The sequence below is a fragment of the Amycolatopsis sp. NPDC004772 genome, from assembly GCF_053601215.1.
The window spans coordinates 1-55,318 of sequence record NZ_JBSGBK010000028.1 but is presented as its reverse complement, the minus strand read 5'-3'; the positions used below and the strand labels follow the sequence as shown (position 1 = coordinate 55,318).

Genomic DNA, 55,318 nt, shown 5'->3' with positions numbered 1-55,318 from the left:
CTCGACGGGGACGGCCGCCGGTACTCTGGCGATGATCTCGGCGGCGGGTGCGCCGACCAGGACGACGGCGCGATGGCGGGCGAAGGCCGAGTCGATGCCGTGCAGCACGTCGGTGGCGGACGGGGCCTCGCGCGGGGTGAACGTCGCGCCTTCCGGGCGGTTCACGGTCATCCGGTCGAGGCGGAACTGCCGCCAGTCGCCGCGGCCGGAGTCGAAGGCGACGAGGTACCACCGCCGCCCCACCTGGACGACGCGATGCGGTTCCACCTCACGGTGGGTCGCCTTGCCTTCGCGGGTCAGGTAGCCGAAGCGGACGCGGCGGTGGTCGCGGCAGGCGGCGGTGAGGAAGATCAGCAGGTCGGGGGCGACGCCGCCGGGGGCCCGCGCCGCCTGCGTGTAGTCGCGCATGGCGGCGACCCGTCCCCGCAGCCGGCGTGGCAGTACCTGCTCGAGTTTCACCAGCGCGGTTCCGGCGGCTTCGCCGAGGTCGGTGGTGCCGGCGCCGGTGGCCATCCGCAACGCGATGACGATGGCCACGGCCTCGTCGTCGTCGAGCTGCAGCGGAGGCAGCGCGGTTCCGGGGCGCAGCCGGTAGCCGCCGGCCACCCCGGGGGCCGCTTCGACGGGGTAGCCGAGGTCACGCAGCTTCCGGATGTCGTAGCGCACCGTGCGGGGGCTCGTGCCGAGCCGGTCGACCAGCTCGGCGCCGGTCCACGACGAGCGCGTCTGCAGCAGGGTCAGCAACGCCAGCAGGCGGGAAGCCGGGTTCGACATGTCTCCATGATGTGGTGAATCGCGGCAAAGATCTTGCCGCAATACCCGGCATCCTTCACCTCATGAACACGACCACCACGCCCAGCCCCAAGACCGTCCTCGTCACCGGCGCCACCGGCACGATCGGCCGCCACCTGGTCGGCGAACTGCTCGCCGCCGGGCACCGGGTGAGGGCGCTGACCCGCACCCCCGAGAAGGCCGGCCTGCCCGAGATGGTGGAGCTGGTCGCCGGCGACCTGACCGCGGCGCCACCGGAGGGACTGTTCGACGGTGTCGACAGCGCGTTCGTCTTCCCGGTGGCGGGGGTGGCCGGATTCGTCAAGGCGGCCGCGGCCGCGGGCGTCGCGCACCTGGTCCTGCTCTCCTCGCTCGCCGCGGCACTCGAACACGAGCGTGACCGCGGGTCGGCCAGCCAGGTGCACCACTCCGCGGTCGAGGACGCCGTCCGCGACAGCGGCGCGGCCTGGACGATCCTGCGGCCCGGCACCTTCGCCGGCAATCTGCTGGCGTGGGCCCGGCCCATCCGCTACACCGGCGGAGTGACCGGCCCCTACCCGACCTCCGCGCAGGCCCCGATCCACGAGGCCGACATCGCCGCCGTCGCCGCCGTGGCGCTGACCGAACCGGGACACGCCGGCCGGCACTACCCCATGACCGGTCCGCAGGCGCTGAGCCGGGTCGAGCAGCTCAACACGATCGGCACGGCCATCGACCGGGAGCTGAGGTTCACCGAGAACACGCCGGACGAGTTCCGCGCCGAGATGCATTCCTACGGCGTCGGCGAGGACATCATCTCGATGCTCCTCGGCCACTGGTCGGACACGGTCGAAACGCCCGACGTGGTGCGGCCGGCCGTGGAGCAGGTGACCGGACGGCCGGCCCGCACCCTCGCGGAGTGGGCGCGCGACCACGCGGCGGCCTTCGGCGCGTGAACCCTCCGGGTCAATCCCGGTAGTTGAAGAGCACCTCGCCCAGATCGGCCGGAGCCCAGTACTTCAGATCTTCGGGGGCGTACCCGGGCCACGTGTCCGCGTCGAACGGCCCGGCCAGGTCGGCCGGGGTCAGCACCCGGAACGCCGGGAACTCCGCCAGCACGGCGACCAGTTCCGGAGCGTCCACGAACGTCAGCGGTCCCCAGGTGGTCGCCGTCCCGTCGATCGCGCGCGGCTCGGCGACCGCCACGACCGGCTCGGTCCGGTCGCGGGTGATCCATTTTCCGCCTCCCGACGCTCGCGGCTACTGCCTCGCGAGCACCCAGGGCATGAACTTCTCCGCCAACGCCCGGCTGAACGGCCGCACCAGTTCCTGCAGTTCGGCACACGCGGATTCGCCGATGTGCGCATACGGCGCCACGCTGTTCTCGTCGGTCGCCTTCTCGAGTTCCGCCCGGCGGGCCGCACCCGTGGGCGTGAACGTCGGCTCGGCATCACCGGTGAGCCAGTCCCGCTCACGGAGGCCGTCGACGGCGCGGCTCCAGTCCTCTTCGGACCACGACCGGGAAGTACGCAGGGTTTCCGCCGGGACAGCACCGGAAGCAGCGTGGGTGACGAGCGCTTCGACGCCGCTCAGGCCTGCCGTCAGCAGGGCCGCGATGTGGGCGTCGCCGCGGTACTCCCGGAGCAGGGTCTGCGCGTGCCACAGGACCAGGTGGGGTTCGGTGGGCCACGGAAGGGCCGCGTGGGCGGCGTACAGCGGGCGGCCGACAACGTCGTCGGCGACGGCCTCGGCGGCCTCGCGCAGCAGAGTGGCCGCCCGGTGCATCTCCGGAGAGCCGATCGCGTCGCCCAGGGCGCCGCGCAGCGCCCGATCGGCGGCGGCGTAGCGCGCGGCCAGGACGGCGTCCGGCTCGGTGGCGGCCCGCGCGGCGGTGATCGACTCCCGGACGAGAGCGGGGTTGAAGTTGTAGAAGGTCGCGACCACGACCGAAGCCGGGACCGCACCCAGCGCCGCCGACCTCGACGCGAAGTAGCCCGCGCGGCCGCTGAGGCCGAGCTCCTGGTACGCCGCGGCGGCTTCCGGAGCGAAGTAGATCATGCCGTGGTAGGGCTCGATGAGTCGCCAGGTCCGGCGCGCCGCTTCGATCACGGGGCCAACATACCAGCCAGTCGGTACGGCGTGGGGCGTTCCGGCCCGCCCATCCGCGGTCCACCTCGCTATGCGGGCCACCCCGCCTTGCGGCCCACCGGCCGTGCGGCCCACCGGCCGTGCGACTCATCCTGCCGCGCGGCCCCCGGCCGCGCCGCCCACCCGGCTTTCGCGCCCACCTCACGGTGCGCCCTCATCCCCCGTGCCGCCCACCCGGCCGTGCGGCCTACCAGGTGCGCGGCCCACCCGCCGCGCACCCCACCTCGCCGCGCGGCCCACCAGCCCGGCAACCCCGCCGTGTCGCCCACCCGGCCATGCCGCCCACCCCGCCACGCGACCCACCCAGCCGTGCCGCCCACCCCGCCGTGCCCCACAGCCGGCCCGCGCTAGCATCCCGGCGGCGGCCGCGCCGATCAGGAGGCGAACATGGCGGACGAACGCGGCGTCGAAGCCGTTGAGCAGTGGTTTCGGCGGCGAGGCTTGCCCGCCGTGGTGCGGGGGCGGCCTGCGCAGCTGCTGGTGCGCGTCGGGCCCGCCGTCGTGTTCGTTGCGGCCTGGCGGGTGCTCACCGCCGTGCTGTCCGCTGTGGACGGCCGGACCGATGCGGACTTCGACCGGCTCATGGAAAACGACCTCTACGCCCTCGGGTACACCGGGCTGCTGCTGAGCCTGGTCGTCTTCCCGGCCCTCGGGTCGTGGCTCACCGCGCGGTGGGTGCGGCGCAAGCTGGTCGACCGCGGCGGTACCGTGCCCGCGGCGGTGATGGCCGCGGTGTTCGTGGTCGTCGTGCCCGTGGCCGACTGGATCGTCGACGGCGACTCGATGCCGCTCGGCTTCGGCACCCAGCTCGCGATCCTGGTCGGATTGTTCGCCGCCGCCTTCGTCGGGGTCGGGTCGATCGTCGGCTGGGCGCTGCGGGCCGCCTACCGGCAGACGCGGCTGCTCGGCGAGCTGACCAGCCGGGCGCTGCCGCTCCTGCTGCTGTTCACCGTGTTCGGGTTCTTCACCACCGAGATCTGGCAGGTCGGCGCCGCCCTGCCGCGGCAGCGGATGTGGCTGGTCGTCGGGCTGCTCGCCGTGGTCGCCGTCGTCTTCCTGCTCGCGGCGCTCAAGGACGAGGTCACCCGGCTGACCCAGTCGCGCACCGCGCCCGTCGGCCTCGACAAGCTGCGCGAAACGCCGCTGGCGCCCTTCCTCGCCGACGACGTCCCCGAACGGCTCCCGCTCACCAAGCTGGAACGGGCGAACATGATCCTCGTCCTCGTCCTGACCCAGGTGCTGCAGACCTTCGTGCTCGCCACCCTCGTGTTCGTCTTCTTCGTGGTCTTCGGGATCGTCGCGGTGCAGCACGCGGTGATCAAGGCGTGGATCGGCCGCGACCCCGCCGGCGGCACGCTGTTCGGCATCCAGCTGCCGATCCCGCAGGAGCTGCTGCAGGTTTCGCTGTTCATCGCCGCGTTCTCCGGCCTGTACTTCGCCGCCTCGACGGTGACCGATGCCAAGTACCGCAACGCCTTCTTCGACCCGCTCGCCGACCACCTCGCGGTCAGCCTCGTCGCGCGCGACCTCTACCTCGCCTACTTCGAGCCCCGGAAGCGGTAACTCCCGGACCCGACGACCACGACCGTGGCCTTCTTCCCCGCGTCGTACGTCACGCTCGAAACACCCGGGGCCCACCGCACCGGCTTGCCCGACTCGGTCACGTTGCCCGCCGGGATCACCACTTCGGCGGTGGTGCCGGCGGGCACGGTCACGTCCATCGTCAGCCCGCCACCGGTGACGCTCCAGGCATTCGACAACCGCCCGTAGACGGTGTCGATGGCGCCTTCGGCGTGGGTGAGCCCGCCGCCGAGGTGAACGAATTCATGTCCACCGGCCCGAACGTGCCGTCGGGCTGGATCGAGTTCCAGCGTTCCCACACGGTGGTCGCGCCCTTGGCGATCTCGTACCCCCACGACGGGTAGTCCTGTTTGGACACCAGCGTGTAGGCGAGGTCGTCGCGGCCGATGTTCGTCAGGGCCGGCATCAGCCACGGCGTCCCGATGAACCCGGTCTTGAGGTGGTTGTCGCTCTGGGCGAGCTTCGCCACGTACTTCGCCCCCGCCTTGGCCTTCAGCGCCGGATCGGTGACGAGGTCCATGCCGAGCGCCAGGGCGTACCCGGTCTGCGAATCGCCCAGCACCGTCCCGTCCGCCGCCACATAGGCGCGGGTGAACGCGGTACGGACGTCGTTGTCCAGTTTGCCGTACTCGGCCGCTTCGGCGGTCCGGCCCACCGCGGCCGCCATCTCCGCCATCATCCGGACGTCCTGCGCCCAGATCGCGGTGCCGAGCACGCCCTGGTCCGAGGGGTCGTCGAGGTTGAGCCAGTCGTTGGTGAAGAACGTCAGCCGCCCGGTCTCCAGGTTGTCCGGCCCGGCACTCGCGCGGGCGTAGGCGAAGAAGCGGCTCATGGCGTCGTAGTTGTCGCGCAGCACCTGCGCGTCGCCATAGGCGTGCCACAGGGCATACGGCACGGTGATCAGCGCGTCTTCCCAGCCGACGCCGCTTTCGTCGAACGCACCATTCGTCGACGGGACGACCGCCGGGATCGACCCGCTGCTCTTCTGCTCGTCACGGACGTCGGTCAGCCACTTCCCGAGGAAGGCCCGGGTGTCGCTGAGGTAGCTCGCCGTCGGCGCGAAGATGTTGATGTCACCGGTCCAGCCCAGTCGCTCGTCGCGGGCCGGGGTGTCGGTCGGGATCGAGAGGAAATTGCCCCGCGCGCCCCAGGAAACGTTGCTGAGCAGCTGGTTCAGCATGCCGTCGGACGTCCCCAGCGTGCCGGTGCGGCGCAGGTCCGAACCCCACACGACGCCCCGCACGTCCGCGGCGGCCGGCGGCGTGGCGAGCCCGGTGACCTCGAGGTAGCGGAAACCGTGCTGGGTGAAGGTCGGCTGGTAGGTGCTCGTGCCGTCCTTCGCGAACCGGTAGTAGTCCGTGGCGGTCGCCGCCCGCAGGTTCGCCACGTACATCGTGCCGTCGGGGTTGAGTACCTCGGCGTGCCGCAGCTTGACCGTCTCCCCCGCCTTGCCGGTGAGCTTCACCCGGGCGACGCCGACCATGTTCTGGCCGAGGTCGTACACGGTCACCACCGGCGCGGGGTGGCTGACCGCTTTCGTGGCGAGGACCTGGGTTTCCCGCACCGGCTCGTCCGGCTGCGGCGACAGCTTCACCGTGTCCGAGGGCCGGGTGACGACCGGCGCCCACGCCGAGTCGTCGAACCCGGCGGCCGCCCAGCCGGGCTGTTCGAGCCGGGCGTCGTAGGTCTCGCCGAGCTGGTTGTCGGTCGCCGCGAACGGGCCGGTGCTCCACTTCCAGCCCGGTGCCGTGTCGACCCACTGCACGCCGCCGTCGGCGTAGGTGATCTTCAGCCGGGCGACGAGCGCCAGGTCGGTACCGTACTGGCCCTTGCCGGCGAGCCCGATCTTCCCGGCCCACCACCCGTCGCCGAGCGCGGCCCCGAACCCGTTCGCGCCCGCCCGGACCAGCTCGGTGACGTCGTAGGTCTGGGACTGGATCCGCTTGGCGTACTCGGTGTAGCCGGGCGCGAGGTACTGGTCGCCGACCTTGCGGCCGTTGAGCGTGAGCTGGTAGACGCCGTGCGCCGACGCGTACACGCGGGCCTGGGCCACGCGCTTGCCGGGCGTGGTCGAGAACGACGTCCGCAGCAGCGGTTCGAAGGAGTCGCGGCCGGCGAACAGGGCGTCGGTGCTGCCGGTGACGGTCAGTGCGCCGTGGTCGATGCTGCCGCCGGTGAACGGGTTGGGCACCGCGAATTCGGGGTTCGCCAGCACGCTGCCGTCCGGTTTGGTGACGGCGAACTTGGTGACGGTGACCGATTCCGCGTCGTAGGTGCGCAGGCCGGCCCGCCCGCTCGGGAAGCCGGTGACCGTGCGGGTGTCGACGACGACACCGTCCAAAGTGGTCCGGATGGTGGTGCCGTCGACGGTGTAGGCCACGGTGTGCGTCCCGGCCAGCAGGCCGGCCCGGGTGAACCCGAACGGCCGCAGGTCCACTTCGGCCAGTACCGAGTAGCCGCCGTTGACACGCAGGTGCGGACGCAGCAGCGGCACGGACGTCGCGGAGTCGCCGACGTTGAGCTGCCACATGTAGGCGTTGCCGGCGTCCCGGGCCCGGAGGAAGGTCCCGAAGGCCAGGTTGTCCAGCCGGAAGTCCTCGGTGACGGTGTAGTCGGTCCACTGGTCGTACGACGGCGCCGGTTTGCCGATCCAGGCCGCGGAGCCCCAGTCGGCCGCGGTGAGCAGCCCGGTCTCGAACCACGCGGGCCGGCTCCACCGGCTCGGGGCCCCTGGTCGTCCCAGCTGCGGACGCGCCAGAAGTACCGGACGCCGGAGGCGAGATCCGGCCCGCGATAGGCGACGTCGACCTGCTGCGCCGACCTGACCCGGCCGGAACGCCAGACATCGGCGGCTCCCGGCGTCCGGCCGACCTCGAGCTCGTAGGCGGTTTGCGTGACCGCCCGACGCGACGAGGAGATCTGCCAGCCGAATACGGGGGCCGCTCCGGGAATCCCGAGTGGGTTGGCCCGGCCGTTCGTGGTGAGCCCGTCGAGGGCCGGTGAGATTAGGTGACCGCGGTCACGGTCGTCAACGGCGTCCGAATTGTGCCGTCCGCCACCTTGTAGGTTAGGTAAGCCTGACCTTATGGTCCTCCCTGTGTCCCTTGTCCCCCGCTCCGGCGTGCACGCCCAGGAGGTCGACGTCGCCTACGGCAGCGACGTCGTCGTGCGTGCCGCTTCCCTTTCCCTGCAGGCCGGGACCGTCACCGCGCTGATCGGCCCGAACGGCAGCGGGAAGTCGACGCTGCTGCGGGCGCTCGCCCGGCTGCACCCGCCGGTCGCCGGGTCCGTCACCTTCGCCGACGGCGCCGACCTGCGCGCACTGTCCGGAAAGGACATCGCCAAGCGGATCACCCTGCTGTCGCAGCACCGGACCGCGCCCGGCGGGGTCTGCGTCCGGGAACTGGTCGAGTTCGGCAGGCACCCGCACCGGTCCCGCTGGGGCGGCCGCGATCCCGAAGGGCACGCCGCCGTCGAGCGGGCGATGGCGCTGACCGGGCTGTCCGCCCTCGCCGACCGGCCCGTGCAGGCGCTGTCCGGTGGGCAGGCGCAGCGGGTCTGGCTCGCCGCCTGCCTGGCCCAGGACACCGCGCTGCTGCTGCTCGACGAGCCCACGACCTTCCTCGACCTGCGCTACCAGGTCGAGATCCTCGACGTCGTCCGCGATCTGGCCGACCGGCACGGGGTCGGCGTCGGCGTGGTGCTGCACGACCTCGACCAGGCCGCCGCGGTCGCCGACCGGGTGCTGCTGCTCGAAGCCGGCCGGGTCACCGCCGAAGGCACCCCCGCCGACGTGCTGACGGCCGAACACCTCAGCCGCGCCTACGGCATCCGCGTGGACGTCGTCGCCGACCCGGCCGACGGGCGGATCCACACCCGCGCGGTCGGCCGCTTCAACGACGCGGCACCGCGCACCGCGTCGGTCTGACCCGAGAAAAAACAGGAGAAACATGCGGATCACCCGGATGCTCCTCGGCCTGTCCGCGGCCGCCACGTTCTTCGTGGCCGGCTGCGGCACCACCGAGGCACCCACCAGCAACGCCGCCGCCACCGGCGGTGCCGGCCCGATCACCGTCGTCGACTCGCGCGGCAAGGAGGTGAAGCTGCCCGGCCCGGCCAAGCGCGTCGCGGCGACCGAGTGGAACGCCGTCGAGCACCTCGTCTCCCTCGGCGTCATGCCGGTCGGCGTGGCCGACATCAAGGGCTACGGCCAGTGGGTCAGCGCCGAAAAGCTCGACGGCACCCCGAAGGACATCGGCACCCGCGGCGAACCGAGCCTCGACACGCTCGGCTCGCTGGGCCTGGACCTCGTGGTCGTCACCGACAGCGTGACCGAAGGGGCCCTGGAGCAGATCGAGGCGAAGGTCCCGGTCATCGTCATCAACGGCGGCAACGCCAAGGACCCGATCGCCGGGATGTACGCCAACCTGGACACCATCGCCAAGGCCACCGGCACCGAAACCCGGGCCGCACAGCTGAAAACCGAGTTCGAGCAGAAGCTGACCGCCGGCCGGGCCGCGGTGGAGAAGCGGGGCGCCGCGGGCCAGAAGGTCGCGTTCTCCGACGCCTACGTCACCTCCGGCTCGGTCAGCATCCGCCCCTACACCAAGGGCGCGCTGGTCTCCGCGGTGTTCGCCAAGCTCGGCCTCGAGACCGCCTGGCCGATGGACGGCGACGCGGTCTACGGCCTCGCGCAGGCCGACGTCGAAGGCCTGACCAAGCTGCCCGACGTGCGGTTCTGGTACATCGCCAACAACGCCGACGGCGACCCCTACCAGCAGCAGCTGGCCGGCAACGCGATCTGGACGAACCTCCCGTTCGTCAAGAGCGGCAAGGTGCACCGCTTCCCGGACGCCCTCTGGATGTTCGGCGGCCCGAAGTCCATGGCGCAGTTCGTCGACGCGGCCGTCGCCGCGCTCGAGAAGTAGCGTGGTCACCCTGACCGAGCCCGGCCCGCCCGCGGTCGCCGTCCGGCGCCGCGGGCGGCTCGCGCTGCTCGGCGGCGGGCTCGCCGCGCTCATCCTGCTGGGTTCGGCCGTGCACCTGACGCAGGGCACCGCGAACCTGGACCCGCTGGACGTGCTGCGGCTGGTCTTCGGCAGCGCGACCGGTGACACGACCGCGGTGGTCGTCGAGTCGCGGCTGCCGCGCCTGCTCGCGGCGCTGGTCGTCGGGGGCGCGCTCGGCGTGGCCGGCGCGGTGCTGCAGTCGGTGTCCCGCAACACCTTGGCGTCGCCGGACACCCTGGCCGTCAACGCCGGCGCCCACCTGGCGGTGGTCGCCGTCGCCGCGTTCGGCGTTTCGCTGCCCCTGCTCGGCGCGACCGGGATCGCCTTCGCGGGCGGGCTGGCGGCGGCCGTGTTCGTGCTCGCGCTGTCCGGCACCGGGGGCACCGGGATCGTGCGGCTGGTGCTGGCGGGCACCGCGATCGCGCTGGCCCTGATCTCCGTGACCCAGGTGCTGCTGCTGTTGTACGCCCAGGAAACCCGCGGCCTCTTCGCGTGGGGCGAGGGCTCCCTGGAACAGAACGGGCTCGGCGGCATCCGCACGCTCGGCCCGGTGGCCGGCGTGGCCCTGGCCGTGCTGCTCGGCCTGGCCCGGCGGCTCGACCTGATCCAGATCGGCGACGACCACGCCCGGACGTTGGGTGTCCACATCGGACGGACCCGGTTCGCCGCGATCGCGCTGGCCGTGCTGCTGGCCGCGACCGCGGTGACGCTGGCCGGCCCGATCGGGTTCGTCGGCCTCGCCGCACCGGCGGTGGCCCGGCTGCTCGCGACCGTGGTGCCGGGCCTGCACCGGCACGCGGCGCTGCTCCCCTGCTCCGCGGCGCTCGGCGCGGTGCTCCTGCTGGGCGCGGACGTGCTGCTGCGCGCGGTCATCGGCCCCCAGCGCGCCCTGGCGGTGCCGACCGGCGTCGTGACGACGATCCTCGGCGCGCTCTTCCTCGTGGTCCTGGCCCGCACCGCCCGGATCACGGCCGCGACCGCCGAACCACCCGCGGCCGGCGCCCGGGGCGGGGTGAGCGCGACCCGGTACCGGGTGACGGTGGCGGTGCTGGTGCTCGTGCTGGCCGCCGTCGCCGTGGGCGCGGTGCTGCTCGGGGACGCGAAACTGCTGCTGGGCGACGTCGTCAACTGGGTCACCGGGCAGGCGGGGCCGCTCGTCACCGGTGTGCTGGACACCCGCGTTCCCCGGGTGGTGGCCGCGCTGCTGGCGGGCGCGGCACTGGCGCTGGGCGGCGCGCTCACCCAGGCGGTCGCCCGCAATCCCCTGGCCGAGCCGGGGATGATCGGCGTCGTCGGCGGCGCGGGCCTCGGTGCGGTCGCCGTGATCACGGCCGTGTCCGGGGCCGGGTTCTGGACGCTGACCGGCTCCGCGGGCCTGGGCGCCGCCCTGGCCATGGCCGTGGTCTTCGCCGTGGCCGCCCGCGGCGGGTTCACCAGCGAACGCCTGGTGCTGATCGGTTTCGGCGTGCACGCGGCGTCGCAGGCGGTGGTGACGCTGCTGATCACGCTGTCCGATCCGTGGAACGAGACCAAGGCGCTGACCTGGCTGGGTGGTTCGACCTACGGCCGGGCCTTCCCGCACCTGGTGCCGATGGCGCTGGCCTTGCTGGTGGTCGCGCCGGTGCTGGTCCGCACGCGGCGTGAGCTCGACCTGCTGGCGCTGGACGACGAAACCCCGCGCGTGCTGGGCGTGCCCGTGGCCCGGACGCGGTTGCTGCTGCTGTCGTGCGCGGTCCTGCTGACCGGCGCGGCGGTCGCGGGCATCGGGGTGCTGACGTTCGTCGGGCTGGTCGCCCCGCACGCGGCCCGGGCGATCGTCGGCAGCCGGCATTCCCGCCTGCTGCCCGCCGCCGCGGTGCTGGGCGCGATCCTGGTCTGCGCGGCCGACACCGTCGGCCGCACGGTCCTCGCTCCCGGCCAGCTCCCGGCCGGCCTGATGACCGCGATCCTCGGCGCGCCCTACTTCGTGTGGCTCCTCTACCGCCACCGCACGGCCGCCGCCCGGAGCCGCTGAGCTCCCCCGGGCGGCGGTCCGTCCGTGCTCAGCCGTCGACGCTGGTGTGCGTCTTCGAGGCGCACTTCGCCGGCGTGGTGTCGCCGTTGCCGTCGACCAGGCACACCTTCAGGCCGGCCACGTCACCGGCGTAGACGTTGCCGTAGGCCTTGAAGGGATCCCAGACGACCTGGTCCCCAGCGAGCCCGTTGCCGTTGTCCTTCGACCCGATCAGGACGCCGTCGAGCCAGGCCCACGCCTTCACGCCGTGCCCGTCCCCGCAGTAGTCGTGCACGACCGCGTAGTCGTCGTTGTTGCCGCCCCCGGGCGCCCCCGCGCCGTAGTCGACGAAGTCCACCGCATCGCAGCCGTCGGTGGTGTGGACGGTGAACTGTCGTCGTACGCGGCGGAAGTCGGAGTGGCCGCCGGCACGGCCGAGCCCAGCGCCGGCACCGGTGCGCGAGGACGTCGTGCAGTTCGGTGGCGATGCGCATCCGCTCCTCGGTGACCGCGCGCCGAGCCCGGGCTTCCCGGTCCCGGTCGAGCTGCCTGGTCAAGACCTCCAGGCGCGCGTTGCGCTCGGTGAGGATCCGGCGGATGTCGCCGACGGCCAGACGGTCGCGCTCAACAACGCGGCGAGCACGGCCAGCAGCCACTGCGGCCCCAGGTCCGCGGAGGCCGTCCCCGCCGCCTGCACCACGGTGGCGAGCACGGCGGCCGCGACCGACACGCGCCGGGACCGTTGCACCGCAACGGTGTAGTGGGCGAGCAGCGGGCCGAAGTTGTTTAACGCGTCTCAGTACCCGGCGATCACCGACGCCAGCGAACCGGCCAGGCAGAGCAGGAATACCTTCACCGGCGCCCGGCGGCGCGGCGTGACCGGCAGGATGGCGGCGGCGGTGAGCAGCACGCCGGGAAGCCCGAAAACCCGGCCGTGCGAGGCGTAGTCGTACCGGGGGGGCCAGCACGACGCCGAGGACGACCAGCCACGACACCACGCCGTCCAGCAGCTGCGGGTGCGCTTCCCCGTACCGCCGTACCCGCGTCCACGCCGCCCGCACCGGGCCACCGTATCCGCCCGGCTGCGGTGCGTTATGCGCCCGGGGTTGACCTTCGGTACCGCGGGAGTTGACGGGCCCCTACTCGGCCGTGGTTCTGCTTCCGCGCCGCCGTCGCCAGACCACGGCCGCGACGAGCAGCGCCACGGGTAAACCGGTGATCAGCAACCCTTCGGCGGGCGCCGGCACGACGTCCTGGTGCGCCACCGAGGCGGCGAGAGTGACGCCGCCGGCGGGGAATTCCCGGGCGGGCGGACCACTCCCGCACCCGTTCTGCTCGTGCCAGTGCCCGGCGACTGCGTATTCGACGGCGGTGGGCATCCCGCACCCCTCCTCGGGTGTTCTCCGGAACCGCAGACCAGTGTGGCGCGGCCGGCCGGAGAACTCCACACCTACTCGGGTGCCAGGATTTCCGTGGGGAGGCCGAGGGTTTCCACGATCCGCGCGACGGCGTCGCCGAGCCGCACGAAGTCGTCGCCGAGCGGATCGGTCACCAGGCGGCGGACGGTGGCGACGTGCCCGGGCGCCGAAGCGGCCAGGTGCGCGCGCCCGGCCGCGGTGAGCGTCGCCGTGGTGAACCGGCGGCCCTGGCCGGTGCAGACTTCGCGCACCACCCACCCCCGGTCTTCCAGGCGCGCGACGGCGTGCGAAATCCGCGGCAGCGACCCGTTGGCCATTTCCGCGATTTCGCTCATCCGCAGGCTTTCCCCGGGCACGGCCGACAGCCGGGCCAGGATCATGTAGCCCAGCAGTGTCAGGTCGGCGTCCCGCAGCAGCTGGCTTTCCAGCGCACCCGGGAGCGTGAGCAGGACCTTCGCCAGGTTGATCCACGCCCGCCGTTCGTCGTCGTCCAGCCAGCGGGCCGGCTCCTCCTCGCGCACGCCTTGACTTTAACACGCAACCCAACCTACCGTTTGGGTTGCATGTTAAACCCAAGGAGGAGCGATGACGACCACCCCGCGACTGACCTCGATGACCGTCCTCCGCCTCGGCTTCGCCCTGCTGGCGGCGGCCGCGGCGAACACGGCCATCGCGCTCGGCGCACTGGCCCTCGACGACGGCGGGATCGCGATGGGCCTGAACCCCGCGTCCTACCTGCCCGCGACCGCCGCCGGGCTGCTGCTGGGCACCATCGGCTGGTTCGTGCTCGCCCGCCGGGCGCCGCAGGCCCTGCGCGTGGTCGTCCCGGCGGTCCTGGTCCTGACCTGGGTCCCGGACCTGCTCCTGTTCACGGCGGGCGCCACGGCGGCCAACGTCTTCGGCTTGATGCTGATGCACCTGGTCGTCACGACGGCGGTGGTCGCCGCCCTGCGCCCGACGCTCACTCCGGCCGCGGTTCAGCTCTCAGAACCGTCCGGGAGGTGAGCCGGCCCTTCTCGGGTTCCCGCCCGGCCTGCCCCGCGGCGACGGCGGCGGTGAGCGCCCCGACGGCGTCCTCGGCGCGGTAGATCGTTTCCAGCAACGTGAATTCCTGGAGGGCGGCAACGGTGGCCGGGCCGTTCCGCTCCAGTTCCGCCAGCAGCGCCCGCCGCAGCGGCAGCAGCTGCGGGGTGAGCGAGATGTCGACGAGCGCGCCTTCGGGGTCCCGCGGATCGCGGTACCGGATGCCGGCGAACTCGTCGGCCGCCCAGAGCTCGTTCTTGAAGGTGGCGAGGTGCCGGCCGTCGGCGGTCGCGAACACGAGCGTCTTCGCGCTTCCGTTGTCCGCCACCAGATCCACGGCCACGGCACACCCGAGCCCGGCCGCCTTCAAGCGGTCCCGGTGGTCCGCGCCCGGTTCGGCGGCCAGCAGGACCTCGTGCGCCTTGCCCCGCACCAGCGACGCCGGCCAGTCACCGGAGAGGTGCGCGAGCATCGGCCCGCGCACGTCGACCTCCCCGAGTTCACCGACGGTCCGGACGACCAGCCCACCCGGAGCCCCACCGGGCGACGCCCGGCCGACGAGGACCACCTCCAGGTGGTGCTCCCCCAGCCGGTCGGCGAACTCCCCGAAAACCCGGAAGGCCTCGGCGGCGAACTCCCCGCATTCGACGTAGGTCCCACCCTTGGCCGACCGCAGCACGGTGGCGGTCCACGCGTCGAGGTACCGCACCAGCACGTCACGCTCGACGGAAACGTGCGGGTCAGGACGCCGGACGCGCTCGGCCACGCTCCCGGTTGTACCGCACCGCGGCGCCGATCACCAGATCTCGCGCGGCTCGGCTCGCCTCCTGGAGACCGAGGAGCGGCGATGAGGATCAACGCTCAGGTGGCTTCGGCGCGATTCGCCGCGCCACCGAGTTCCACCGTCTGGACGAGCCAGAACACTGCATACCAGAGGATGATCAGCGCCTCCAGCCACAACGCCCAGTGCTGCACGCCGACGACCCAGAGGATTCCTCCGGTCAGGAGGGACCCGCCCATCAAGGCGGCGACCACGATGTACCAGACCGTGAAGTTCCCTTGGGGGGCGGACCAGGCGTTCGCCACGACGACGATGACGATCCCGATGAACAACGGTATCGCCGCGTAGAGGTGGCCGTGGTCACGGAACCAGTCTTGCCTGTTCCAGTACAGCCAGATTCCGAAGACCAAAACCGCCAGCGTCACCAGGTGCGAGATGAACGTGTACGGCTTGGGGCGTTCGAACCGGCCGTGCCGGCGTTTCCGCGCAAGGAGGCCGAAGACCGTGGCGGCCACCCCGATCGCGAGCAGCGCACCGACATCGGTCTTGACCGCCGCCTCGATCTCGGGCCGGCTCGGCCCGTTCACCGGAAGACAGGCGTCGTCGATTTCCGTCGGCACGAACGCGACGATGAACGCCAGGAACCCCGAGCAGTCGAGTGCGGTGTTCTCGTAGTCGGTGTTCCCGCGGTAGACGATCATGCCCGTGCCGATCGCGCACAAAACGCCGACGAAAACGGGCCGCACCGAAGTGAAGTAGTAGGCGCTGATGGAATGCTGCCAGCACAGACCGTCATTGACGAACAGAAACTGCAAGAGGATGGCGAGGAACAGCAGCGCCACGAGCATGACCATGGCGACGCGAAGCGCCAGGTAGGTCTGGTGAATGTTTTCTTCCCGGTTTTCGACGCTCACGCCGACCTCCTTTCGGGAAACGTCCGTTGCCCGTGCAGGACGCCGTCGGGCCGCGGTTGTCCGGAGGTCGCAGCTTCTTCACCGGCCGTTACCGTCCAGGAAAAACGTCACCTGAACGAGTCTTCAACGGAATCAACGGGACGACGGGGTCCGGCTGAGGTTGTCGACGATCAAACCGACGGTGAACTCGAACCGATCCTCCCCGCTTCCGGAAGTCAGCTCGGCGGCGAAGCGCCGCGTCTGCGGAAACGCCTCGGCCGGCAGTGCGGCGAACCGGTCCAGCAGCTCGTCCCGGCCGACCACCCATTCGTCCTCCGGACGTTTCCGCCGCTGCCGGACCAGCGATTGCTCCAACGCATATGCGCTGACGTACAGAGAAAGCGCGTCAAGGCCCCACGCGGCGGCCTGCGGCTCGACATCCCCGGCAAGCAGAATCGCGAAAAGCCCTTCACGGACCCGCAGCGCGTCGAGGTTGGTGGGGACCATGCCCAGCGCAGCCCGGGAAACGCCGGGGTACTTCAGATACTGGTCCCGGATCCGGCCGTACACGTCGAGGAGCTGCGTCCGCCAGAGCGCCGGGTCCGGTTCGGGCAGGTCGATCTCGGCGCACAGGCGGCCGATGAGCAGGTCGTCGAGGTCGTCCTTGTTCACGATGTGCGCGTACAGCGAAGACGGCCCGGTGCCGAGCACGGCGGCGACGCGGCGGATCGTCAGCGCGTCGTAGCCCTCGGCCGCCACGACCTGCAGGGCCGCGTCGGTGATCCGGTCGACCGTGATCGGCCTCTTGGGCGACGGGGCCGCGGGATTTCCTGCGTGCCGGGCGGCTCGGCGCTGCCGGGGGTCGGTGGGCATGTCGATCACTATAGCTTGAGACGAACTTAGTTCGCGTGCTAGAACTTAGTTCGTTGAGAACGAACTAAGTTCGAAAGAGGTCTGACATGCGAGTTTCCATCGCTGGAGCCGGGCTGGGCGGGCTGTGCCTCGCACAGGGCCTGCGCCAGGCCGGGATCGAAGCCGACGTGCACGAACGGGACCCGGCGATCACCGCGCGGTTCCAGGGCTACCGGCTCGTCCTGAATCCCACCGGGCTGGCGGCGCTCCAGGGCTGTCTGCCGCCACGCTGGCACCCGCTGCTGGACGCGATCACCGGCGACGCCTACGGCGAGCGGCTGGTCCTGGACCCGCGGCTGAACAAGATCGGCGAACTCGGCCCCGGGAAAACCGGCACCGTCGTCGACCGGCACGTGCTCCGCCACGTGCTGCTGACCGGGCTCACCGTGCGCACCGGGGCCGCGCTGACCGGCTACGACGTGCTGGACGACGGCCGCGTCGAAGCCCGGTTCGCGAAGAAAGACCCGGTCGTCGCCGACCTGCTCGTCGGGGCGGACGGCGTCGGCTCTGCCGTGCGTGCGGTGCTCTCGCCGCGGACCACGCCGACCGATACCGGCGTCCGGTTCGTCATCGGCCGTACGCCGCTGACAGGGCAGTTCGCCGGACTGGAGCGGGCCTTCGGCTCGAAGATCGCCGGCAACGGCGTGAGCCTGCTGCTCGGCGCGATGCGCTTCCGCACCCCGCCGAAGGAGGCGGCCGAGACGCTGGCGCCCGAGGTGGTCCTCCCCGACGTCGGCGACTACGTGCGCTGGGCCATGATCCTGCCGCCGGACGGCCCGGCCGGCGGCCGGACCCCGCAGGAGACCGTGCTGGCCCGGATCGAGGGCTGGCACCCGGACCTGCGGGCGCTCATCGAGCAGGCCGACCCGGACAACAGCGCCCTGCTGTCCATCCGGGTGGTCGAGCCCCGCGAGCGCTGGGCGCCCGGCCCGGTCACGCTGCTCGGCGACGCCATCCACGCCACCTCCCCGACCGGCGGCAACGGCGCGAACACCGCCCTGCGCGACGCGGACCTGCTGCGCCGCTGCCTGACCGAGGGCCGCCCGGACCTCCTCGGCGCGGTCGGCGCGTACGAACGGCAGATGTTCGAGTACGGCGCCGAGGCCGTGCGCCACAGCCTCGACGCGCTTCCCGCCTTCGTGCCGCAACCCGAATCGGCCTGACCCGAAGACGGACAAAAGCCGGACAATCGGGCCGCTCACCTACCCGGTACCGGTTCCACCCGAGAAAATAGGGCCTCACGCGGGGAGAAACCGGCCCGGTGCGCCACGAGCCAGGTGACACGGTTGCCGAACTCGGGAGATGTCATGGACGTCCTGCGCACCGAACAGGAAGAAGACCGCGCCCTGGTGGCGCGGCTGCACGACGGTGACTGGAGCGCGCTCGACGTGCTCTACGGCCGGTACGCCCGGCCGGTTTTCCAGCGGTGCTGGCGGATCCTGCGCGAACGGACCCTGTCGTGGGAGACCACCCACGACACGTTCGCCCAGTTCGTCGGGCACCTGCGCTGCCCCTGCGGGCAGCCCGCGCGCGAATGGCTGCTGGAAACCGGCACCCGCCTCGCCACCCGGAGGGCCGCGCGATGACCGAGGCGGAGATCTTCGACCACTGCCGCACCAGCGTGCGGGCCTTCCTGCGCCCGCGTGTGCCGAACACCTCCGACCTCGACGACTGCGTGAGCGAGGTCGTCGTCCGCGCGCTGGAAGGCCTGCGCAAGGGCGCCCGGCCGGACGTGCTCGAGGCCTGGCTGATCGGCATCGCCAAGAACGTGCTCAAGGAGCGCTACCGGGCCGCCAAGGAGGACGAGCTGCCCGGCGAACTCGCGCAGGAGCCGGGCGAGCCGCAGCTGGAGCTGGCCCGCACCGACCTGCCGGACCTGCCGTCGGAGTTCGAGGTCCTGCTCGGCAAGCGGCAGCTGTGGGACACGCTCGACGCGGCGACCCGCGGGCTCGGCGACGGCCTGGCCGCGATCATGCACGCCCACCTGCGGCTCACCAAGGAACGGGGACGGCACGTCGTCGGCGCGGAACTCGCGCGGGAGCTGGGCCGGCCGGTCGACGTCGTGAACCGGCAGCTGCAGCGGTCGCGCCTGCGGATGCTCGACGCGATCGCGGCGCTCGTCCTCGCCCGCACCGGCCGCGCGGACTGCGCGGGGCTGTGCGAGGTGCTCGACGCCGATCAGCTGCGCGCGGGCCGCCGGCTGCTGCTCGACCCGGAGCGGACGCGCGCGGTGCTCAAGCACGCCGGCGGCTGTGCGACGTGCTCGCCGCGCGTCGACGAGGCCCAGGACTACAGCCGCTGGGCGCTCGGCCCCGGGCTGCTGCGCCTGGCCGACGACGACGAGGAACGCCGCCGGGCGCTCGTCGCGCTGCTCGACCGCCTCGGCGAAGGCGGGATCTCGTCGGCGCCGGCGCAGGCGGCCGCGCTGGCCGTGCCGGTGCCGCTGGCGGGGCCCGCGAACCTCGCGGGCCGGCTGCTCGCGTCCCGGCCCGCGCTCCTGCGCAAGGTCGACGGGGTCACCCGGTTCGCGCGGGACAACCCGGACGTGGCGCACCGGATCGTGGCCGCGGCGACGGGCGGGCTGGCGGCGGCCGCGGCGATCGTGGCCGCGGTGCTGTCCGGGTCGGACGGCGGTGGCGTGCCGCCGGTGGCCGCATCCCCGCGCGCACCCGGGACGACGGCGCCGGCTGCCGCAGTGCCCACGGTGAGCGCGCCGGCGGCGGTGCCGGTGGCCCTGACGGCCCCGAAGAGCACTCCGCCGCCCACTACGACCTCGCCGGAAAGCCCCGAGCCACCGGCGCCCGGCTCGTCCGCCGTGCGCCCGGCCGTCGCCTTGCCGCCGCCGACCACCGCGGCGCCGCCGACATCGACGGCCACGGTCCCACCGACCACGGCGCCACCCACGACTTCGAACCCACCGACCACGATCCCGCCCACCACAGCGCCACCCACCACCACTCCGCCGCCGCCGACCACGACGACCCCGCACCCCCAGCCGATCACGATCGACGCCACCGGCCTCTCCTACACGACGATCACCATCTCCGGCGTCGGCGTCCGCGATTCCCGGCAGGCGCAGACCCTGAACCTCGCCCCCGGCCCGCACACGCTCGCCACCCCGGCCGGCCAGGTGCTGCCCTTCGTCGTCACCGACGACTACCGCGTCCGCTACGACCAGGCACCGGGCGGCCCGCTGGACGGGTACGGCAGTTCGACCCTGACCGTGCGCGGGCACGAGATCGTCTTCGACGTGTCCGATGTGGACTACTACACCATGGCGGTCTCCGGCACGGGTTTCCCGGCGCCGCAACCGGTCCGGCACCTCAGACTGCTGCCGGGCGCGCACAGCGTGGTGACCGCCAACGGGAACTCGCTGCCGTTCACCGTCACCGCCACCGGCGGGATCACCTTCCCGGCCGGCTCGCCCGGCCTGCTGACCTGGGACGACCGGACGCTCGCCGTGCACGGCCTGCCGGTGACCCTCGACGCGACCGGCGTCGACTACGCCAACCTGACCGTCAGCGGCGCGGGCTGGCCGGCGCCGCAGGCGATCCGGACGTTCCGGCTGCTGCCCGGCACGCACTCCGTCGTGACGGCCAACGGCAACTCGGTGCCGTTCACGATCACCACGGCCGGGACCGTCACGTACGCCGACGCCCTCGGCGTCCTGTTCAGCACTGCCGACGAGGGCAGGAAGCTGCGGGTGCACGGCTTCCGCGTCACGCTGGACGCCACGGACGTCGACTACGACACCACGACCGTGAGCGGCACGGGCTGGCGCACCCCGCAGGCCGTCCGCGAACTCCGGCTGCTGCCGGGCGCCCACCGCGTGGTCGCGCACGACGGGCTGACCGCGCCGTTCACCGTGACCGCCACCGGGCTGGTGCGCTCCGACAGCCCGCTGCTGACCGGCACCGGAACCGTGCTGGCCGTGCACGGGCTGCCGGTCACGCTGGACGTCACGGATCTCGGCTACGCCAACGCGTCGATCGAGGGCGTGGCGTACGGGCCCCCGCGGCCGGCGCGCACGCTCCGGATCTTCCCCGGCCCCCACCGCGTCGTCACCAACGGCGGGCCGACGCTGGCGTTCACCGTCGACGAGCACGGGTTCGTCGGCTACGACCCGGTGGTGCGGGGTCTGCTCACCGCCGAGGGCAGCACGCTCGCCGTCCACGGGTTCCCGGTCACGGTCGACGCCACCGGGTCCGGCCACCCGCAGTTCGGCGTCGAGGGCGTCGGCTGGTGGGACGCCCGGCAGCCCCGCGTCGTGCGGCTCCTGCCGGGAACCCACTACGTGACGGCCCCGGGCGGGCGGCGGTTCGCCTTCACCGTGACGAGTGCCGGCCGCGTCGCGTACGCCGCCGCGCTGGACGGCGTGTTCGCCGGCCGCGACGGCACGACGCTCACCCTTCGCCCGCCCGGCTGACCGGCACGCGGACCCGGTTCGCCCGGGCCGGGTCCGCGGCCACCCGCAGCCACGCCGGCGCGTCGACCTCCTTGACCCGGATCCGGACCGGCGCGTAGCCGTCCGGGTCGATGCCCTTGTAGCCGTGCCGGACGACGCCGTCGTGGATCCGTTCCGACACCACGACGGCCAGGTCGGCGCCGGAGCGCGCGAGCAGCTCGTAGAGCGGTTCCCCGTCGACCAGCCGGCACGCGAGCTTCACGTCTTCGCTCACCCACCGCGGGCCGGCGCGCAGCAGCTCCCCCGCGTGCACCGCCAGCCGCAGCCGGATCCGCCACGCCGGCGCGACGACGGCGTTGTACGCGCGCAGCTCGGCGGCCAGCCGCGGCACGAACGGGTCCAGCAGGTCCGCTTTGGACACCCCGGGCGGCACGATGACGAGCAGCCCGTCCCCCCGGTCCTCGACGGACAACCGCCACCGCCCGATTCCGGCCGCCCGGAAGGCGTTCCGCACCATCCGCGCCAGCGCGGCCCGCGCCCGGAGCTGGGCGGGATTGTCCCAGCGGGACGATCCCGCGATGTCCACCACCACGATCGACCGGTGCACCGGCCCCCTCGACCCCACACTCAGCATCGGCTGCTCCCTTCTCGGTACAGCCTGTCCGTGGCGCGGCGGCGGCTTTTCTCCCCGGCGGCGCCGAAGATTTTTCCCGGCACCCGGGTCCGTCGACCACCTCGTCGAATGGTGCCGGCAGCTCGCGCAGCGATCAGCGACGCACCCGATAGCAGAGGTGAAGCACCCGGTTGCCCCGGATGACCACCTCGGGGTCCTCCAGCAACTGCGGCCCGTCGACCGGCCCGAAGAACCGCTTGCCGGCCCCGAACACGACCGGCACGACGTCCATCCGCACCTCGTCGACCAGCCCCGCGGCCAGCACCTGGCCGCCGACGTCCCCGGCGGCGACCTCGACCACGCGATCACCCGCGAGCTCCTGCGCCTCGGCCACCGCTGCCTCGACCCCGTCGGTGAAGTGGAACGGCGCCTCGGAGTCCCAGCCCTCGGGCGGCGGCCGGTGCGTCACGACGACCACGTGGTCGACCCCGGCGGGCGGCACACCGTCCCAGCCGTCCGTCAGGTCGAAGACGCGGCGGCCGGCGATCGTCGCCCCGATCCCGTCCCAGTACGGCCGGACGTGGTCGTAGGACGTCTGCGACACCTTCAGGACGCCGCTCGCGTCCAGCGGGACGTCGCCGCCGGTCAGCCAGTCGAACAGCGGTCCGGGCTGGTCCTCCTCGTCCGCGATGAAGCCGTCCACCGATACCGAGCTGTACATGACCACCTTGCCCACGGGCCCTCCTTTTGCTCTCGGGGAGCCCAAATTAGCCCGTCGTGCGCGGTGGCTCTTGTAAGAAATCAATCGGCGGGCAGCGGCCAGCCGTCCAGCACGTGGCCGGGGTGTTCGCGCAGGAACCGCCGCCGGACCTCGACGTACCGGGTCGGCGTCAGCCCGGTGAACGCCCGGAATTCGTGGCCGAAGTGGGCCTGGTCGAAGTAGCCTGCGCCACCGGCGAGGCCGCTCCAGTCGATCGGCCCGGCGGGGTCGATCGCGAACACGGTGGCGGTGAAGCGGTGGGTGCGCGCCAGCCGTTTCGGCGTGACGCCGACGAGCTCCTTGAACCGCCGGACCAGGTGGGTGCTGCTGACCCCGGCGGCCACGCTCAGGTCGCCGATCGCCACCGCCCCGCCGGCCGCCGCGATGACCCCGCTCGCGTGGCGGACCAGCCCCAGGCCGGCGGTCCCGGTCAGCCGTCGCAGCAGCTCCTCCTCGAGCAGCGTCAGCATCTCGTGCGGTCCGTCCGCCGTGGCCAGCCGGTCGCGCAGCCGGGCAACGGCGGCCCGGCCCCACACCTGCTCCAGCGTCACCGGCCGGTCACACAGCTCGCCCGCGGGCATCGGCAGGAACGGCGCCAGCCCCCACGGCTTCACGTGCGCGCCGACCGACCGGGTCGGGAGCGGGTAGCCGAACTCCAGCGCGCGGGTGGGCGTGCTGACCACGCAGCCGTCGGCGTACTCGGCCGTCTCGGCGTCGGTGCCACCGCGGATGCGGAACGGCGCCCCGAGGTTGACGATGAGAAAGGCCCCGGGCATGGGCGGCAGCATCAGCCGCGGATAGGGCGGCGCGCCCTCCAGGTGGTAGAGGTCGTCGATCAGCCCGTCCAGCGGCGGTCGCGGCACTCGGGACACGTACTCCACACCCCTAGCATCGCCCACGGGACGATGACAGGCATGGAAGCGTGCATCTTCTGCGCCATCGCGGCGCGGCAGGCCGAGGCGAGCGTCGTGCACGAGGACGAGACCGCGGTCGTCTTCATGGACCTGAACCCGGTCACGCCCGGCCAAGGCCACGCCCCCGGAACGCGAGAGGTCGCTCCTCGACGGGGACGCGCAGGCGATCAAAGACGCCATCGCGGGAACGGGCTGACCGGTGGCTCCGCGGTCCGCTCGGAATTGTCTTGCGGGCCAAAGTAAATTGGAGTCATGACGCTGTCCGGGGAACAGTGGTTGGCGCAGGTCTTCCGGCCGGCCGTGGCCGGGGTGCCCCGGGCCCGGCGCGAAGGGTCCGCCGGCGTGGTTTCCGTGGATCCGTTGCGGATGCTCGGAAACCGGCTCGCGGCGCAGGTCGAGGCGCTCGGTGCCACCGGGGTGCTCACCGACGAGCAGGAAAGCGCCGCGCTCGACGCCCTCGAGGAGGCCGGGATCCGGCCGGAAGTCCGGTCGGTGTCGGTCTCGACGCCGTCTTCGACGGCCGGGGGTGCCTTCGCTCCCGTGGCTGCGCGGACGGGGTCGCCACCGGTCGTGGCCCGCGAGCCGGCCGAGCCGCCGACGTTGCGGGGTGTGCTGGCCGGCCCGCGGCTCCTCGGGCACCTCGGCGGACGGCCGGTGACGCTGATCTCGGCGGAGCTGTGGAGCGACCGGTTCCTGGTCGACCTCTACACCCACCCCGGCCCGGAGCACCGCGAACGGCGGGCCCAGGCCGCGCGCGAGCACCTGGACTGGCTGCACCGCCGACGCCGCGGGCAGGCCACCGACCCACCGGCCCGCACGGTGGCCGGGTCGCCCCTGGCCGACGTCACCTGGGAACTCCGCGACGAGCAGGGCACGGCGGACCGCCGGACCGGCGGCTCGGCCGAATCGGGCGACCACCTCGACCGGCTGCGCATGCAGTGGTCTTCGGCGCCGCCTGCGCGTTCCGGACGCCTGACCCTGCTCGCCATCGATGCCACCGGCGCGACCGTGCTCGACACCGAAATCCCCCTCCCTCGGGCAACGCCGTGACGCCGCACCTCCGGCGGGGCTGCCCCTGACGCACGGGTGGCTCCTGATCTAGGGTGTGCGCATGATTCTGCGGCGTAGCCTGCTCGCGGTGCTGGCCCTGGGCGCGGCGATCGTCACCGGCTGTTCCTCGAGCGGTGACGCCACGCTGCCCGACGCCGGTGCCCTGCTCAAGGACAGCGCGTCGGCGGCGGGCGCCGTCACCAGCACGCACTTCACGCTGAAGGTCACCGGCACCGTGCCGGGCCTGAGCGTGCACAGCGTCGACGGTGACCTGACCAAGGCCGACGGAGGCGGCGCGAAGGGCACCGGCACGCTGGACCTGATGGGCCAGGTCGTCGACGCCCAGTTCGTCCTGGTGAACGGCTCGCTCTACATCAAGGGGCCCACCGGCGGGTTCCAGCGGATCCCCGCCGCGCTGAGCTCCTCGATCTACGACCCGTCCGCGATCCTCGACCCGCAGCGCGGCATCCCGAAGGTGCTGGCCTCGGTCCAGGGCCCGAACACCGAAGGCACCGAAGACGTCGGTGGCACGCCGACGTACCGCGTCGCCGGAACGGTCCCGAAGGACGCGCTGACCGCGCTGGTGCCGGGGACGGCCTCGAACGTCAACGCCACCTTCTGGCTCCGCCAGGACGGCGGCCACCTGCCGGTCAAGGCTTCGCTGGGGTACCCCGATGGCGCCACCGTGGACGTCACACTGTCCGATGTGGACAAGCCGGTCACCGTGACCGCGCCGGCGTGACCGCGCCGGTCGCCTCGCGCGGCGGCCGCGCGCTCGCGGTCGGCGCCGGCGGGCTCGCCGTGCTGCTCGGCGCGCTGGACACCTACGTCGTGGTCGGCCTGCTGCGGCAGATCATCGACGACCTGAGCGTCCCGGTGAATCGGCTGGAGATCGTCACGCCGGTCATCACCGGCTACCTGCTCGGCTACGTGGCCGCGATGCCGCTGCTCGGCCAGTACTCCGACCGGTTCGGCCGCAAGCTGCTGCTGCAGGCCTGCCTCGGCGGGTTCCTCGCCGGGTCGGTGCTCACCGCGCTGGCCGGCACGGTCCCGCTCCTGGTCGCGGGCCGGGTGCTCCAGGGGACCGCCGGGGGCGCGCTGCTGCCGGTGACCCTCGCGCTGGCCGCGGACCTGTGGCCGGGGAACCGCCGCTCCGCCGTGCTGGGGGCCGTCGGCGCCGCGCAGGAACTCGGCAGCGTGCTCGGGCCGATTTACGGGATCGGGCTGGCCGCCGCGACCGGCTGGCGCGGCGTGTTCTGGGTGAACGTCCCGCTGACCGTGCTGGCCGCCGTCGCGGTGCAGGTCTCCGTCCGGGGCGGCAAACCCGCCGAGCGGCCGCGCGTGGACCTCGTCGGCGTCCTGCTGCTGGCGCTCACGCTCGCGCTGCTCGTCATCGGCTTGGACAACCCGAACCCGCGCGAGCAGGTGCTGCCGCCGTGGGGCGTGCCGTTCCTGATCGGCGCCGGAGTCGGTCTGGTGGCGTTCCTCTGGTGGGAATCGCGCGCGCAAGTCCGCCTCATCGACACGGCGAACGTGGCCCTCCGGCCGTTCTTCACGGCGCTCGGGACGAGCGTCGCCGCGGGGGCGGCGCTGATGATCACCCTGGTCGACGTCGACCTGTTCGCGCAGACACTGCTGGGCCGCGACGACGGCGGCAGTGTCGAGCTCCTCCTGAGGTTCCTGGTCGCGCTGCCGATCGGAGCGCTCCTCGGCGGCCTGCTCGCCATGCGCATCGGCGAGCGGTGGATCGCCGGAGCCGGAATGCTGCTCGCCGCGGGCGGCTACCTCCTGATGTCCCGCTGGCCGGCGGACGTGCTCGCGGCCAGGTCCGTCCTGGGCCTGCCGCGCCTCGACGTCGACCTGGTGCTCGCCGGACTGGGCCTCGGCCTGGTGATCGCCCCGCTGACGGCCGTGGCGCTGCGTGCGGTACCCCGCGCCCAGCACGGCGTCGCCTCGGCCGCGGTCGTGGTCGCGCGGATGACCGGCATGCTGGTCGGCGTCGCGGCGGTGTCCGCCTTCGGCCTGCACTACTTCCACACGCTGACGGCATCGCTGAACCCACCGATCCGGATCTTGTTCCCCTCCCAGCCGGCCTACGACCGCGCCCTCGCCGACTACCTCGGCGCGGTCCGCGAGGCGCTGCTGACGGAGTACCGCGCGATCTTCCTGATCACGTCGGTGGTGTGCCTGGCAGGCGCGGCCATCGGCCTGTGCATCGGCGGCCGGGCGTCCCGAGGTGCTACAGCCGCTTCGTGGTGACCAAAGAAGATCCGTGGATCCCGTCCACCTCTTCGCGCCCGGCTTCGACGAACCCGAGCTTCTCCAGCACGCGGCGCGAGGCCGTGTTCCACTCCCACACCGTGGCCCACAACCGTTCGTACCCGGCCGACCTGGCCCAGTCCAGGACAGCCACCGCGGCCTCGGTCGCGTAGCCCTGCCCCCAGGTCCGGCGCAGCAGCTCGAACGCCAGTTCCGGTCGTCCCTCGTGGCTCTCGATCACCCCGCAGTAGCCGATGACGTCGCCGGCGGCCTTCCGCTCGACCGCCAGCAACCCCACGGACGCGCGAATCACCTCTTCGAGCTCGGCAACGGTGGGATGCCCGGCGGCATCGATCCGCCGATGCGGCGGCACCCGCGGATCACGTTCGGCCCACAGCTCACGCTGCACGGCCGCCTCGGCCACCCGCCACGGTCGTAGCACCAGACGATCGGTCTCGAGTTCACCTGTCATGAAAGCAATTTCCCACGCGCACGTTCCATAATGGTTTGCCGCCGCATCTGAGCGGTGTCTACGTTCCGGTGATGCATGCGCAACTGCTGGCGGTGACCTTCGAAACCGAAAACCCGGCTGAAGCGGCACGCTTCTGGGCCGGCCTGCTCGGCCGGGAAGTCATCGAGGATACCGGCGGCCTGCTGCTCCCGGGCGAGGACACCCAGCTCGGCCTGCGGTTCACCCCGGGCCGCGCCGGCCGCCTCGGCGCGAACCGGATGCACCTGCACCTGATCGGCACCGACCAGCAGCACATCGTGGCCACGGCACTCGAGCTCGGCGGCCGCCACCTCGACGTCGGGCAGCAACCCGAAGAGCCGCACATCGTCCTCGCCGACCCGGCCGGCTACGAGTTCTGCGTCATCGAGCCCGGCAACGACTACCTCGCCGGCTGCGGCCCCCTGGGCGAACTCACCTGCGCCGGCACCCGGCAGACCGGCCTGTTCTGGAGCGAGGCACTGGGCTGGCCCCTGGTCTGGGACCGCGGCGAACAGACCGCAATCCAGGCACCCCACGGCGGTACGAAAATCGCCTGGGACACCTGGGACGGCACACCCGTGACACCGGAGCCGAACCGGCAGCGCTTCGAACTGCTCCCGGCCGACGGCGACCAGCAGGCGACGGTCGACAGGCTGATCTCCCTCGGCGCCACCCACCTCGACACCCGCACCGACGGCACCGCCGTCCTGGCCGACCCCGACGGCAACGAGTTCTCCACGCACACCACAGTGGGTCTCTGACCGCTCCCGGCGCAGCCGAATGTCCGCCGCTCGGCGTCGGCGGAAGCTGCGGGCTCAGAGCCCCATCGTGCGGCGCACCATCCGGTCGAGCAGACGGTCGGAGACCAGGTGCGTCAGCCGGGTCATCACCGCGGCGTCGCGGCCGACGGTGTACCGGGTCCGCGGCCTGCGCTCCCGGATTGCCTTCGAGACGGCCTCGGCGGCGACGCTCGCGTCCAACCCGTTGACGCCCCAGGCTTCCGTGGTGGCGCGGAAGGCTTTCGTGAGTCCGGCGTAGCGGGCTCGCTGCTCCGGCGTCATGCCCGCGATCAGCCGTTCCGCTGTCGCGTTTCCGCGTTCGGTCAGCTTGGTGCGGATCGCACCGGGGATGATCACGGCGACGGTGACACCGAACGGCGCCACCTCGCGACGCAAGGAGTCGCTGATGGCTTCCATGGCGAACTTCGCGCCGGAGTAGGCACCGAAGCCCGGCATGGCGACCTTCCCGCCGGTGGAGCCGATGTTGACGACACGGCCCTTGCTCTGCAGAAGAGCAGGCATCAGTGCCTGGATAACCGCGACCTGACCGAACACCGAGACCTCGAACTGCCGGCGCCACTCGGCCGGCGGCAGCGCCTCGATCGGGGCGTTCACCGCGATCCCGGCGTTGTTGACCACCGCGCGCAGCGGACGGCGGTCCGCGCGAACCCGGTCGGCGAGCGCAGTCACCTGGCTCTCGTCGGTGATGTCGAGCAGCACCGGTTCGACGCGCCCGGCCTTCACCTCCGCGGCGGCCGCCTCGGTCCGGACGCCCGCCAGGACGTGAAAGCCGTCGGCGGCCAGCCGCTGCGCGGTCGCCCGCCCGATGCCGGTGCTTGCGCCCGTGACGACCACGAGCTCGGAGGGTGTGCCGGACTGGGTTGCGTTCATGGGACCACCCTGCGCCGCGGCCCGGGCGGGAGACAGCCACGGCATGTCCTGGTACCGCCGGTACCACCACGAACGAGGTGCGCTGAGCGCACAATGGCCGCATGGACGATCTCGGGCGGGCCCTGCGGACCTGGCGCGATCGCCTCGATCCCGCGAGCGTGGGGATCCCGCACAAAGCGCCCCGCCGTGCTCCGGGCCTCCGCCGCGAGGAACTGGCCGTCCTCGCCGGCATCTCGATCGAATACGTCGTCCGGCTCGAGCAAGGACGCGCGGCCAATCCGTCCGCCCAGGTCTGCACCGCGCTGGGCCGGGCGCTGCAGCTGTCGGACGCCGAGCACGCACACCTCCTGCGGCTGGCCGGGCACTCGGCCGATCCGCACCGCGTCCCCCGGCTGATCCCCGGCAGCGTCCGCCGCCTGCTGGAACGGCTGGAGACCCACCCGCTCGCCGTGTACGACGCCACTTGGCAGCTGCTGCACTGGAACCCGCTGTTCGCCGCGACCTTCGGCGACCCGACGACGGTGACCGAGGACCACCGCAACCTGCTGCTCATGCACTTCGAGGGCCTGCCGAACCCCGCGCGGTTCAGCCCCGGGGACCGGGCCGCGTTCGAACAGTCCCTCGTGGCAGACCTGCGCGCCACGACCAGCCGGTACCCCGACGACCCGGACATCGAGGCGCTGATCACCCGGCTGCAGCGGGCACATCGCTTCCGGGAACTGTGGGCGGCCGCGTCGGTCGCCGAGCACCAGAGCGGGCATAAGCTGATCGAGCACCCCGAAGCCGGCCCGATCGACCTCGACTCCGACGTCCTCATCACCCAGGGCTCGAACCTGCGGGTCGTCGTCTACACGCCCCGGCCGGGCACCGACGCCCGGCAAAAGCTCGACCTCCTGGCCGCGACGGGCACCCAGCGAATGGCCGCCGACCCGGCGTCGTGAGCCGCGACGATCCGCCGGGTCAGTAGCGCAGTTCGGCCAGCACCCCGTAGTGGTCGGACGGCACGGTGGCGTGGTCTGCCGCCGTGCCGAGGGTCTCCGCGCGGAGCGGCTGGCCGGCTCCGCCCCGGTGGAACGATGTCGAGAAGACGTAGTCGATGCGCCGGTCGCGGGGGAACACCGCCGCGGCCCAGGGGTTTCCGGTGGACCAGGTGTGCCCCGGCCCGGCGCCGGCGAATTCCCAGGCGTCGTGCCAGCCCGTCCCGGTGCCCGCCGCGCGGCCGGTGAGCATGCGGATCTCGTCGCAGTCCGGTGCGGCGTTGAAGTCGCCGCACACCACCGTCAGCGAGCCGCGGCCCAGTTCACGCACCCACCGCGCGAGCTCGATGACCTGTTCCCGGCGGACGTGGGCGTGGTGCAGCGGCCAGTCGAGCATGACGTTGACCAGCCGGACCGGACCACGCGGACCGTCGATGTCGACCCGGAGCGCGCTGCCCTCGTGACCGGCGGGCCCGGGCAGAACCCAGGGCTCCACGGTGCCGATCGGCCAACGGGAGAGCACCGCACTCCCCGAGGTCACGCCTTCTTCCACGCGATCGCCGGAAAACCGGTGGTGCCGCAGCCCCGCCGCGGCGGCGAGCTCGCGCGCTTGATCACGATCGGGCGCCGACCACGCCTCCTGCAGCGCCACGACGTCCGGAGCCTGCTCGGCGAGGATCGCGGAGATCCCGGCCTGCCGTTGCTCCCACGGCCCGAACCGGCCCCAGACGTTCCAGGTGAGCAGCCGAAGCCGCGAACCGATCAGCCGACCGTACGGCTGCAGAGGATCGACCGCCATGACCCGGGGACGATACCGCCGCCGGGTGCTTCCGGGCAGCTCGATGCAGTCTTGCCGAGGCCCGGGTGAGTCCCGGGGCCGGGACTCACCCGGGCCTCTGGTGTCAGCGGTCCATCAGTGCGAAGACGCCCCAGCCGAGGTACTCGCGCTGGTATCGGGCGTGGCGCGCCGGTGCGTCGGCGAGTTCCGCGCGCAGCCGGCCGGCCAGCTCGTCGTCGGGATGTGCGTCCAGCCAGCGGCGGGTGTTGAGCCACTGCGCGGCGGCGTACCTGTCCCAGCTGTCCTGGTCGGCCAAGACCATCTCCACCACGTCACAACCCAGCTCCCCGAACTGTTCCAACAGTTCCGGGAGGCCGCGGAAGTCGTCGACGCCGGTGGCGTGACAGCCTTCGACGGTGGCTTGGTCCGGGGGTTGCCGTCGCCAGTACGGCTCGCCGATCAGCATCGTCCCGCCGGGGCGCAGGCTGCGTCGGAGCAGGTTCACGGTGCCGGCCACGCCACCGCCGATCCAGGTCGCTCCGACACACGACCCGATGTCGACCGGGTCGTCGGCGACGTGATTCGACGCGTCGCCATGGGTGAAAGCGACCTGCTCGGCCACGCCCAGTTCGGCCGCCCGTGCCCGGGCCTTGGCCAGGAACACGGTGCTGATGTCGACGCCGGTCCCGGTGATGCGGTGATCGCGGGCCCAGGTGCACAACAGCTCGCCGGAACCGCAAGCCAGGTCGAGCACCCGGGTGCCGGGAGGCGGGTTCAGCGCCTCGCCGAGGTCGGCCAGTTTCCGGCTGGTGAGCGGGTTGTGGATGCGGTGGCTGCTCTCGCGGATGGTGAAGCTACGGGGTAGATCCACTTCGGGGATTCCTCACGTCCGAGGGGTGGTTCACAACGGTCTGCGACGGCCGGGCTGCCCGGACATTCATGCAATGCACCTCTTCGGACGGAAGATCACGCGGTTCGCCGGGAGGCTAAGCGGATCGCCCGTGGCGGTCCACCGGTTATCGTGCGGAAACGAGGGTGCCGGGATCGCCGGCCTGTGGGACCGTTCGCCGGTGACTCCGAAGGACCCGCACGTCTCCGGCTGGGCGCCTGCCTTCCTGCCCGCCGACGACCAACTCGACCGGCAGGCCGCGCGGCTGCGGTCCCTGACGGGCAGCGCATCCCGCACTCGCGGCGGTCGCGGACGCCACGGTGGAGGACGGGGCCCCATCGCCGATGACCGGTCCGCCCCTCCCCCGTTGGACGGCTATCGTTCCCGCATGCTCGATCGCCTCAACGCCCGCGCCACCGCCCTGCTGGCCGATGTGTTCGACTTCGACGTCGCCCGCCGCGATCCCGTCGAACCGGTGCGGCTGGCCTCCGGTGGCGCGCTGCGCGCCGTTGCCGGAGATGCCTCGGGAGGCACCTTCTTCCTCTGCGGCAACGATGACGGACCCGTGCTCTACGCCGGCTCCGAAGGTAGCGCCGGGATCCTGGCCGCCGACCTCGACGCCGCGATCCGCCTCGTCGTCGGGGTTCCGACCTGGCAGGACGTCGTCCCGCTCGCGCCCGATCTCGCCGCCATGCGGGCTTCCTTCGAAGCGTCCTACGCCGAGATGCAGGAATACGAACCGCGGATCGACCAGCTCCGCGCCGAAGCCGCCGCGGAGCTGGGGCTCGACCCCGTCCCCCTCGATGAGCTGCTGACGTCGCTGAGCGTCTGCCTCACCGAACTCTCGCCCGGGTACGTGCTGCTCAACGACGACGGCGACGCCTACGAGAGCCTCTGAATCAGCCGCGCAGGGCGCTGCCGGCCTGCCAGGCGCTCCAGCTGATCGCCCAGTCGCCGTGGCCGTTGTTGATGGCCAGCTGGGGGCCGCCCGAGTTGGTGACCTCGACGACGTCGCCGACGTTGAAGTTGTCGAAGAACCACTTGGCGTTCTCGGTGTTCATGTTGAGACAGCCGTTGGAGACGTTGTCGCTGCCCTGCACGCCGACCGTCTTCAGGTTCTCGTGCAGGTACTCGCCGTCGTTGGAGATCCGGACGTTCCAGTTCTCCGGCGCCTTGTAGTACCCCGGGTCGCCCTCGCAGACTCCGTAGCTGCAGGAGTCCATGATCTTGTGGTCTTCCTTCCCCAGCACGGTGTGCGTGCCGTTGAAGGTCGGCGTCGGGCCGCGCGGCGGGGTGTTCGCCGTCTTGCCCATGCTGGTCGGCGCGGTCTTCACCAGCTGCCCGTTGTGGTAGGCCTTGATCTGGTGGGTCTTGCCGTCCGCCTTGGCGATCCAGGAGTCGTGGATCTTGTAGGTGGCCGAGACGTCCTGGCCGCCGTACGAGCCGCCGCCGATCGGCGTGCCGAAGGTCGTCGTCTCGAGCTTCACCGTCGAGCCGGCCTTCCAGTAGTCCTTGGGCCGGTAGTGCACTTCGCGCTTGCCCACCCAGTACCAGCCGCCCTCCTGGGCGGGCGAGGATGTCACCTTGAAGGACTTCTCCACGGTGGCCTTGTCGGTGATGTCGTGGTCGAACTTCAGGCCGATGACCAGGCCGACGCCGAAGTCGCCCGACGGTGCCTGGAAGAGCGCGGGCGTGGCGACCGCGGCCGGCTTGATCGTGTGCACTTCCCCGCGCTGCTCGGTCGCCGCGCCCGCCTGGTTCACCGCGGTGGCGACCACCTGGTAGGTGGCCGCGTACCGGAGGTGGTCCTTGCTGGTCCAGGTCGTCTTGTCCGGCGACAGCTCGCCTTCGACGGCGTTGCCGGTCTGCGGGTTCGTCACCGCGACCGCCTGCAACGTCCCCCCGGACGCCTTGACGACGATCGGGTCCTTCGGGCTCAGCTGGTCCCCGCCCTCGAACGCCACGGTCGCGGCCGGTACCCCGGGCGTCGTCGCCGTTCCGGCCGGTCCGGCCACCCCGACCGCCTGCGCGGTCCCCGCGGTCTCGGACTGTCCACTGCACGCCGCCAGCAGAAAGGCGGCCAGGCCGAGGCCGGCCATGCGGATCATTCTCACGCTCATCGGACGCGCCAGGCGGCCCGAAGTTGTGTAACGATCCGATTTCCCCGCCGGCGCGATGCCGTCCTTCACTCCCCGCCCTCCGCCCAGTCGGCGGCAGTCATGCCGTCGGCGTGGCCCGGGGGCCACTGGACCAGTTCGATCCGGCGCCCGTCGGGGTCGGCGATCAGCGTCGTCGTCGGGGTGTCGCCCCCGCCATCGCGCACCGGGCCGACCGGCTCGATCCCGCGCCCCGCCAGCGCGCGGAGCGTTTCGGCCATCGATTCGACCTGCACGACGAGGTGGCTCACGTCGGTGCCGTGCTCGACCGGCCCGCCGTCGTGGACGAGCTCGACGGTGACGAACTCGTCTTCGGGGAGCTTGAGCATGGTGAGGTGCCCGATCGGCGTCTCGGCGACCTCTCCGACCACCTCGTAGCCGACGGCGGCGTAGAACGCGCGAGACCGATCGAGCTCGCTCACTCGCAGCGCGATGTGCAACGTCCTCAAGCGCGATCCCCTCCTCGAAGGTGGTGGTGCGGAACCGCACTTCCCCTGCGGCCGCACCACCACCCGACGAACACTGTACCCGACCCTCGAACGGGTGTTCGACCGGGGGTGTCTACCCGGTCCCCCGCACAAAGCGCCCGCTTACAATGGGGACGACCGCGCGGGCGGGCGAGCTGGGAGGATCACCGGATGACGATGTCGCTGTCGGCCGAACTCTGGCCGGACGTGCAGCCGGAGACCGCCCGGCGGCTCATGCTGGCCGGCGTCGAGGCCTTCGCCCAGCGCGGCTACCACGCCACCACCACGCGGGACATCGCCGGCGCCGCGGGGATGTCCCCCGCCGCGCTCTACGTGCACTTCCCCTCGAAGGCCGCGCTGCTGTTCGCCATCAGCCGGTACGGCCACGAGCAGACCCTCGCCCTGGTCGAGAACGTCGTCGCCAAGGAATCCGACCCGGTCGAGCGGATCCGGCTGATCGTCGAGGACTTCGTGGCCTGGCACGCGCGGCGCCACACCGTCGCGCGGGTCGTCCAGTACGAGCTGCAGGCGCTGCCCGAGCAGGAGTTCGAGGTGGTCGCCGAGCTGCGGCGCCGGATCGAGCGGATCGTGCGGGAGGTCATCGCCGAGGGCGCCGGGAGCGGCGTGTTCACGGTGTCCGACCCGCACGTCGCCGCCCGGGCCGTCCTGTCGCTCGGCGTCGACGTCGCCCGCTGGTACAGCGAGCGCGCCCGCCAGACCCCGGCCGCGCTCGGCAAGGAGTACGGCGGCCTGGTCCTGCGCATGCTCGGAGTAGCGGACACACCCTGACCGCTATCTGCGGCAAGGTGGTCCCGTGCACCCCGTCCTCGACGCGCGAACCCTCAACCGCGCCACCCTCGCCCGCCAGCTGCTGCTCGAACGCGCCGGCCTGCCCGTCTTCGACGCGGTCGCCCACCTCGGCGGCCTGCAGGCCCAGGAACCCCAGGAACCGTTCACCGGGCTGTGGTCGCGGCTGCGCGGGTTCGACCCGGCCGCGCTGGACGCGCTGCTGACCGGACGCCGGGTCGTGCGGACCCACCTCATGCGCCGCACCGTCCACCTGCTCACCGCCGACGACGTCCTCGCGTGGCGAAGCCGGTTCGACACCATGCTGCGGCAGCGGGTCGTCACCACCTACCGCAGCGAGCTCGCGGGCGTGGACTTCGCCGAGCTCGCCGCGGCGGGCCGGGCGGTGCTGGCCGACGGCGAGCCCCGCTCGATGGGCGAACTCGCGCGGGCCGTCGCCGGCCGATGGCCCGATCCGGGCCCGCGGCCGCTCGGCGAACTGCTGGTGGCCGCGCTGATCCCGTCGGCGCAGCTGCCCCCGCGTGGGCTGTGGCGGATCAAGGCGGGCGTGCGGAACCTGCCCCTCTCCGCCTGGCTCGGCCGTGACGCCGACCCCCTCGATCCGGACGACGGTGTCGGGCGGACGCTGGTCCGGCGCTACCTGGCGGCGTACGGCCCGGCGGCGACCGCCGACCTGCGCGCGTGGTCCGGCCTGACCGGCCTGCCGGGCGCGGTGAAGGCGGTGCGCGAGGAACTGGTGGCCTTCCGCGACGAGCGCGGCCGCGAGCTGCTCGACCTGCCCGAAGCGCCGCGGCCCGACCCGGGAACCCCCGCGCCGGTCCGGTTCCTGCCGGCGTTCGACAACGCGATCCTCGGCTACGACGACCGGACCCGCATCATCGACGACGCCCACCGCGGGCTCTCCGTGGCCGGCGAACGGGTGGTCCTGGTCGACGGCCGCGTCTCGGCGACCTGGACGGTGACCGGCGGCGCGGTCGTGGTGCACCCGCTGCGGCCCCTGACGAAGACCGAACGCGGCGAGGTCACGGCCGAAGGGAGCGCGGTGGCCGCGTTCCTGAGCGACGGAGAGAACGACGAGGTGCGGCTGAGCTAACCCACCGCCCGCGAGAACCGCTCCGCCACCTGCCGCAGCCGCTCCACCAGGCCCGGCGGGGCCTCCTCGATGACGAAGTCGTACCCCAGCTGGGCCAGGTGGTACGGCACCGCGTCCAGGTTGTTCGACCCGGTCCGGACCCGGCAGCTGCGCTCGTCGATCTCCTCCACCACGCCCGCCGACGGCGGGATGCGCCGGGCCAGCACCGCCGCCGGGGCGGCCACCCGCAGGACCATCCGGTGCGAGTACGGCGCCGTCGAAATCTGCCGCGAGACGTACTCCGCCAGGTCCGCGGCCGGCGGCTCGCGCGGCGGGAAGCGGAAGCCCACCGACGGCACCCCGTCGATCCGGTCGACCCGGAACGTGCGCCAGTCCTCGCGGTCGAGGTCGAAGGCGACCAGGTACCAGCGCCGCCCGGTGCAGACCAGCCGCAGCGGCTCGACCGACCGCTGCGTCGCGGCGCCGGACCGGTCATCGTACCCGAAGCGCAACCGTTCCTGGTCGCGGCAGGCCGCCGCGAGCACCGTCAGCACCGAGGCGTCCACCGTCGGGCCGGCCCCGGGCAGGGACAGCGTCGCCGCCTGCAGGGCACCCACGCGCGGCCGCAACCGGGCGGGCAGCACCTGCTCCAGCTTCGCCAGCGCCCGCACCGACGTCTCCTCGATGCCGCTGACCGTGCCGCTCGCGGCCGTGCGCAGGCCGACCGCGACCGCCACCGCCTCGTCGTCGTCCAGCAGCAACGGCGGCAGCGCCGCGCCCGCGCCCAGCCGGTAGCCGCCCGCCACCCCCGGCGTCGCGTGCACCGGGTAGCCGAGGGACCGCAGCCGCTCGACGTCCCGGCGGATCGTGCGGACGTCGACCTCGAGCCTCGCCGCGAGGTCGGCACCCGGCCAGTCCCGGCGCGCCTGCAGCAGCGACAGCAGCCTGAGCAGCCGTTCCGATGTGCCGTACACGGCACGCAGTGTGCCAGACATCGCGGACAGTCTCTGTCCGTGATCCGCCGGAAGGTGCAGTCTCGCCGTCCAGCACTTGCCAGGCACCACCCCGGCCGGAAAGAGTGACGCATGCCGATCGATCCGCACGCCCTGCTCGCCGTCGCCCGCGAAGAAGCCGAGCTGGGCCGGGCCGAAGGGGGCGTGCCGATCGGGGCCGCGCTGTTCGACTCCGCGGGCACGCTGCTGGGCCGCGGGCACAACCGGCGCGTGCAGGACGGCGACCCGTCGATGCACGCCGAGACCGCGGCCTTCCGCAACGCCGGCCGCCGCCCGCACTACCGCGACACGATCATGGTCACCACGCTTTCGCCGTGCTGGTACTGCTCCGGGCTCGTCCGTCAGTTCGGTATCGGGCACGTCGTCATCGGTGAGGCCGAGACGTTCCACGGCGGGCACGACTGGCTCGCCGGGCTCGGGGTGGAGATCACCCTGCTCGGCGATCCCGGCTGCACCGCGCTGATGACGGAGTTCATCGCCGCGCGCCCGGACCTGTGGTTCGAGGACATCGGGGTCGAGAAGTCCGAATAGGACAGAGTAGAAGAAGACAGCGCCCTACAGGAGCCGGTATGCCGTCATCCGTTCCGCTCGTGGACCTTTCGCCGTGGTTCGCGGGCACGTCCGAGGGCCGGGCCGAAGTGGCGGGCCGGATCGACCAGGCGCTGCGGGAGTCCGGCTTCCTGCTGGTCACCGGGCACGGCGTCCCGGACGACCTGCGTCACCGGACGCGCGAGCTGGCGCGGGAGTTCTTCGCGCTGCCCGAGGACGTCAAGCAGCGCTACGCCGTCACGGTCGGCGGCCGCGGCTGGCTGCCGCCCGGCGTCGAGGCCAACGGCTACGCCGAAGGCACCGAAACCCCGCCCGACCTCAAGGAGTCCTACTCGGCGGGCGCGGACACCCGCACCGGCGTCGCCGAGGTCGACGGGTTCTGGTTCCAGCCCAACGTCTGGCCGCACGAGGTGCCCGGGCTCGGCGAGGCGGCCACCGAGTACATGCGCCGGATGCGGGCGCTGGCCGACCACCTCCTGGAGATCTTCGCCGCGGCGCTCGGCCTCGCCCAGAGCCACTTCACCCGGCACACCGGGCACCCGACGTACACGTTCAACATCAACTGGTACCCGCCGATGACCCACGTCGGCACCCCGGCACCGGACCAGTTCCGGATCGGCCCGCACACCGACTTCGGCACGGTCACGGTGCTCGACCGCCAGGCCGGGGTCGGCGGCCTGCAGGTCTGCACGGCCGAGGGCGAGTGGGAGGACGCGCCGTTCCACCCGGAGGCGTTCACGGTGAACATCGGCGACCTGATGGCCCGCTGGACGGGCGACCGCTGGCGGTCGACCCGCCACCGCGTCCTCCCACCGGCCGCGACGGCGCCCGACGAGGACCTCGTGTCGTTGATCTTCTTCTACGAGACCGACCACGACGCGCGGATCACGTCACTGGCGCCGCCGCTGGGGACCCGGACCTACCCCGAGGTGATCGCGTCGCAGTACCTGAAGGAGAAGCTGGACGCGATCACCATGAGCTGAGGCTCAGTCGCAGATCTTCCGGGCGATCGCGGCCGGAACTTCGTCGCAGATCTGGCCGGTGCCACCATGCAACAGCACCCATTTCCCGTTCCGGTGCGCGAACAGCATGCGGCCACCGTCGATTTCGTTGGTGAAATGCGCGAACGCCCAGGACGCCTCGCATTCGATGCGCTGCAGGCCCCGGCTGTCCACCACCAGCGCCTCCGACGCCTGCCTGTTCGCCTTGAACGCGGCTTCCAGCGTGGCCTTGGTCGCCGAGGCGCAGACGTTCGCCGCCTTGGCCGGCACCGGCTCCGCCACCTGCACGGGAGCGGGCGCCTTGGTGGCCGTCGTCGCCGTCACGGTCGTGCCCGGCACCGTCGGTGCGGCCGGTGCGGCGCTCGGCGGATCCTGCTGACCGCCGCAGGCCGAAAGGACGAATACCGCCGCCACCACGATTCCGGTACCGGCACCGGCGCGCGCGAAATCAACCTTCGAAAACATTTGGTTCCCCCGGTGTCATCGACGGCCCCTCGCCGTCTGCACAACCATCAAGACGCCCCGGGTAATTGCCGGTTGCACCCGCTCCCTAACGGGAAGGTCACGGCTCCGGTTCGGCGCAGACCGTCCGGTTCCGGCCCGCCGCCTTCGCCTGCAGCAACGCCTGTTCCGCGGCCAGCAGCGCGTCGTCGAGGAGCCCGTCCGCGCAGCCCGCCACGCCGATCGAGACCGTCACCCCGACGAACTGCGGGCCGTCGCCCGAGGCCTTCAGCGCCACCAGCGTCGAGGCGATGCGCAGGCGGATGCGCTCGGCGATCGCCATCGCGTCGAACGGGCCGGTGCCGGGCAGCAGCACCGCGAACTCCTCGCCGCCGGAGCGGCCCACCAGGTCGGCGGCCCGGACTTCGTCGCGCAGGGTGCCGGCGACCGCGCGCAGCACGGCGTCGCCGATCCGGGCGCCGTAGCGGTCGTTGAGGAGGCGGAAGTGGTCGAGGTCGAGCACCAGCACGGCCGGGCCGGGGCCGCCGGGGCGATCCAGCCGGGCCTCGGCGGCGCCGCGCCAGGAGGCGGCGGTCAGCACGCCGGTGCCCGGATCGAGGGTGACGTGGTCGCGGCGGCCGCTGCCCAGCCCGCCGCGGTGCAGCACGACGGTGGCGCCCGCCAGCACCGGGACCAGCAGCGGCGCGGCGACGGCGGCCCAGGCGAGCGGAAGGCCGAACGCCGTCATCGCGGCGTCGAAGGCGTGCCCCGGCGCGGCCTCGCGTGGCCGGCGGGGCCCGTCGGCGCCGGTCACGAGCGCGGCGTTCACCGCGAGGAAGACCAGCCCGGCGACGGTCAGCAGGAGGACGGTCCGCGCGTCGAGGACCCCGCCGAGCGGCCGGACGCCGGTCGCGGTGAGGAAGGCACCGGCGGACAGCCCGGCCAGCGCCGTCGCCGCGGCGCCGAACACCTGCCGGTGGACGGGTCTTCTGCGGACCCGGAACCACTGGTGCAGCGCCGAGAGCACGACCAGCGCGACGGCCAGGCCGGGCCGGAGCACGAGCACCCCGGCGAAGACCCACGGCGTGTCGACGCCGGGCCCCAGGGGGGTGTCCTCGCGGTGGCGTTCGACCGGCCGCGCGAGCTCCGCCGAGACCAGCATCCCGGCCGTGAGCAGCGCGAACGGCGGCAGCATCGCGGCGAGCGGCGGGAAGCGGAGGGCAGCGAGCACGACCGCGGCGACGGCGAGGAGGTCGATCCCGAGGAGGTAGCAGACCTGGCCGCGGCGCGGCAGCCGCCACAGCGCCCACCGGCGCAGGAACCAGCGCCGCGGGACGAGGGCGGGCAGGAACCGGCCCGGGCGGCGTTCCCCGCCGGCGGCGACCGTGGAATCCCCCACCATTTCGGCAAAGTAGCCGGAACGCCGGCTCATGTCGATCCGCCTTCAGGGGAATTTGACATCGTCGGCAACCGAAGGCTCCGTGGGTCATTTTCCGACCGACGGAGGGTTGACACACTATATTGGTCTAGTCCACTGTGTGGTGGCACACAGCACTCCTCCCGGGTTGATCCCGCCGCCTCAAACCGGAGGTGCTCCACCTGCGCTTTTGGAGGACCCCCATGAAATCAGTGCGCCGTCTCCTCACCCTCGCCGCCGCAGCTTCGGCCGCGCTGGCGACGACGGTCGGGCTCGCCCCGCAGGCCATGGCCGCGGTCGACCCGGTGCTCGCCTCGCCGTACCTGTACCAGTGGGGCGGGCAGACCAGCCCGTCCGCCGCGATGTCCGCGACCGGCGTGAAAGCGTTTACGCTCGCGTTCGTGCTGTCCGACGGGACCTGCAATCCCAAGTGGGACGGCACCCGGTCGCTGACCGGCTCGGACAAGACGATGATCCAGAACATCCGCAACGCGGGCGGGGACGTGATCCCCTCCTTCGGCGGCTGGTCCGGCACGAAGCTGGGCTCGAAGTGCACGTCGGCCTCCGCGCTGGCGGGCGCCTACCAGAAGGTGATCGACGCCTACGGCCTCAAGGCGATCGACCTCGACATCGAGAACACCGACGAGTTCCAGAACAACACCGTGCAGGACCGCATCCTGAACGCGGTGAAGCTGACCAAACAGAAGAACCCGAACCTCAAGGTCGTCATCACCATCGGCACCACCACGACCGGCCCCGACTCCTGGGGCAAGCGCCTGATCAACCAGGCCAAGGCGATCGGCGCCCCCGTCGACGTCTGGTCGGTCATGCCGTTCGACTTCTCCAGCGGCGGTGACATGGCGGCGCTGACGAAGTCCGCGGTCGACGGGCTGAAGAACCAGCTCAAGACCACGTTCGGCTGGAACGACGACACCGCCTACCGGCACAGCGGCCTCTCCTCGATGAACGGCAAGACCGACAACGCGGGCGAGACGGTCACGGTGGCCAACTTCAACTCCATCCGCGGCTACGCGGCCAGCCACCACCTGGCCCGCTTCACGTTCTGGGCCACCAACCGCGACTGCAGCGGTGGCGGCGAGTGCAGCGGCATCAGCCAGGACAAGTACGCGTTCACCAAGATCGTCGCCGGCTACACCGGCTGACATCCGGACCCGTAGTGGGGCTGTCGGGGGCCCTCTCACCGGCATCGGGGTCGGTGAGAGGGCCTTCGCGGGGTCAGCGGCGCCCGCCGCCGCAGGAGTACGGGTAGCAGCCGTAGTAGTTCCACCGCGGGTCCCAGCCGGACGGCGCCGAACTCGAGGTGGTGGGCGGGGGCGGCAGCTCGACCGTGACGGTCGGGGTCGGCGTGGGCGTCCGCCGAGCGTGCATCACGACCGGCGACGGCGTGGTGGTCTCGGTCGGGACGGCGAGCGCGGTCGACGTCGGGACGGCGGTGGCCGGCTGCAGCTGCGGGAACTGCCGGTCACCGGGCACGGAGTCCGGGCGCATGGCGAGCACGACCACCAGCCCGCCCAGCACGACGATCACCGCCGACGCCAAGGCCATCCGTGCCACCCCGCTGGGCCCCGGTTCGGCCCCGGTACCCCGGCGCGCGGCGAGCTCGGCCGCCCGCGACCCCGGCTTGCGCGGCCGTTCCCCGGTCTGCCGGAGCAGTTCGTCGACCGTGACCCGGTCCCGTCGCCTGCGCGCACTGCGCGTCATGCACGACCTCCACCCGTACCCCCGCTGCGCACGCTCGCCCGCGGCAGCCTTGATCCCCGGTGGATAGTAGAAACCCTTGCGGCAATTGTAAACGCGCTGATCGCCGCGGTCTCGTTACCGTTTCGAGACAACCGGATCGCGTTCCCGGCCGTAGCCGTCAACGAGCCGCGAACCGCCGCCGCAACCCCGCCACCCGGCGGGTCACCGGGGTGAACTCCGGCAGCTTCAGCACCGCCAGCAACCCGAACGGCACCGCCATCCCCAGCAGCCCCTGCACCGGCAGCTTCACCCACGCTCCCGGGATCACGCCCAACGACGCCGGCACCGCGTGCCCGGCCAGCACCGCGGCCACCACCCCGAGCCCGCTCACCGAGAGCGTGATCAGGCCGACCCGCAGCGACCGCTTGCTGCGCAGGTGCCCGAGCCGCACCCACAGCCACACCTGGCCGAGGACCGCCCCGACCACGAAGCCGGCGCCGTTGACCAGCATGACGCCGTACACCACGTGCTCGCCGTCGAGCAGGCCGCGGCACAGCAGCAGGAGGGGGATCTTCACCGCCGTCATCACGAGCATGATCAGCGTCGGCGTGCGGGCGTCCTTCATCGCGTAGAACACCCGCAGCTGCAGCATGACCAGCGCGAACGGCAGCAGCCCGACGGCCGAGACGGCCAGGGTCTGGCCGAGCCGCTCGGCGTCGTCGAGGGTGCCGCGGCCCCAGGTGAAGATCGCGATGCCGATCGGGGTGCCGACCACCGCCAGCACCGCCGAAATCGGCACGAACAGCACCGTCGACATGCGGGACGCGAGCGAGAGGTCGCCGACCAGCGAGACCGTGTCGCCGTCCGCCGCCGCGCGGCTCATCCGCGGCATCAGCGCCGTCAGCAACGAGACGCCGAGGATGCCGTACGGCAGCTGGAAGAGCAGGGACGCGTAGCTGTAGGCCGTCACGCCGCCGCTGTTGCCGCCGGTCAGGACCCTCGTCGTGATCACGAACCCGACGTGGCTGACCACGACGTAGCCGAGGATCCACGCGGCGAGCCCGCCGAACTCCTTGATCCGCGGGTCGAAGCCCCAGCGCCAGCGGAACCGGAAGCCGGTGCGCAGCAACGCCGGGATGAGCACCACGGCCTGCGCGACGATGCCGAGCGTGGTGCCGAGGCCGAGCACGAGCAGCTTGGGGTCGCTCATGTGGACCGGGTCCAGCGTCAGCTCCCCCGGCACGACGGCGAACACGACGAGCGTGCCGGTGACGACGACGTTGTTCAGTACCGGTGCCCAGGCCGGCGGGCCGAAGACGTTCTGCGCGTTGAGGATCGCCGAGAGCAGCGCGAAGAGGCCGTAGAAGAGGATCTGCGGCAGCAGCAGGTACGCCAGCGCGGTGGTCAGCGCCGGATTGGCCGTCGGAGACGATTTGTCGACGTAGAGGGCGGTGAACAGCGGGGCGATCGCCACCGCGACGGCCGTGCCGACGGCGAGCAGCACGAGCGCCATCGTGATGAGCCGCTGGGTGTAGGCGCGGCCGCCGTCGGGGTCGTCGTGCGAGCGGACCAGCAGCGGCACCACCACGCTGGCGAGGACGCCGCCGAAGAGCAGTTCGAAGACGATGTTGGGCAGGGTGTTCGCGACGGTGAACGAGTCGTTGATGACGCCGGCCCCGACCACGGCGGCGAGCAGCAGCTTCGCGACGAACCCGGTGACCCGGCTGACGGCGGAGGCGACCGCCATCCGGCCGCTGGAGCGGGCCAGCGACGAGCCGGCACCCTCCCCGCGCCCGGCGCTGACCGGCGACGCGGGCGGCCGGGCGACGATCTGGCCGGCGAACTCGTCGTAGGCGCGCCGCGAGACGTCCGGGTCACGGGTCGGCCAGTGCGGGCCCCGCAGCTCGCTCGGGAGGAAGACCGTCGCCTCGTCGTCCACCGGTCGTGGGTGCTCCGCCATGGGGACAAGCCTGCCAGGTCGGGGACACGGACGGGAGTCCGAACACTTGTTCGAACCAGCGACGCTCCGTGACGCTCAGGCGGCGACGGTGATCTCCAGGACGGCCCGCCCGGCCTCGGTCAGCTCGGCGGCCACCCGCCCGGTGCCGCCTTCGACGGCGGGCCGCAGGTAGCCGCCGTGGGCGAGGGCGTGCGCGGTGATCTGATCGCAACAGGCGAATCCGTCGATGAAGAGGTCGGGCTCGCAGCTGCACGACATCTGCGCACGACCCGCGGCCACCGCCTTCAGCATCGCCATCGCGCGGTGGGTGAGCTCGACTCCTGAACCGGACACCGGACTGCCTTTCTCGTTGCGCCACTACAACGGGTCATTCGCCCGTTGGGCCGATTGTGTTACTTACGGCACTATGACGTTTGGGGCGCGGGTGAGGTTCCGTCCGGTCTCGGAACCCGCGTCAGGTCAGCCGCAGCTCCAGCGTGCGGGCCCATTCGCGGACGATCTGGCGCCGACGGCGGGTGTCGTCGGTCAGCAGGTTGGCCAGGCCGAGCCCGCGAGCCAGGTCCAGCGTGGCCTGGACCAGTTCCCGCACCCCCGGCCGGGACTCGTCGACGCCGAGCAGCTCGACCGTCACCCGGTGCGCCTCGCGGCCGACCCGGGCCTCCAGCGGGACCAGCACGGCACGCAGGGCCTCGTCGGTCGCCGCGACCGACCACAGCTGCAGGGCCGCGCGGAACAGCGGGCCCGTGTACAGGTTCAGCACCATCTCCACGACGCGCTCGATGCGGGACGCGCCGCTCGGCAGGTCGGCGGCCTGGGCGCGCAGCTCGTCGATCTGGGCCTCGCCGAGCAGGTCGACCGCCGCCACCACCAGGTCCTCGCGGGCCGGGAAGTGGTGCTGCGCCGCGCCGCGGGAGACGCCGGCGCGCTCGGCGATCCCGGCCACCGTCACGCCGTGCCAGCCGCGCTCGCCGAAGCTGTCCAGCGCGGCCTCGATCAAGCGCCGCCGCGTTGTCCGGCTGCGCTCCTGCTGGGGTTCGCGGATGCCGGTCAAGCCGGGTCCACCCAGAAGTCGAGCTGGAGGTCCTCTTCGGCGGCGTCGCCGACGCGGTACTTCGCGAAGTCCGTGACGCCGGCCGCCCGCAGCACTTCGTCGTCGAGGAAGAAGTTGCCGGTGGCTTCCCGGCTCGGCTTCGTCAGGATCGCGTGCGCCGCGTCGGCCATGATCTCCGGCGTCCGGCTGCGCGAAGCCAGCTCCGCGCCGACGACGTTGCGGATCGCCGCCGTGTCGATCGTCGTTCGGGGCCACAGCGAATTGACCGCGACGCCGTCGCTCTTCAGTTCGGCGGCCAGCCCGACGGTCACCAGGCTCATCGAGTACTTCGCGATGCTGTAGGCGAGGTGGCCGGCGGTGAACCACTTCTCGTCGAGGCTGATCGGCGGCGACAGCGTCAGGATGTGCGGGTTCATCGACCGCCGCAGGTGCGGGATGGCCAGTTTGGACAGCAGGAACGTGCCGCGCGCGTTGATGTCCTGCATCAGGTCGTAGCGCTTCATGCTGACCTGCTCGGTCGGCGTCAGGTCGATCGCGCTCGCGTTGTTCACCACGATGTCGATGCCGCCGAACTGCTCGGCGGTCTTCGCCACCGCCGCCGCGACACCGTCGTCGTCGCGGACGTCGCCGATGATCGGCAACGCCTGCCCGCCCGCCTTCTCGATCGCCTCGGCCGCCGTGTAGATCGTGCCCGGCAGCTTCGGGTGCGGCTCGGCCGTCTTCGCCAGCAGGGCCACGTTCGCGCCATCGGCCGCCGCGCGCAGGGCGATCGCCTCGCCGATTCCGCGGCTGCCGCCGGACATGATGATCGTCTTGCCGTCCACTGTGGTCACAGCGACCTCCTAGTACGACTTCGGCAGGCCGAGGCTGTGCTGGCCGACGAAGTTGAGCACCATCTCGCGGCTCACCGGGGCGATCCGGCCCAGCCGCACCGCCGTGACCAGCGTGCCGAGGCCGTATTCGGTGGCCAGGCCGTTGCCGCCGTGGGTCTGGACGGCCTGGTCGGTCGCGCGGATGGCGACCTCGGCCGCCGCGTACTTCGCCATGTTGGCCGACTCGCCCGCGCCGAAGTCGTCGCCGGAGTCGTAGAGCGACGCCGCCTTCTGCGTCATCAGCTTCGCGAGCTCCAGCTCGATCTTGATCTCCGCGAGCGGGTGCGCGAGACCCTGGTGGGTACCGATCGGGGCGCCCCAGACCTGCCGCTCGTTCGCGTAGCCGACGGCCTTGGCCAGCGCGTACCGGGCGATGCCGAGCGAGAACGACGCGCCCATGATGCGTTCCGGGTTGAGGCCGGCGAACAGTTGCGCGATCGCCGCGTCCTCCTCGCCGACCAGCGCTTCGGCGGGCAGGTGGACGTCGTCGAGGAACAGCGAGAACTGGTTCTCCGGCGCGACGATGTCCATCGGGATCTTCGTGTGCTCGAAACCCGGGGTGCCGGTCGGCAGGATGAACAGCGCCGGCTTGAGGCGGCCGGTCTTCGCGTCCTCGGTGCGGCCGACGACCAGCACGGCGTCGGCCTCGTCCACGCCGGAGATGTAGACCTTGCGCCCGTTGAGGACCCAGCCGCCGGCGTCGCGCCGTGCGGTGGTGGTGATCTTGTGCGAGTTCGACCCGGCGTCCGGCTCGGTGATCGCGAACACCATCCGCTTGGTGCCGTCGGCGATGCCGGGCAGCCACTGCTTCTTCTGCTCGTCGGTGCCGAACCGGGAGATCACGGTGCCGCAGATGGCCGGCGAGACGACCATGAGCAGCAACGGCGAGCCCGCAGCGGCAAGCTCTTCGAGCACCGCGGCGAGGTCGGCGATGCCCGCGCCCCCGCCGCCGTACTCCTCGGGGATGTTGACGCCGAGGTAGCCCAGCCGCCCGGCCTCGTCCCACAGTTCGTGCGTCTTCTCGTCCGCGCGGGCCTTGCGGGCGTAGTACTCGTGCCCGTACTTGGCGCCGAGTTCGGCGACGGCCTTGCGAAGCGCGATCCGCTCCTCCGGCTCGACGAAGTTCATCGCGTTCATTCTGCTTCTCCCACCACCGCGAGGATCGTGCCCACTTCGACCTGCTGTCCGACCGTCACCGGAAGCTCCGTCACCACGCCGTCGGCGGGGGCGGCGATCCGGTGCTCCATCTTCATCGCTTCGAGCCACAGCAGCGGGTCGCCGGCCTTGACCGGGTCCCCCGCCTGCACGGCGAGCCGGACGACCGTGCCGGGCATCGGCGCCACCAGCGACCCCGCGGCCAGGGCCGCGTCCGGGTCCGCGAACCGCGGCTCGGCCTTCAGCGCCACCGAACCGAGCGTGGAGTCCACATAGGACACGCCGTCGTGCCGGGCGACGTCGAACGCGCGCCGCACGCCGCCGACGTCCAGCACGACCCGCCCCGGCTCGGCGCCGACCAGCCCGGCCTCGAAGCCGTCGGCGCGGAGGCCGTCGCGGGTCAGCGAGTAGACCACCTCGTACTCGCGGTCGGCCACCGTGAAGACCTTGCGCTGGCCGGCCGAGCGGACGTTGCGCCAGCCACTCGGCAGCCTGCTCTGCGTGGTCGCCGACGCCCGGTTGCCCGCCGCGTCCGCGAGTGCCGCCGCGAGCGCGGAGAGCCGTTCGGCGTCGGGCGTGGCCAGAGGTGCGGCGAGGGTGTCGAGGCCGTGCCGGTCGAAGAACGCCGTGTCGGTCTCCCCCGCCAGGAAGGCTTCGTGCCGCAGGATGTTCACGAGGAGGTCGCGGTTGGTGACGACGCCGTGGATCTTCGCCGCCGCCAGTGCCTTCGCGAGCCGGCGGGCGGCTTCGGCGCGGGTCGGCGCCCAGGTGATCACCTTGGCGAGCATCGGGTCGTAGTGGACACCCACCACGGACCCGGTCTCGAACCCGGAGTCGAGCCGCAGCCCGGGTCCGTGCGTGAACGAACGGTCCACGTCGGGTACTTCGAAGGTGTGCAGCGTGCCGCTCTGCGGCTGCCAGCCCGCGGCCGGGTCTTCGGCGTAGAGCCGGACCTCGATGGCGTGACCGACGGTGGGCGGCGGGCCGGCCGGCAGGCGCTCGCCCTCGGCGATCCGCAGCTGCAGGGCGACCAGGTCGAGGCCCGTGACGTTCTCGGTGACCGGGTGCTCCACCTGCAGCCGGGTGTTCATCTCGAGGAAGTAGAACCGGCCGTCCGACCCGGCGAGGAACTCGACCGTGCCCGCGCCGACGTAGTCGATCGCCTTGGCGGCCTTGCGCGCGGCTTCGAACAGCTCCTCGCGCATGGCCGCGTCGACGAACGGCGACGGCGCTTCCTCGACGACCTTCTGGTGCCGGCGCTGGATGGAGCACTCCCGCTCCCCCACCGCCCACACCGTGCCGTGCCGGTCGGCCAGCACCTGGACCTCGATGTGGCGCCCGGTCTCCAGGTAGCGCTCGCAGAAGACGGTCGGGTCGCCGAACGCCGACCCGGCCTCGGCACTGGCGCCTTCGACCGCCTCGGCCAGCTCGTCGAGCGAGCGAACCACGCGCATGCCGCGGCCGCCACCACCGGCGGACGCCTTGACCAGCAGCGGCAGGTCGTCCGCGGTCACCGAAGCCGGGTCCAGTTCGGACAGTACCGGCACCCCGGCCGCGGCCATCAGGCGCTTGGACTCCACTTTGGAGCCCATGGTCTCGATGGCCTCCGGCGGCGGCCCGACCCACGTCAGCCCGGCGTCGAGGACGGCCCGGGCGAACGCGGCGTTCTCGGACAGGAAGCCGTACCCGGGGTGGACGGCGTCGGCGCCGGTCTCGGCCGCGGCCTTGACCAGCAGTTCCGCCCGCAGGTACGTCTCGGACGGCGCGTTGCCGGGCAGCCGGACGGCCGCGTCGGCCTCCAGGGTGTGCGGCGCGGCGGCATCGGCGTCGGAGAACACCGCGACCGTGCCGATGCCGGCGTCGCGGCAGGTGCGGAAGACGCGGCGGGCGATCTCGCCGCGGTTGGCGACCAGCAGGTTCTGGATCATCGCTCGCTCACATCCGGAAGACGCCGAAGCCCTCGGCGCCCTTCACTGGTCCATTGTGGATCGCGGACAGGCTCAGGCCCAGCACGGTGCGGGTGTCGCGCGGGTCGATGATGCCGTCGTCGTAGAGCATGCCGGAGAGGAACATCGGCATCGACTCGGCCTCGATCTGCCCCTCGACCATGGCCCGCATGGCCTTGTCGTGTTCCTCGTTGTACTCCTGGCCACGGCTTTCGGCGGCCGCGCGGGCCACGATGGACAGCACGCCGGCCAGCTGCGCCGGGCCCATCACCGCGGACTTCGCGCTCGGCCAGGCGAACAGGAACCGGGGATCGTAGGCGCGGCCGCACATCCCGTAGTGCCCGGCGCCGTAGGAGGCTCCCATGAGGACGGACAGGTGCGGCACCTTCGAGTTCGAGACGGCGTTGATCATCATCGCGCCGTGCTTGATGATGCCGCTCTGCTCGTACTCCTTGCCGACCATGTAGCCGGTCGTGTTGTGCAGGAACACCAGCGGCGTGTGGATCTGGTTGGCCAGCTGGATGAACTGCGCGGCCTTCTGCGACTCCTCGCCGAACAGCACCCCCTGCGCGTTGGCCAGCACGCCGACCGGGTAGCCGTGGATGCTCGCCCAGCCGGTGACCAGGCTCGATCCGTAGAGCGGCTTGAACTCGTCGAAGTCGGAACCGTCGACGACGCGGGCGATCACCTCGCGCGGGTCGAACGGCACCTTGAGGTCGGTCGGGACGATGCCGAGCAGGTCCTCGCTGTCGTGGAGCGGCTCTTCGTAGTCCGGTTTCGGAGAAGGCCCCTGCTTGGTCCAGTTGAGCCGCTTGACGATGTTGCGGCCGAGCCGGATCGCGTCCTGCTCGTCGACGGCCAGGTAGTCGGCCAGGCCGGAGGTCCGCGCGTGCATCTCGGCCCCGCCCAGCGACTCGTCGTCGGACTCCTCGCCGGTCGCCATCTTGACCAGCGGCGGCCCGCCGAGGAACACCTTCGCGCGTTCCTTCACCATCACGACGTAGTCCGACATGCCCGGCAGGTACGCGCCGCCCGCCGTGGAGTTGCCGAAAACCAGCGCGATCGTCGGGCAGCCCGCGGCCGAGGCCCGCGTGAGGTCGCGGAAGATCCGGCCGCCGGGGATGAAGATCTCCTTCTGCGTCGGCAGGTCCGCGCCGCCGGACTCGACGAGGTTGATCGACGGCAGCCGGTTCTGCGCGGCGATGTCCGCGGCCCGGAAGCTCTTCTTCGTCGTCCACGGGTTGCTCGCGCCGCCCTTGACCGTCGGATCGCTGGCCGAGATCAGGCACTCGACGCCTTCGACGACCCCGATCCCGGTGACCAGGCTCGCGCCGACGCGGTAGTCGGTGCCCCAAGCGGCCAGCGGCGACAGCTCCAGGAACGGCGAATCCGCGTCGAGCAGCAGCTCGATCCGTTCCCGGGCCAGGAGCTTGCCGCGCTTGCGGTGCCGTTCGACGTACTTCTCGCCACCGCCGGCGACGGCCTTGGCGTGTTCGGCGTCGATCTCGGCGAGCTTCTCCAGCATCGCCTCGCGGTTCGCGCCGAACTCGGCGGCCCGCGTGTCCACTGTGGACCTCAGTGCAGTCACGAGGTGTATCCCAATCGCTTCGCGGCCAGGCCGGTGAGGATCTCGGTGGTGCCGCCGCCGATGCCGAGGATCCGGACGTCGCGGTAGTGCCGCTCCACTTCGGACTCGCGCATGTAGCCGAGCCCGCCGTGCAGCTGGACGGCCTCGCTGACCACCCATTCGGCGGCCTCGACGGCGGTGTTCTTGGCGAAACAGGCTTCGGCGATGACTTCCTCGCCCGAGACGTGCCGGATCGCGGCCTGCCGGGTGTAGGTGCGGGCCACGTCGATCTTGCGCGCCATTTCGGTGAGCTTGTGCTGGACGACCTGCCGCGAGATGAGCGGGCGGCCGAACGTCTCGCGCAGCCGGCACCAGTCCAGCGTCAGGTCGAGCGCCCGCTGGGCGTGCGCGTACGCCTGCACGGCCAGCGAAAGCCGCTCGGTGACGAACTGGGTGGCCACCTGGGCGAAGCCGCTGTTCTCGGCGCCGACGAGGTTCTCCGCCGGGACCCGGACGTCCACGTAGGACAGTTCGGCGGTGTCGGAGCAGAGCCAGCCCATCTTGTCGAGCTTGCGGCTCACCGTGAAGCCCGGCGTGCCGCGTTCGACGACGATCAGCGAGAGCCCGCGTGCGCCGTCGCCACCGGTGCGCACCACCGTCGTCACGAAGTCGGCGCGGCAGCCGGAGGTGATGAACGTCTTGGCGCCGTTGACGACGTACTCGTCGCCCTCGCGAACCGCGGTGGTGCGGATGCCGGCGACGTCGGACCCGCCGTCCGGTTCGGTGACGGCGAGGGACCCGATCTTGGTTCCGTCGAGGGTGGGCCGCACCCAGCGTTCGATCTGGACCGGGTCGCCGGCCTCGGCGATGTGCGGGACGGCGATGCCGCAGGTGAACAGCGACGCGAACAGGCCGCCGGAGCCGCCCGCGTAGTGCATCTCCTCGGCGACGACCAGGGCGTCGAGGTAGTTGCCGTCGCCCCCGCCGATCTCCTCGGGGAAGGCGACGCCGAGCAGGCCGAGGTCCCCGGCCTTGCGGTGCAGCTCGCGCGGCAGCTCGCCGGCGCGTTCCCAGTCGTCGAGGTGCGGCAGGACCTCCTGCTCGACGAACTTCCGCACGGTCTTGCGCAGTTCGGCCCGTTCGGGCGTCCGGAAGGGATCGGTCACCGGAGCACCTCGGGGACGTCGATCTCCCGCGACCGCAGCCACTCGCCGAGCGCCTTCGCCTGCGGGTCGAACCGCGCCTGCGACGCGACCCCCTCGCCGAGGATGCCTTCGACGACGAAGTTCATCGCCCGCAGGTTCGGCAGCAGGTACCGGGTCACCGGCAGGTCGGCGGTTTCGGGCAGCAGCAGCTTGAACTCCGCCACGGTGAGCCGGTGCACGAGCCACCGCCAGGCCTCTTCGGAGCGCACCCAGACGCCGACGTTGGCGTTGCCGCCCTTGTCGCCGCTGCGCGCCCCGGCGATCGTGCCCAGGGGCACCCGCCGCACCGGCCCGTGGCCGAGCGGTTCGGGCAGCGCGGGCTCGTCCACATCGGACAGATCCTGAGTGGACGCCGAAGGCGCTATGTCGACACGCATGCCGTCCGGCAGGACGGCGACGTGCGGCACCTTGCCGGCCGCCACGTGAGCCGCGGTGTAGACGCCGTACGGCGAGGCGTCCGACGGCGGCGCGATGACGTGGAACCCGGGGTAGCTGGCCAGCGCGAGTTCGACGGCGGCGCCGGTGAACGCGCGTCCGGCGACCTTCGGGTCGGCGTCCTTGACGGCGACGTGCAGCAGCGCGCTCGCGGTCTGCTCGGTGTCGGCGTCGGCGTGGTCGGTGCGGGCCAGGGTCCACCGGACGTCGGCGGGCGGACGGTCCTTCATGGACGCTTCGAGCTGTTCGCGCACCAGGGCGGCTTTCGCCTCGATGTCGAGTCCGGTGAGGACGAACGTCGTCTCGTTGCGGAACCCGCCGAGGGTGTTGAGGGCGACCTTCAGCGTCGGCGGCGGCGCTTCCCCGCGGACGCCGGAGATGCGGACGCGGTCCGGCCCGTCTTCGGTCAGCGACAGCGTGTCGAACCGGGTCGTGACGTCCGGCCCGGCGTACCGCGCGCCGGTGATCTCGTACAGCAGCTGGGCGGTGACGGTGCCGGCGTTCACCACACCGCCGGTGCCCGGGTGCTTGGTGATGACGCTGGAGCCGTCGGCTTCGATCTCGGCGATCGGGAAGCCGGGCACGCCGAGGGTGTGCTCGGTGAAGAAGGCGTAGTTGCCGCCGGTGGCCTGGGCCCCGCACTCGATGACGTGCCCGGCCGCGACCGCGCCGGCGAGCGCGTCGAAGTCGTCACGGGCCCAGCCGTAGTGCGCGGCGGCCGGGCCGACGATGACGGAGGCGTCGGTGACGCGGCCGGTGACGACGACGTCGGCGCCCGCGTTCAGGCACTCCGCGATGCCCCAGGCACCGAGGTAGGCGTTGGCGGTCAGCGGTTGGCCGAGGTCCAGCTCGTCGGCGCGGTGGACGAGGTCGTCGCCCTCGACGTGGGCGATCTTGACGTCGAGCCCGAGTTTCCCGGCCAGTTCGCGGAGCGCGCCGGCCAGCCCGGCCGGGTTGAGCCCCCCGGCGTTGGCGACGATCTTGACACCTTTTTCCTGCGCCAGCCCGAGGTTTTCCTCCATCTGGCGGAGGAAGGTCTTGGCGTAGCCGCGGGTGGCGTCCTTCATCCGGTCGCGGCCGAGGATGAGCATGGTCAATTCGGCGAGGTAGTCGCCGGTCAGGACGTCGAGCGGGCCGCCGGTGAGCATCTCGCGGACGGCGGAGAACCGATCGCCGTAGAACCCGGACGCGTTGCCGATGCGGTAGGTCATGCGAACTGCCCCGGCTTCCGGCCGTTGCCCGGCGGCCCGGCGAAGGCCTGCGCGATGCCGAGCCACTCTTCGACGTCGGCGCCGTGGGCGACGAGATCGGTGTCGGCGGGGTGCCGCCGCTGGGTGACGACCAGGCAGAAGTCCAGGGCGGTGCCGGTGAGCTTCTGCTCGGCGCCCTCGGGCCCGAAGGCCCAGGTGGAGCCGTCGGGCGCGGTGAGTTCGACGCGGAACTCCTCGGCCGGCGGGGCGAGCGAGTGGACCTTGTAGGCGAAGTCGCGGGTCCGGGTGCCGAAGCGGGCGATGTGCCAGAGGCGGGCGGTCGGCTCGCGGGTCAGGCCCAGGGTGTCGAAGATGTCCTGGCCGTGCGCCCAGGTTTCCATCATCCGCGCGGTCGCCATCGAGGCGGCGCTCATCGGGGGGCCGTACCAAGGGAGTTTCTGCCCGTCCGGCACCGCTTCCAGAGCCGCGGCCAGCAGCCGGCGGCCGTCACGCCAGTCTTCGAGGATCTCCCGCGGCGGCCGCTGCGCCCCGTCGGCGGCCCCGTCGTCGACGTAGGTCTCGCCGGCTTTGAGGAGCTCTTCGACCTCGGCCTGCCAGTTCTCCGGGTGCGCGGCCGCGATCAGGGCCTTGCGATCGGTCCAGGCCAGGTGCGCGATCTGGTGCGCGATCGTCCACCCCTCGGCGGGAGTCGCGCGCGCCCAGTCCGCGTCCGGGAGCGCCGCCACCGCGTCGTCGATCGTCTGTGTCTCCGCGTCGAGATCCCCGAGGATCACGCCGAGGTCCGCCATCGCCCGCCTCCTTGCGTCCTGAGGCCAGGGTGGCAGCGGTGGTCGGAAAAATCAAGCACGCCTGATTGTTTCTTGCCCGGCCACTGTCCCGAGGTCCACGCTTTGCGCCCGTTCGAGTGGTGAACTTGTGTTCGATGGTCGGTAATCTTGATCTATGTCCGACAGCGCTCGTTCGTCCGCCGAGGCGGTGGCTTTTGCCGACCGCCTGGGTGAGTTGCTCGCGTCTATGCGGTCTGCGGAGGCTGAGCTGGGGGCGCTGGTGGTGGAGATCGAGCAGCGTGGGGTGATGGAGGTGTTCGGGTACCGGTCTGTTGCCCGGTTGCTGGAGCACCTGGGTGACCTTCCGAGGTCGGCGGCGGAACGTCTGGTGAAGCGGGCTCGTTTGGTGAATCCGGGTCGCGCTCTCGATGGCACCCCGATCCCGGCCCTGGCGCCGGCGACGGGTGTTGCTGCTTTGTCCGGATCGCTGAGTGCTCCGATGATCGATGTGATCACCGGGGTGCTGGCCGAGGTTCCGCCTGAGCATCGTGACCGTGTCGAGGCTGATCTGCTCGCCTTCGCGGCCGAGGCTGGGCACAAGCAGGTTGCGGTCCTTGGTGCCCGGATCCTCGCCCACCTGGCTCCCGATGGTGCCGAGCCCGACGACACCGAACCTTTGACTCCCACCCGGGAGCTGTTTCTGCGTCGTCGAAGATCCGGGGTCTGGGAGTTGAACGGCAAGTTCGACGATGAGACCGGCACCCGTGCCAGTGTTCTGCTCGATGCTTTGGACGAGCGTCGTACCGGTGACGACGGGCCCGACCATCGCGCGATGCCGCAGCGTTACGGTGATGCGTTCTCCGACGCGATCGACCTGGCCCTCAACTCTCCGGACTTGCCGATGCAGGCCGGGGAACGGGCGCACGTCATGGTCGCGGTTTCCCTCACCGACCTGAAGTCCGGCGCCGGTCGGGCCACGCTCGGTGACACTGGCACGATGACCGCGGCCGAAGCCCGGGTCCATGCCTGTGACGCCATGGTCATCCCCGCGGTGTTGGGTGCGAAGAGTGAACCGCTCAACCTCGGGCGCCTCCGCCGTTTGATCTCCGCCGGACTTCGCCGGGCGTTGTTCCTGCGCGACCGCGGCTGTGCGTTCCCCGGCTGCCATCGCCCACCCCGGCACTGCCAGGGCCATCACATCCGGCATTGGGC

56 protein-coding genes and 1 pseudogene (1 of these 57 cut by a window edge) are annotated in these 55,318 nt (G+C 72.1%); 22 read left to right on the top strand and 35 right to left on the bottom strand.

All coding sequences use genetic code 11. The annotated features are described in order from the left end of the window. Positions 1–774, bottom strand: partial view of a helix-turn-helix transcriptional regulator gene (locus ACWEF6_RS19010; protein ID WP_449684148.1) — the 5' portion only. It extends 156 nt beyond the left edge of the window; the window shows 774 of its 930 coding nt (coding positions 1–774); its start codon is at positions 772–774; its stop codon lies beyond the left edge, outside the window. 62 nt (positions 775–836) lie between these two features. Between ACWEF6_RS19010 and ACWEF6_RS19005 the strand changes: the two genes are divergently transcribed. Continuing rightward, on the top strand, positions 837–1,706 hold the full coding sequence (locus ACWEF6_RS19005) for an SDR family oxidoreductase (RefSeq protein ID WP_449684147.1): 870 nt from the start codon (positions 837–839) through the stop codon (positions 1,704–1,706). A 10-nt stretch (positions 1,707–1,716) separates the two neighbouring features. Here the strand turns inward: ACWEF6_RS19005 and ACWEF6_RS19000 are convergent, their stop codons facing one another. Both ACWEF6_RS19000 and ACWEF6_RS18995 read right to left on the bottom strand, forming a co-directional pair. Further along, entirely contained in the window at positions 1,717–1,956 is a 240-nt protein-coding gene (locus tag ACWEF6_RS19000) for a hypothetical protein (RefSeq protein ID WP_449684146.1), read from the bottom strand. Positions 1,957–2,010: 54 nt separating this feature from the next. After that, the gene (locus tag ACWEF6_RS18995) at positions 2,011–2,859 is read right to left on the bottom strand and encodes an SCO6745 family protein (protein WP_449684145.1); all 849 of its coding nucleotides are present in this window, start codon (positions 2,857–2,859) and stop codon (positions 2,011–2,013) included. A 426-nt stretch (positions 2,860–3,285) separates the two neighbouring features. On the opposite strand from ACWEF6_RS18995, the gene ACWEF6_RS18990 reads away from it, so the two are divergent. Further along, the gene (locus ACWEF6_RS18990) at positions 3,286–4,461 is read left to right on the top strand and encodes a hypothetical protein (RefSeq protein WP_449684144.1); all 1,176 of its coding nucleotides are present in this window, start codon (positions 3,286–3,288) and stop codon (positions 4,459–4,461) included. On the opposite strand, the gene ACWEF6_RS18985 is transcribed toward ACWEF6_RS18990, so the two are convergent. The 3 genes and pseudogenes from ACWEF6_RS18985 to ACWEF6_RS18975 form a co-directional block, all read right to left on the bottom strand. Next, positions 4,437–4,658, bottom strand: a complete 222-nt coding sequence (locus ACWEF6_RS18985; RefSeq protein ID WP_449684143.1) for an alpha-L-rhamnosidase C-terminal domain-containing protein — start codon at positions 4,656–4,658, stop codon at positions 4,437–4,439. The genes ACWEF6_RS18990 and ACWEF6_RS18985 overlap by 25 nt on opposite strands. Then, positions 4,622–7,009: a family 78 glycoside hydrolase catalytic domain gene (locus tag ACWEF6_RS18980; RefSeq protein ID WP_449684142.1), complete on the bottom strand. Its 2,388-nt coding sequence runs from the start codon at positions 7,007–7,009 to the stop codon at positions 4,622–4,624. The genes ACWEF6_RS18985 and ACWEF6_RS18980 overlap by 37 nt, the downstream gene beginning before the upstream one ends. 254 nt (positions 7,010–7,263) lie before the next feature. Then, a pseudogene (locus ACWEF6_RS18975) lies at positions 7,264–7,431 on the bottom strand (glycoside hydrolase family 78 protein); the annotation flags it as partial. 145 nt (positions 7,432–7,576) lie between these two features. On the opposite strand from ACWEF6_RS18975, the gene ACWEF6_RS18970 reads away from it, so the two are divergent. From ACWEF6_RS18970 to ACWEF6_RS18960, 3 genes are read left to right on the top strand one after another with little or no spacing between them, the layout of a single operon-like run. Continuing rightward, positions 7,577–8,407 carry an ABC transporter ATP-binding protein gene (locus ACWEF6_RS18970; RefSeq protein ID WP_449684141.1) on the top strand — a complete coding sequence of 277 codons (831 nt, stop codon included), beginning with the start codon at positions 7,577–7,579 and terminating at the stop codon, positions 8,405–8,407. 22 nt (positions 8,408–8,429) lie between these two features. Continuing rightward, positions 8,430–9,407 carry an ABC transporter substrate-binding protein gene (locus ACWEF6_RS18965; RefSeq protein ID WP_449684140.1) on the top strand — a complete coding sequence of 326 codons (978 nt, stop codon included), beginning with the start codon at positions 8,430–8,432 and terminating at the stop codon, positions 9,405–9,407. 1 nt (position 9,408) lies between these two features. After that, positions 9,409–11,502: an iron ABC transporter permease gene (locus ACWEF6_RS18960; protein ID WP_449684139.1), complete on the top strand. Its 2,094-nt coding sequence runs from the start codon at positions 9,409–9,411 to the stop codon at positions 11,500–11,502. A 28-nt stretch (positions 11,503–11,530) separates the two neighbouring features. Here the strand turns inward: ACWEF6_RS18960 and ACWEF6_RS18955 are convergent, their stop codons facing one another. Further along, on the bottom strand, positions 11,531–11,839 hold the full coding sequence (locus ACWEF6_RS18955) for a hypothetical protein (RefSeq protein WP_449684138.1): 309 nt from the start codon (positions 11,837–11,839) through the stop codon (positions 11,531–11,533). Positions 11,840–11,936: 97 nt separating this feature from the next. On the opposite strand from ACWEF6_RS18955, the gene ACWEF6_RS18950 reads away from it, so the two are divergent. After that, on the top strand, positions 11,937–12,242 hold the full coding sequence (locus ACWEF6_RS18950) for a hypothetical protein (RefSeq protein ID WP_449684137.1): 306 nt from the start codon (positions 11,937–11,939) through the stop codon (positions 12,240–12,242). Between the two features lie 378 nt (positions 12,243–12,620). Here the strand turns inward: ACWEF6_RS18950 and ACWEF6_RS18945 are convergent, their stop codons facing one another. Next, positions 12,621–12,860 carry a hypothetical protein gene (locus ACWEF6_RS18945; RefSeq protein WP_449684136.1) on the bottom strand — a complete coding sequence of 80 codons (240 nt, stop codon included), beginning with the start codon at positions 12,858–12,860 and terminating at the stop codon, positions 12,621–12,623. Between the two features lie 71 nt (positions 12,861–12,931). Next, the gene (locus tag ACWEF6_RS18940; RefSeq protein ID WP_449684135.1) at positions 12,932–13,420 is read right to left on the bottom strand and encodes a MarR family winged helix-turn-helix transcriptional regulator; all 489 of its coding nucleotides are present in this window, start codon (positions 13,418–13,420) and stop codon (positions 12,932–12,934) included. A 64-nt stretch (positions 13,421–13,484) separates the two neighbouring features. Between ACWEF6_RS18940 and ACWEF6_RS18935 the strand changes: the two genes are divergently transcribed. Then, a complete protein-coding gene (locus tag ACWEF6_RS18935) occupies positions 13,485–13,904 on the top strand; it encodes a DUF6069 family protein (protein ID WP_310977034.1) in 420 nt (139 codons plus the stop codon). Here the strand turns inward: ACWEF6_RS18935 and ACWEF6_RS18930 are convergent. From ACWEF6_RS18930 to ACWEF6_RS18920, 3 genes are all read right to left on the bottom strand, one after another. Beyond that, entirely contained in the window at positions 13,861–14,688 is an 828-nt protein-coding gene (locus ACWEF6_RS18930; protein WP_449684134.1) for a hypothetical protein, read from the bottom strand. The two genes, ACWEF6_RS18935 and ACWEF6_RS18930, sit on opposite strands and share 44 nt — an antisense overlap. A gap of 95 nt (positions 14,689–14,783) precedes the next feature. Then, positions 14,784–15,617, bottom strand: coding sequence for a hypothetical protein (locus ACWEF6_RS18925; protein WP_449684133.1), 834 nt, complete (start codon positions 15,615–15,617; stop codon positions 14,784–14,786). A gap of 132 nt (positions 15,618–15,749) precedes the next feature. Next, on the bottom strand, positions 15,750–16,469 hold the full coding sequence (locus ACWEF6_RS18920; RefSeq protein WP_449684132.1) for a TetR/AcrR family transcriptional regulator: 720 nt from the start codon (positions 16,467–16,469) through the stop codon (positions 15,750–15,752). Positions 16,470–16,555: 86 nt separating this feature from the next. On the opposite strand from ACWEF6_RS18920, the gene ACWEF6_RS18915 reads away from it, so the two are divergent. The 3 genes from ACWEF6_RS18915 (at position 16,556) to ACWEF6_RS18905 (ending at position 20,934) form a co-directional block, all read left to right on the top strand. Continuing rightward, positions 16,556–17,671 (top strand): FAD-dependent oxidoreductase, encoded by a 1,116-nt coding sequence (locus ACWEF6_RS18915; protein WP_449684131.1) that lies wholly within the window; start codon positions 16,556–16,558, stop codon positions 17,669–17,671. Positions 17,672–17,815: 144 nt separating this feature from the next. After that, entirely contained in the window at positions 17,816–18,094 is a 279-nt protein-coding gene (locus tag ACWEF6_RS18910; RefSeq protein ID WP_449684130.1) for a hypothetical protein, read from the top strand. After that, entirely contained in the window at positions 18,091–20,934 is a 2,844-nt protein-coding gene (locus tag ACWEF6_RS18905) for an RNA polymerase sigma factor (protein ID WP_449684129.1), read from the top strand. Before ACWEF6_RS18910 ends, ACWEF6_RS18905 begins: the two co-directional genes overlap by 4 nt. On the opposite strand, the gene ACWEF6_RS18900 is transcribed toward ACWEF6_RS18905, so the two are convergent. The 3 genes from ACWEF6_RS18900 to ACWEF6_RS18890 form a co-directional block, all read right to left on the bottom strand. Continuing rightward, positions 20,912–21,547: a hypothetical protein gene (locus ACWEF6_RS18900; RefSeq protein ID WP_449684128.1), complete on the bottom strand. Its 636-nt coding sequence runs from the start codon at positions 21,545–21,547 to the stop codon at positions 20,912–20,914. The genes ACWEF6_RS18905 and ACWEF6_RS18900 overlap by 23 nt on opposite strands. Before the next feature lie 133 nt (positions 21,548–21,680). After that, a complete protein-coding gene (locus ACWEF6_RS18895) occupies positions 21,681–22,262 on the bottom strand; it encodes a dihydrofolate reductase family protein (protein ID WP_449684127.1) in 582 nt (193 codons plus the stop codon). 65 nt (positions 22,263–22,327) lie between these two features. After that, entirely contained in the window at positions 22,328–23,149 is an 822-nt protein-coding gene (locus ACWEF6_RS18890; RefSeq protein ID WP_449684187.1) for a helix-turn-helix domain-containing protein, read from the bottom strand. Positions 23,150–23,452: 303 nt separating this feature from the next. On the opposite strand from ACWEF6_RS18890, the gene ACWEF6_RS18885 reads away from it, so the two are divergent. The 3 genes from ACWEF6_RS18885 (at position 23,453) to ACWEF6_RS18875 (ending at position 26,509) form a co-directional block, all read left to right on the top strand. After that, a complete protein-coding gene (locus ACWEF6_RS18885) occupies positions 23,453–24,250 on the top strand; it encodes a hypothetical protein (protein WP_449684126.1) in 798 nt (265 codons plus the stop codon). Between the two features lie 61 nt (positions 24,251–24,311). Next, positions 24,312–24,992 (top strand): LppX_LprAFG lipoprotein, encoded by a 681-nt coding sequence (locus ACWEF6_RS18880; RefSeq protein WP_449684125.1) that lies wholly within the window; start codon positions 24,312–24,314, stop codon positions 24,990–24,992. Then, positions 24,989–26,509, top strand: coding sequence for an MFS transporter (locus tag ACWEF6_RS18875; protein ID WP_449684124.1), 1,521 nt, complete (start codon positions 24,989–24,991; stop codon positions 26,507–26,509). The genes ACWEF6_RS18880 and ACWEF6_RS18875 overlap by 4 nt, the downstream gene beginning before the upstream one ends. Here ACWEF6_RS18875 and ACWEF6_RS18870 read toward each other — a convergent pair. Beyond that, positions 26,490–26,981 carry a GNAT family N-acetyltransferase gene (locus ACWEF6_RS18870; protein WP_449684123.1) on the bottom strand — a complete coding sequence of 164 codons (492 nt, stop codon included), beginning with the start codon at positions 26,979–26,981 and terminating at the stop codon, positions 26,490–26,492. The two genes, ACWEF6_RS18875 and ACWEF6_RS18870, sit on opposite strands and share 20 nt — an antisense overlap. Positions 26,982–27,052: 71 nt before the next feature. On the opposite strand from ACWEF6_RS18870, the gene ACWEF6_RS18865 reads away from it, so the two are divergent. Continuing rightward, a complete protein-coding gene (locus ACWEF6_RS18865; protein WP_449684122.1) occupies positions 27,053–27,760 on the top strand; it encodes a VOC family protein in 708 nt (235 codons plus the stop codon). 54 nt (positions 27,761–27,814) lie between these two features. Here the strand turns inward: ACWEF6_RS18865 and ACWEF6_RS18860 are convergent, their stop codons facing one another. Then, the gene (locus ACWEF6_RS18860) at positions 27,815–28,669 is read right to left on the bottom strand and encodes an SDR family oxidoreductase (RefSeq protein ID WP_449684121.1); all 855 of its coding nucleotides are present in this window, start codon (positions 28,667–28,669) and stop codon (positions 27,815–27,817) included. Positions 28,670–28,770: 101 nt separating this feature from the next. Here ACWEF6_RS18860 and ACWEF6_RS18855 point away from each other — a divergent pair, with 101 nt between their 5' ends. After that, positions 28,771–29,610 (top strand): helix-turn-helix transcriptional regulator, encoded by an 840-nt coding sequence (locus tag ACWEF6_RS18855; RefSeq protein ID WP_449684120.1) that lies wholly within the window; start codon positions 28,771–28,773, stop codon positions 29,608–29,610. 19 nt (positions 29,611–29,629) lie between these two features. Here the strand turns inward: ACWEF6_RS18855 and ACWEF6_RS18850 are convergent, their stop codons facing one another. Further along, positions 29,630–30,445, bottom strand: a complete 816-nt coding sequence (locus ACWEF6_RS18850; RefSeq protein ID WP_449684119.1) for an endonuclease/exonuclease/phosphatase family protein — start codon at positions 30,443–30,445, stop codon at positions 29,630–29,632. A 103-nt stretch (positions 30,446–30,548) separates the two neighbouring features. Continuing rightward, a complete protein-coding gene (locus ACWEF6_RS18845) occupies positions 30,549–31,295 on the bottom strand; it encodes an SAM-dependent methyltransferase (RefSeq protein WP_449684118.1) in 747 nt (248 codons plus the stop codon). A 406-nt stretch (positions 31,296–31,701) separates the two neighbouring features. On the opposite strand from ACWEF6_RS18845, the gene ACWEF6_RS18840 reads away from it, so the two are divergent. Beyond that, positions 31,702–32,211, top strand: coding sequence for a hypothetical protein (locus tag ACWEF6_RS18840; protein WP_449684117.1), 510 nt, complete (start codon positions 31,702–31,704; stop codon positions 32,209–32,211). 1 nt (position 32,212) lies between these two features. Here ACWEF6_RS18840 and ACWEF6_RS18835 read toward each other — a convergent pair whose 3' ends face one another. After that, positions 32,213–33,421, bottom strand: coding sequence for an Ig-like domain-containing protein (locus ACWEF6_RS18835; RefSeq protein ID WP_449684116.1), 1,209 nt, complete (start codon positions 33,419–33,421; stop codon positions 32,213–32,215). Between the two features lie 77 nt (positions 33,422–33,498). Further along, a complete protein-coding gene (locus ACWEF6_RS18830; RefSeq protein ID WP_449684115.1) occupies positions 33,499–33,918 on the bottom strand; it encodes a VOC family protein in 420 nt (139 codons plus the stop codon). A gap of 189 nt (positions 33,919–34,107) precedes the next feature. Between ACWEF6_RS18830 and ACWEF6_RS18825 the strand changes: the two genes are divergently transcribed. Both ACWEF6_RS18825 and ACWEF6_RS18820 read left to right on the top strand, forming a co-directional pair. Continuing rightward, a complete protein-coding gene (locus ACWEF6_RS18825; RefSeq protein WP_449679087.1) occupies positions 34,108–34,725 on the top strand; it encodes a TetR/AcrR family transcriptional regulator in 618 nt (205 codons plus the stop codon). Positions 34,726–34,750: 25 nt separating this feature from the next. Continuing rightward, the gene (locus tag ACWEF6_RS18820; RefSeq protein WP_449684114.1) at positions 34,751–35,836 is read left to right on the top strand and encodes a winged helix DNA-binding domain-containing protein; all 1,086 of its coding nucleotides are present in this window, start codon (positions 34,751–34,753) and stop codon (positions 35,834–35,836) included. Here ACWEF6_RS18820 and ACWEF6_RS18815 read toward each other — a convergent pair. Further along, positions 35,833–36,789 (bottom strand): helix-turn-helix transcriptional regulator, encoded by a 957-nt coding sequence (locus ACWEF6_RS18815; protein ID WP_449684113.1) that lies wholly within the window; start codon positions 36,787–36,789, stop codon positions 35,833–35,835. The two genes, ACWEF6_RS18820 and ACWEF6_RS18815, sit on opposite strands and share 4 nt — an antisense overlap. Positions 36,790–36,900: 111 nt before the next feature. On the opposite strand from ACWEF6_RS18815, the gene ACWEF6_RS18810 reads away from it, so the two are divergent. Continuing rightward, positions 36,901–37,359 (top strand): nucleoside deaminase, encoded by a 459-nt coding sequence (locus ACWEF6_RS18810; protein WP_310977054.1) that lies wholly within the window; start codon positions 36,901–36,903, stop codon positions 37,357–37,359. 38 nt (positions 37,360–37,397) lie between these two features. Then, a complete protein-coding gene (locus ACWEF6_RS18805) occupies positions 37,398–38,360 on the top strand; it encodes an isopenicillin N synthase family dioxygenase (protein ID WP_449684112.1) in 963 nt (320 codons plus the stop codon). Between the two features lie 3 nt (positions 38,361–38,363). Here the strand turns inward: ACWEF6_RS18805 and ACWEF6_RS18800 are convergent, their stop codons facing one another. Beyond that, a complete protein-coding gene (locus ACWEF6_RS18800; RefSeq protein ID WP_449684111.1) occupies positions 38,364–38,792 on the bottom strand; it encodes a hypothetical protein in 429 nt (142 codons plus the stop codon). A gap of 148 nt (positions 38,793–38,940) precedes the next feature. After that, a complete protein-coding gene (locus ACWEF6_RS18795) occupies positions 38,941–40,221 on the bottom strand; it encodes a diguanylate cyclase (RefSeq protein WP_449684110.1) in 1,281 nt (426 codons plus the stop codon). Positions 40,222–40,439: 218 nt separating this feature from the next. Here ACWEF6_RS18795 and ACWEF6_RS18790 point away from each other — a divergent pair, with 218 nt between their 5' ends. Beyond that, entirely contained in the window at positions 40,440–41,399 is a 960-nt protein-coding gene (locus ACWEF6_RS18790) for a chitinase (protein ID WP_449684109.1), read from the top strand. Positions 41,400–41,472: 73 nt separating this feature from the next. Here the strand turns inward: ACWEF6_RS18790 and ACWEF6_RS18785 are convergent, their stop codons facing one another. From ACWEF6_RS18785 to ACWEF6_RS18735, 11 genes are all read right to left on the bottom strand, one after another. Continuing rightward, on the bottom strand, positions 41,473–41,958 hold the full coding sequence (locus tag ACWEF6_RS18785; RefSeq protein ID WP_449684108.1) for a hypothetical protein: 486 nt from the start codon (positions 41,956–41,958) through the stop codon (positions 41,473–41,475). A 157-nt stretch (positions 41,959–42,115) separates the two neighbouring features. Continuing rightward, the gene (murJ, locus tag ACWEF6_RS18780) at positions 42,116–43,897 is read right to left on the bottom strand and encodes a murein biosynthesis integral membrane protein MurJ (protein WP_449684107.1); all 1,782 of its coding nucleotides are present in this window, start codon (positions 43,895–43,897) and stop codon (positions 42,116–42,118) included. A gap of 75 nt (positions 43,898–43,972) precedes the next feature. Next, positions 43,973–44,230, bottom strand: a complete 258-nt coding sequence (locus ACWEF6_RS18775; protein WP_310977060.1) for a hypothetical protein — start codon at positions 44,228–44,230, stop codon at positions 43,973–43,975. Positions 44,231–44,351: 121 nt separating this feature from the next. After that, a complete protein-coding gene (locus ACWEF6_RS18770) occupies positions 44,352–44,948 on the bottom strand; it encodes a TetR/AcrR family transcriptional regulator (RefSeq protein ID WP_449684106.1) in 597 nt (198 codons plus the stop codon). After that, on the bottom strand, positions 44,945–45,781 hold the full coding sequence (locus ACWEF6_RS18765) for an SDR family oxidoreductase (RefSeq protein WP_449684105.1): 837 nt from the start codon (positions 45,779–45,781) through the stop codon (positions 44,945–44,947). The genes ACWEF6_RS18770 and ACWEF6_RS18765 overlap by 4 nt, the downstream gene beginning before the upstream one ends. 9 nt (positions 45,782–45,790) lie before the next feature. Continuing rightward, the gene (locus tag ACWEF6_RS18760) at positions 45,791–46,957 is read right to left on the bottom strand and encodes an acyl-CoA dehydrogenase family protein (RefSeq protein WP_449684104.1); all 1,167 of its coding nucleotides are present in this window, start codon (positions 46,955–46,957) and stop codon (positions 45,791–45,793) included. Continuing rightward, the gene (locus ACWEF6_RS18755; RefSeq protein WP_449684103.1) at positions 46,954–48,903 is read right to left on the bottom strand and encodes an acetyl/propionyl/methylcrotonyl-CoA carboxylase subunit alpha; all 1,950 of its coding nucleotides are present in this window, start codon (positions 48,901–48,903) and stop codon (positions 46,954–46,956) included. The genes ACWEF6_RS18760 and ACWEF6_RS18755 overlap by 4 nt, the downstream gene beginning before the upstream one ends. Before the next feature lie 7 nt (positions 48,904–48,910). Beyond that, positions 48,911–50,509, bottom strand: coding sequence for an acyl-CoA carboxylase subunit beta (locus ACWEF6_RS18750; protein ID WP_449684102.1), 1,599 nt, complete (start codon positions 50,507–50,509; stop codon positions 48,911–48,913). After that, positions 50,506–51,654 carry an acyl-CoA dehydrogenase family protein gene (locus ACWEF6_RS18745; protein ID WP_449684101.1) on the bottom strand — a complete coding sequence of 383 codons (1,149 nt, stop codon included), beginning with the start codon at positions 51,652–51,654 and terminating at the stop codon, positions 50,506–50,508. Before ACWEF6_RS18745 ends, ACWEF6_RS18750 begins: the two co-directional genes overlap by 4 nt. After that, positions 51,651–53,339, bottom strand: coding sequence for an acyclic terpene utilization AtuA family protein (locus tag ACWEF6_RS18740; protein ID WP_449684100.1), 1,689 nt, complete (start codon positions 53,337–53,339; stop codon positions 51,651–51,653). Before ACWEF6_RS18740 ends, ACWEF6_RS18745 begins: the two co-directional genes overlap by 4 nt. Next, positions 53,336–54,127: a TIGR03084 family metal-binding protein gene (locus ACWEF6_RS18735; RefSeq protein ID WP_449684099.1), complete on the bottom strand. Its 792-nt coding sequence runs from the start codon at positions 54,125–54,127 to the stop codon at positions 53,336–53,338. The genes ACWEF6_RS18740 and ACWEF6_RS18735 overlap by 4 nt, the downstream gene beginning before the upstream one ends. Before the next feature lie 154 nt (positions 54,128–54,281). On the opposite strand from ACWEF6_RS18735, the gene ACWEF6_RS18730 reads away from it, so the two are divergent. Beyond that, on the top strand, positions 54,282–55,318 hold a 1,037-nt coding region (locus ACWEF6_RS18730), incomplete at its 3' end, for a DUF222 domain-containing protein (RefSeq protein ID WP_449684098.1).

Excerpts from the sequence above, each read along its gene's own strand:
- ACWEF6_RS19005 (WP_449684147.1), top strand. The coding sequence starts at position 837 with ATGAACACGACCACCACGCCCAGCCCCAAGACCGTCCTCGTCACCGGC.
- ACWEF6_RS18990 (WP_449684144.1), top strand. The coding sequence starts at position 3,286 with ATGGCGGACGAACGCGGCGTCGAAGCCGTTGAGCAGTGGTTTCGGCGG.
- ACWEF6_RS18980 (WP_449684142.1), bottom strand. The coding sequence starts at position 7,009 with ATGTGGCAGCTCAACGTCGGCGACTCCGCGACGTCCGTGCCGCTGCTG.
- ACWEF6_RS18965 (WP_449684140.1), top strand. The coding sequence starts at position 8,430 with ATGCGGATCACCCGGATGCTCCTCGGCCTGTCCGCGGCCGCCACGTTC.
- ACWEF6_RS18945 (WP_449684136.1), bottom strand. The coding sequence starts at position 12,860 with ATGCCCACCGCCGTCGAATACGCAGTCGCCGGGCACTGGCACGAGCAG.
- ACWEF6_RS18935 (WP_310977034.1), top strand. The coding sequence starts at position 13,485 with ATGACGACCACCCCGCGACTGACCTCGATGACCGTCCTCCGCCTCGGC.
- ACWEF6_RS18920 (WP_449684132.1), bottom strand. The coding sequence starts at position 16,469 with ATGCCCACCGACCCCCGGCAGCGCCGAGCCGCCCGGCACGCAGGAAAT.
- ACWEF6_RS18915 (WP_449684131.1), top strand. The coding sequence starts at position 16,556 with ATGCGAGTTTCCATCGCTGGAGCCGGGCTGGGCGGGCTGTGCCTCGCA.
- ACWEF6_RS18910 (WP_449684130.1), top strand. The coding sequence starts at position 17,816 with ATGGACGTCCTGCGCACCGAACAGGAAGAAGACCGCGCCCTGGTGGCG.
- ACWEF6_RS18905 (WP_449684129.1), top strand. The coding sequence starts at position 18,091 with ATGACCGAGGCGGAGATCTTCGACCACTGCCGCACCAGCGTGCGGGCC.
- ACWEF6_RS18900 (WP_449684128.1), bottom strand. The coding sequence starts at position 21,547 with ATGCTGAGTGTGGGGTCGAGGGGGCCGGTGCACCGGTCGATCGTGGTG.
- ACWEF6_RS18885 (WP_449684126.1), top strand. The coding sequence starts at position 23,453 with ATGACGCTGTCCGGGGAACAGTGGTTGGCGCAGGTCTTCCGGCCGGCC.
- ACWEF6_RS18880 (WP_449684125.1), top strand. The coding sequence starts at position 24,312 with ATGATTCTGCGGCGTAGCCTGCTCGCGGTGCTGGCCCTGGGCGCGGCG.
- ACWEF6_RS18870 (WP_449684123.1), bottom strand. The coding sequence starts at position 26,981 with ATGACAGGTGAACTCGAGACCGATCGTCTGGTGCTACGACCGTGGCGG.
- ACWEF6_RS18865 (WP_449684122.1), top strand. The coding sequence starts at position 27,053 with ATGCATGCGCAACTGCTGGCGGTGACCTTCGAAACCGAAAACCCGGCT.
- ACWEF6_RS18860 (WP_449684121.1), bottom strand. The coding sequence starts at position 28,669 with ATGAACGCAACCCAGTCCGGCACACCCTCCGAGCTCGTGGTCGTCACG.
- ACWEF6_RS18855 (WP_449684120.1), top strand. The coding sequence starts at position 28,771 with ATGGACGATCTCGGGCGGGCCCTGCGGACCTGGCGCGATCGCCTCGAT.
- ACWEF6_RS18850 (WP_449684119.1), bottom strand. The coding sequence starts at position 30,445 with ATGGCGGTCGATCCTCTGCAGCCGTACGGTCGGCTGATCGGTTCGCGG.
- ACWEF6_RS18840 (WP_449684117.1), top strand. The coding sequence starts at position 31,702 with ATGCTCGATCGCCTCAACGCCCGCGCCACCGCCCTGCTGGCCGATGTG.
- ACWEF6_RS18835 (WP_449684116.1), bottom strand. The coding sequence starts at position 33,421 with ATGATCCGCATGGCCGGCCTCGGCCTGGCCGCCTTTCTGCTGGCGGCG.
- ACWEF6_RS18825 (WP_449679087.1), top strand. The coding sequence starts at position 34,108 with ATGACGATGTCGCTGTCGGCCGAACTCTGGCCGGACGTGCAGCCGGAG.
- ACWEF6_RS18810 (WP_310977054.1), top strand. The coding sequence starts at position 36,901 with ATGCCGATCGATCCGCACGCCCTGCTCGCCGTCGCCCGCGAAGAAGCC.
- ACWEF6_RS18805 (WP_449684112.1), top strand. The coding sequence starts at position 37,398 with ATGCCGTCATCCGTTCCGCTCGTGGACCTTTCGCCGTGGTTCGCGGGC.
- ACWEF6_RS18795 (WP_449684110.1), bottom strand. The coding sequence starts at position 40,221 with ATGGTGGGGGATTCCACGGTCGCCGCCGGCGGGGAACGCCGCCCGGGC.
- ACWEF6_RS18790 (WP_449684109.1), top strand. The coding sequence starts at position 40,440 with ATGAAATCAGTGCGCCGTCTCCTCACCCTCGCCGCCGCAGCTTCGGCC.
- ACWEF6_RS18785 (WP_449684108.1), bottom strand. The coding sequence starts at position 41,958 with ATGACGCGCAGTGCGCGCAGGCGACGGGACCGGGTCACGGTCGACGAA.
- murJ (WP_449684107.1), bottom strand. The coding sequence starts at position 43,897 with ATGGCGGAGCACCCACGACCGGTGGACGACGAGGCGACGGTCTTCCTC.
- ACWEF6_RS18760 (WP_449684104.1), bottom strand. The coding sequence starts at position 46,957 with ATGAACGCGATGAACTTCGTCGAGCCGGAGGAGCGGATCGCGCTTCGC.
- ACWEF6_RS18755 (WP_449684103.1), bottom strand. The coding sequence starts at position 48,903 with ATGATCCAGAACCTGCTGGTCGCCAACCGCGGCGAGATCGCCCGCCGC.
- ACWEF6_RS18740 (WP_449684100.1), bottom strand. The coding sequence starts at position 53,339 with ATGACCTACCGCATCGGCAACGCGTCCGGGTTCTACGGCGATCGGTTC.
- ACWEF6_RS18735 (WP_449684099.1), bottom strand. The coding sequence starts at position 54,127 with ATGGCGGACCTCGGCGTGATCCTCGGGGATCTCGACGCGGAGACACAG.